This window comes from Rhizobium sp. Leaf371, from assembly GCF_001424045.1.
GTDB lineage: Bacteria > Pseudomonadota > Alphaproteobacteria > Rhizobiales > Rhizobiaceae > Ferranicluibacter.
In genome coordinates this window covers 115,344-159,084 of sequence record NZ_LMQB01000002.1, presented here as the reverse complement: position 1 = coordinate 159,084, position 43,741 = coordinate 115,344, and the positions used below count along the sequence as shown (strand labels likewise).

43 protein-coding genes and 1 tRNA gene (1 of these 44 running past the window's edge) are annotated in these 43,741 nt (G+C 63.7%); 28 read left to right on the top strand and 16 right to left on the bottom strand.

Features of this window, described 5'->3' with window-relative positions; translation table 11 throughout:
* Window positions 1–183, top strand: a 183-nt coding sequence (locus ASG39_RS05420; RefSeq protein WP_162242410.1) for an ATP-binding protein, incomplete at its 5' end; no start/stop codon positions are given.
* A gap of 160 nt (window positions 184–343) precedes the next feature.
* On the opposite strand, the gene ASG39_RS05415 is transcribed toward ASG39_RS05420, so the two are convergent.
* The 3 genes from ASG39_RS05415 to ASG39_RS05405 form a co-directional block, all read right to left on the bottom strand.
* On the bottom strand, window positions 344–709 hold the full coding sequence (locus ASG39_RS05415) for a hypothetical protein (protein WP_156468031.1): 366 nt from the start codon (window positions 707–709) through the stop codon (window positions 344–346).
* 22 nt (window positions 710–731) lie between these two features.
* Window positions 732–1,472 (bottom strand): hypothetical protein, encoded by a 741-nt coding sequence (locus tag ASG39_RS05410; protein ID WP_062593676.1) that lies wholly within the window; start codon window positions 1,470–1,472, stop codon window positions 732–734.
* Window positions 1,473–1,562: 90 nt separating this feature from the next.
* Window positions 1,563–1,652, bottom strand: a tRNA-Ser gene (locus ASG39_RS05405).
* Between the two features lie 336 nt (window positions 1,653–1,988).
* On the opposite strand from ASG39_RS05405, the gene rplU reads away from it, so the two are divergent.
* The 14 genes from rplU (at window position 1,989) to ASG39_RS05335 (ending at window position 14,353) form a co-directional block, all read left to right on the top strand.
* Window positions 1,989–2,306 (top strand): 50S ribosomal protein L21, encoded by a 318-nt coding sequence (gene rplU / locus ASG39_RS05400; RefSeq protein ID WP_062593674.1) that lies wholly within the window; start codon window positions 1,989–1,991, stop codon window positions 2,304–2,306.
* Between the two features lie 30 nt (window positions 2,307–2,336).
* Entirely contained in the window at window positions 2,337–2,606 is a 270-nt protein-coding gene (rpmA, locus tag ASG39_RS05395; RefSeq protein WP_062477551.1) for a 50S ribosomal protein L27, read from the top strand.
* Window positions 2,607–2,729: 123 nt separating this feature from the next.
* Window positions 2,730–3,362, top strand: a complete 633-nt coding sequence (locus ASG39_RS05390) for a GNAT family protein (protein WP_062593672.1) — start codon at window positions 2,730–2,732, stop codon at window positions 3,360–3,362.
* On the top strand, window positions 3,359–3,967 hold the full coding sequence (locus ASG39_RS05385; RefSeq protein ID WP_062593671.1) for a GNAT family N-acetyltransferase: 609 nt from the start codon (window positions 3,359–3,361) through the stop codon (window positions 3,965–3,967). Before ASG39_RS05390 ends, ASG39_RS05385 begins: the two co-directional genes overlap by 4 nt.
* Before the next feature lie 123 nt (window positions 3,968–4,090).
* Complete coding sequence (gene obgE / locus ASG39_RS05380; RefSeq protein WP_062593669.1) at window positions 4,091–5,116, top strand: GTPase ObgE; 1,026 nt, start codon at window positions 4,091–4,093, stop codon at window positions 5,114–5,116.
* Window positions 5,116–6,309: a glutamate 5-kinase gene (proB, locus tag ASG39_RS05375; protein WP_062593667.1), complete on the top strand. Its 1,194-nt coding sequence runs from the start codon at window positions 5,116–5,118 to the stop codon at window positions 6,307–6,309. The genes obgE and proB overlap by 1 nt, the downstream gene beginning before the upstream one ends.
* A complete protein-coding gene (locus ASG39_RS05370; RefSeq protein ID WP_062593666.1) occupies window positions 6,302–7,582 on the top strand; it encodes a glutamate-5-semialdehyde dehydrogenase in 1,281 nt (426 codons plus the stop codon). The genes proB and ASG39_RS05370 overlap by 8 nt, the downstream gene beginning before the upstream one ends.
* 39 nt (window positions 7,583–7,621) lie before the next feature.
* Window positions 7,622–8,215 carry a nicotinate-nucleotide adenylyltransferase gene (locus ASG39_RS05365; protein WP_062593722.1) on the top strand — a complete coding sequence of 198 codons (594 nt, stop codon included), beginning with the start codon at window positions 7,622–7,624 and terminating at the stop codon, window positions 8,213–8,215.
* A 100-nt stretch (window positions 8,216–8,315) separates the two neighbouring features.
* Window positions 8,316–8,762, top strand: a complete 447-nt coding sequence (rsfS, locus tag ASG39_RS05360; protein ID WP_062593720.1) for a ribosome silencing factor — start codon at window positions 8,316–8,318, stop codon at window positions 8,760–8,762.
* Between the two features lie 167 nt (window positions 8,763–8,929).
* Window positions 8,930–9,412, top strand: coding sequence for a 23S rRNA (pseudouridine(1915)-N(3))-methyltransferase RlmH (rlmH, locus tag ASG39_RS05355; RefSeq protein WP_062593664.1), 483 nt, complete (start codon window positions 8,930–8,932; stop codon window positions 9,410–9,412).
* Window positions 9,413–9,543: 131 nt separating this feature from the next.
* Entirely contained in the window at window positions 9,544–10,989 is a 1,446-nt protein-coding gene (locus tag ASG39_RS05350) for a murein hydrolase activator EnvC (protein ID WP_244481131.1), read from the top strand.
* Window positions 10,979–12,301: a S41 family peptidase gene (locus ASG39_RS05345; protein ID WP_062477523.1), complete on the top strand. Its 1,323-nt coding sequence runs from the start codon at window positions 10,979–10,981 to the stop codon at window positions 12,299–12,301. The genes ASG39_RS05350 and ASG39_RS05345 overlap by 11 nt, the downstream gene beginning before the upstream one ends.
* A 244-nt stretch (window positions 12,302–12,545) precedes the next feature.
* Window positions 12,546–13,751 (top strand): divergent polysaccharide deacetylase family protein, encoded by a 1,206-nt coding sequence (locus tag ASG39_RS05340; protein ID WP_062593662.1) that lies wholly within the window; start codon window positions 12,546–12,548, stop codon window positions 13,749–13,751.
* Window positions 13,752–13,804: 53 nt separating this feature from the next.
* A complete protein-coding gene (locus tag ASG39_RS05335; RefSeq protein ID WP_062593660.1) occupies window positions 13,805–14,353 on the top strand; it encodes an RNA pyrophosphohydrolase in 549 nt (182 codons plus the stop codon).
* A 90-nt stretch (window positions 14,354–14,443) separates the two neighbouring features.
* Here ASG39_RS05335 and bfr read toward each other — a convergent pair whose 3' ends face one another.
* The 5 genes from bfr to ASG39_RS24400 all read right to left on the bottom strand — a co-directional run bounded on the left by bfr (window position 14,444) and on the right by ASG39_RS24400 (window position 21,657).
* Window positions 14,444–14,947: a bacterioferritin gene (gene bfr, locus ASG39_RS05330; RefSeq protein ID WP_062593659.1), complete on the bottom strand. Its 504-nt coding sequence runs from the start codon at window positions 14,945–14,947 to the stop codon at window positions 14,444–14,446.
* Window positions 14,913–15,224, bottom strand: a complete 312-nt coding sequence (locus tag ASG39_RS23010; RefSeq protein ID WP_082476961.1) for a (2Fe-2S)-binding protein — start codon at window positions 15,222–15,224, stop codon at window positions 14,913–14,915. The genes bfr and ASG39_RS23010 overlap by 35 nt, the downstream gene beginning before the upstream one ends.
* Window positions 15,225–15,666: 442 nt before the next feature.
* A complete protein-coding gene (locus ASG39_RS05320) occupies window positions 15,667–19,245 on the bottom strand; it encodes an error-prone DNA polymerase (RefSeq protein WP_082476960.1) in 3,579 nt (1,192 codons plus the stop codon).
* A complete protein-coding gene (locus ASG39_RS05315) occupies window positions 19,242–20,753 on the bottom strand; it encodes a DNA polymerase Y family protein (RefSeq protein WP_244481133.1) in 1,512 nt (503 codons plus the stop codon). Before ASG39_RS05315 ends, ASG39_RS05320 begins: the two co-directional genes overlap by 4 nt.
* On the bottom strand, window positions 20,704–21,657 hold the full coding sequence (locus ASG39_RS24400) for a hypothetical protein (RefSeq protein ID WP_062593650.1): 954 nt from the start codon (window positions 21,655–21,657) through the stop codon (window positions 20,704–20,706). Before ASG39_RS24400 ends, ASG39_RS05315 begins: the two co-directional genes overlap by 50 nt.
* A 171-nt stretch (window positions 21,658–21,828) precedes the next feature.
* Here ASG39_RS24400 and ASG39_RS05305 point away from each other — a divergent pair, with 171 nt between their 5' ends.
* Entirely contained in the window at window positions 21,829–22,263 is a 435-nt protein-coding gene (locus ASG39_RS05305) for a metallopeptidase family protein (protein WP_062593648.1), read from the top strand.
* A gap of 36 nt (window positions 22,264–22,299) precedes the next feature.
* Here ASG39_RS05305 and ASG39_RS05300 read toward each other — a convergent pair whose 3' ends face one another.
* From ASG39_RS05300 to ASG39_RS05290, 3 genes are all read right to left on the bottom strand, one after another.
* On the bottom strand, window positions 22,300–22,506 hold the full coding sequence (locus ASG39_RS05300; RefSeq protein ID WP_062593645.1) for a DUF1737 domain-containing protein: 207 nt from the start codon (window positions 22,504–22,506) through the stop codon (window positions 22,300–22,302).
* A complete protein-coding gene (locus ASG39_RS05295) occupies window positions 22,503–23,405 on the bottom strand; it encodes a CoA ester lyase (RefSeq protein WP_162242411.1) in 903 nt (300 codons plus the stop codon). The genes ASG39_RS05300 and ASG39_RS05295 overlap by 4 nt, the downstream gene beginning before the upstream one ends.
* Before the next feature lie 145 nt (window positions 23,406–23,550).
* Entirely contained in the window at window positions 23,551–24,111 is a 561-nt protein-coding gene (locus ASG39_RS05290; RefSeq protein WP_062593641.1) for a type 1 glutamine amidotransferase domain-containing protein, read from the bottom strand.
* A gap of 190 nt (window positions 24,112–24,301) precedes the next feature.
* Between ASG39_RS05290 and ASG39_RS05285 the strand changes: the two genes are divergently transcribed.
* Both ASG39_RS05285 and ASG39_RS05280 read left to right on the top strand, forming a co-directional pair.
* On the top strand, window positions 24,302–25,534 hold the full coding sequence (locus tag ASG39_RS05285) for a putative DNA modification/repair radical SAM protein (RefSeq protein ID WP_062593639.1): 1,233 nt from the start codon (window positions 24,302–24,304) through the stop codon (window positions 25,532–25,534).
* A 32-nt stretch (window positions 25,535–25,566) separates the two neighbouring features.
* Window positions 25,567–27,096 (top strand): UdgX family uracil-DNA binding protein, encoded by a 1,530-nt coding sequence (locus ASG39_RS05280; protein WP_244481130.1) that lies wholly within the window; start codon window positions 25,567–25,569, stop codon window positions 27,094–27,096.
* Between the two features lie 20 nt (window positions 27,097–27,116).
* Here ASG39_RS05280 and ASG39_RS05275 read toward each other — a convergent pair whose 3' ends face one another.
* The 4 genes from ASG39_RS05275 to ASG39_RS05260 all read right to left on the bottom strand — a co-directional run bounded on the left by ASG39_RS05275 (window position 27,117) and on the right by ASG39_RS05260 (window position 32,122).
* The gene (locus ASG39_RS05275) at window positions 27,117–28,361 is read right to left on the bottom strand and encodes a Xaa-Pro peptidase family protein (protein WP_062593712.1); all 1,245 of its coding nucleotides are present in this window, start codon (window positions 28,359–28,361) and stop codon (window positions 27,117–27,119) included.
* 42 nt (window positions 28,362–28,403) lie between these two features.
* Window positions 28,404–29,855 carry an NAD-dependent succinate-semialdehyde dehydrogenase gene (locus tag ASG39_RS05270; protein ID WP_062593635.1) on the bottom strand — a complete coding sequence of 484 codons (1,452 nt, stop codon included), beginning with the start codon at window positions 29,853–29,855 and terminating at the stop codon, window positions 28,404–28,406.
* A 159-nt stretch (window positions 29,856–30,014) separates the two neighbouring features.
* Entirely contained in the window at window positions 30,015–31,418 is a 1,404-nt protein-coding gene (locus tag ASG39_RS05265) for a sensor histidine kinase (protein ID WP_062593710.1), read from the bottom strand.
* Window positions 31,419–31,423: 5 nt separating this feature from the next.
* Window positions 31,424–32,122, bottom strand: a complete 699-nt coding sequence (locus ASG39_RS05260) for a response regulator transcription factor (protein ID WP_062593633.1) — start codon at window positions 32,120–32,122, stop codon at window positions 31,424–31,426.
* A 143-nt stretch (window positions 32,123–32,265) separates the two neighbouring features.
* Here ASG39_RS05260 and ASG39_RS05255 point away from each other — a divergent pair, with 143 nt between their 5' ends.
* The 5 genes from ASG39_RS05255 to ASG39_RS24160 all read left to right on the top strand — a co-directional run bounded on the left by ASG39_RS05255 (window position 32,266) and on the right by ASG39_RS24160 (window position 37,030).
* Window positions 32,266–33,336 (top strand): ABC transporter substrate-binding protein, encoded by a 1,071-nt coding sequence (locus ASG39_RS05255; RefSeq protein ID WP_062593708.1) that lies wholly within the window; start codon window positions 32,266–32,268, stop codon window positions 33,334–33,336.
* 299 nt (window positions 33,337–33,635) lie between these two features.
* A complete protein-coding gene (locus ASG39_RS05250; protein ID WP_062593706.1) occupies window positions 33,636–34,580 on the top strand; it encodes a tripartite tricarboxylate transporter substrate binding protein in 945 nt (314 codons plus the stop codon).
* The gene (locus ASG39_RS05245; RefSeq protein WP_062593630.1) at window positions 34,577–35,071 is read left to right on the top strand and encodes a tripartite tricarboxylate transporter TctB family protein; all 495 of its coding nucleotides are present in this window, start codon (window positions 34,577–34,579) and stop codon (window positions 35,069–35,071) included. The genes ASG39_RS05250 and ASG39_RS05245 overlap by 4 nt, the downstream gene beginning before the upstream one ends.
* A gap of 9 nt (window positions 35,072–35,080) precedes the next feature.
* A complete protein-coding gene (locus ASG39_RS05240; protein WP_062593628.1) occupies window positions 35,081–36,598 on the top strand; it encodes a tripartite tricarboxylate transporter permease in 1,518 nt (505 codons plus the stop codon).
* Between the two features lie 270 nt (window positions 36,599–36,868).
* Window positions 36,869–37,030: a hypothetical protein gene (locus ASG39_RS24160; protein WP_165915037.1), complete on the top strand. Its 162-nt coding sequence runs from the start codon at window positions 36,869–36,871 to the stop codon at window positions 37,028–37,030.
* A 218-nt stretch (window positions 37,031–37,248) separates the two neighbouring features.
* On the opposite strand, the gene ASG39_RS05235 is transcribed toward ASG39_RS24160, so the two are convergent.
* Complete coding sequence (locus ASG39_RS05235) at window positions 37,249–38,346, bottom strand: DUF475 domain-containing protein (RefSeq protein WP_062593626.1); 1,098 nt, start codon at window positions 38,344–38,346, stop codon at window positions 37,249–37,251.
* Between the two features lie 361 nt (window positions 38,347–38,707).
* Here ASG39_RS05235 and ASG39_RS05230 point away from each other — a divergent pair, with 361 nt between their 5' ends.
* The 5 genes from ASG39_RS05230 to ASG39_RS05210 all read left to right on the top strand — a co-directional run.
* Complete coding sequence (locus ASG39_RS05230; protein WP_277995951.1) at window positions 38,708–39,775, top strand: DMT family transporter; 1,068 nt, start codon at window positions 38,708–38,710, stop codon at window positions 39,773–39,775.
* A 169-nt stretch (window positions 39,776–39,944) separates the two neighbouring features.
* Window positions 39,945–40,991 (top strand): class II fructose-bisphosphate aldolase, encoded by a 1,047-nt coding sequence (gene fba / locus ASG39_RS05225; protein WP_062593624.1) that lies wholly within the window; start codon window positions 39,945–39,947, stop codon window positions 40,989–40,991.
* Window positions 40,992–41,104: 113 nt separating this feature from the next.
* A complete protein-coding gene (locus ASG39_RS05220; protein ID WP_062593702.1) occupies window positions 41,105–41,599 on the top strand; it encodes a gluconokinase in 495 nt (164 codons plus the stop codon).
* A 372-nt stretch (window positions 41,600–41,971) separates the two neighbouring features.
* On the top strand, window positions 41,972–42,679 hold the full coding sequence (locus ASG39_RS05215; protein WP_062593700.1) for a DUF1045 domain-containing protein: 708 nt from the start codon (window positions 41,972–41,974) through the stop codon (window positions 42,677–42,679).
* Window positions 42,679–43,741, top strand: the 5' portion of a protein-coding gene (locus ASG39_RS05210) for an alpha-D-ribose 1-methylphosphonate 5-triphosphate diphosphatase (protein WP_062593622.1). Its footprint extends 80 nt past the window's final position; the window shows 1,063 of its 1,143 coding nt (coding positions 1–1,063); the start codon lies at window positions 42,679–42,681; its stop codon lies beyond the right edge, outside the window. Before ASG39_RS05215 ends, ASG39_RS05210 begins: the two co-directional genes overlap by 1 nt.

Here is a 43,741-nt window from a genome sequence, read left to right as displayed (position 1 = left end):
GCCAGCGTCTTCGGCGACGCCAAGATGACGACCGCGCTGCTCGACCGGCTTACTCACCACTGCCACATCCTGGAAACGGGAAATGACAGCTTTCGCTTCAAGAACAGCTCAGCCCATGAGCCGAAAACAACCAAGGAGAAACGCAGGAACTTGACCACTACGACCAACACGAACGATACCTAAGGCGGGTCACTTCTCGGTGGAAATGCCGGGTCAGCTCTCAGTGGAAATCAACANAAACAACCAAGGAGAAACGCAGGAACTTGACCACTACGACCAACACGAACGATACCTAAGGCGGGTCACTTCTCGGTGGAAATGCCGGGTCAGCTCTCAGTGGAAATCAACAAGCCGATTTCACGACCGCCAGATACCCTTCCTCGAGCGTCTTGCGGGCAAGAGGCTTGCTCCTCAGATCGCGGTTGGAATCGACGATATCGCGGGCCGAAAGGTGATCCGGCCTGTCCTTTGCATTGCTCGGCCAGAATTTCAGAAATTCGATGAATGCCTGCAGGTCTGTCGCTGTATAGGTATCCACGGGATGATCGCCGATCAGTTCGACAAACAGGTTCAGACGGCTTTCCGCCGTTTCGATGTCGTTGTTCCTCCCCAACTTCGACGCCCGCCGAGCCGCGAGGTACTCGGACGCGACCGCGCTGAACAGAACTTTCGTCGATGGCGGTCTATCGGCGGAACGGCGATCAAGCATAAAGGCGGGGACAACGTCGGCACTAATCAGGCGCTTCTTCCTGCCGCCTGTAGGTGTAATGATTACGGACTCCGAGGTCGTCGCATCCGGCAGCGACGGTAACGGAACAGTTAAGAGCTTTGTTGAGGTATACAGCTGCTCCGGGACAGGCGTAGGAGGAACGGCTTTGTCCATATTTTCCAATATGGCTGGCGACGAGCATCTCCGCGTTGTCGGCAATTATCTCGTCGTACGGCTGTCCAGCTTGCTTGGCCGAAACCTGCTGACCGATGCGAACGAGACCGCGCATCAGTTCCAGCCCCTTGGCTTCCCCAGGAGTGGGCGGGCGGGCGGGCTTGTCCAGATCGAACAGACCACCCTTCAGAATCAGGGTGGCAAATTCGAATGGCCAGTCATCGGCCGCGATGTCCTCGGCGAACAAGCCACTCCACATACTCGAAAGATCGAATCCCGTCGGGTCGTCCATTCTTTTCTCGATCTCCCTAAACGCGTTGCGGGCCAGCGCAGCAAGCGCGTCGGCCATCTCTCTGGCTTTCTGATGCGAAATGGCGCCGATGCTCACTCGAATCGGGCGTGAGCCAGCACCGCCGCCGATGCGTTTCGGCAATCTGATCTGAAAAAGGTAGATGCCGCCGCTTCTGACCAGATAGAGCCCGGAGGATCGCTTTTTAAGCTTGCGATTCCGTTTCTTCGCGGAAATGATTTCCGCGTCCGGCGATACATCGGACTGTACATGGAGCGATACAATGCGCGATACATTCATGACTGAACTTCCCTTTTGAGGGCAGACGGTCAGAAATTCGCGAAGAAACTCAAGGGCTTGCGGGTAATTGGGGAAGAGTGACCCAAATTATGGCGGAGAGGGTGGGATTTGAACCCACGATGCCCTTGCAGGCATGCCGCATTTCGAGTGCGGTGCATTCGACCACTCTGCCACCTCTCCGCGGGGTCAGAAGGCGCTTTGGAAGCGCGAGGCGGTTCATAGCGGCAGTTCGGGGGGATGGCAAGAGGGAGAAAGGCTTGAATGGGAAGGATTTCAGGGCTTTTACCTTGACAGTTTTCTAAAGTTCGCGTAACGGGCGCATCTGAAGTGGTGCGAACTCCGTGATGGGGTTGCGGCGTCACGTCATCCGGATGTCCGAGAGGGTATTCGCTTCGTCGGCCGGGGAGAACCTTCCCTTGGCCATTCCGACTGATAAAAAGACGGCCGTTCATGACCGGTTTCCGAGCATTCGGAACCTGTTGGGACAGAGCCGGACCGAACAGACAAGGACAAGACATGTTCGCAGTCATCAAGACCGGCGGTAAGCAGTACCGCGTAGCCGCAAACGACGTCATCACCATCGAAAAGCTGGATGGCGCCGAGGGCGACAAGATCGAATTCACCGAGATCCTGATGGTCGGCGTCGGCGCCGACGCCACGATCGGCCTTCCCTTCGTCGAAGGCGCGATCGTCAGCGCGGAAGTTGTCGGCCATGGCCGCGCCAAGAAGGTCATCGCCTTCAAGAAGCGCCGTCGCCAGAACTCCAAGCGCACGCGCGGCCATCGCCAGCACCAGACGACTGTCCGTATCCTGGACATCGCAGGCGCCAAGTAAGATCGATCGAAGGTTTAAAGGAGAAGACCCATGGCACACAAAAAAGCTGGCGGTTCGTCGCGTAACGGTCGCGATTCGGAATCCAAGCGCCTTGGCGTGAAGAAGTTCGGCGGCGAAGCCGTCATTCCAGGCAACATCATCCTGCGCCAGCGCGGGACGAAGTGGCATCCGGGCGCCAATGTCGGCCTCGGCAAGGACCACACCATTTTCTCGCTGACGACAGGCAATGTGGACTTCCGCACGAAGGCCAATGGCCGCGTGTACGTCTCGGTCATGCCGAAAGCAGAAGCAGCGGAATAAGCCGGTAGCGCTCTAAAACAGCCGGCGTCTCATCGACCCGGCTGGCCGTTTCAGGTTCAGACCACGACAAAGGGGAGATGGGGCAAGACCCAACTCCCCTTTTTCACGTCTGGAGGACGAGACATGCAGAGCGAACTGTTACGGGAAGACCCGCTGAGGTTTCCCGACGAGCGGCCGAGGCCGCAACGGTCAAGGACCGATTGCCCGATATTGTTGTCACCACGGCTCGTCCTGCGCGCGCCCCATGAAGACGATATCGACGCCCTTGCCCATCTTGCCAACAACGCCAACATCGCCACCATGGTTTCGCGCATGCCGCATCCCTACACGGTGGCGGATGCCGCGGATTTCGTGCGACGCACGAATGCCGGCACGATTGGCAAGTGCGTCTATGCCATCACCAAAGCGGACACGGGCGCCTTTCTCGGGTGCTGCGGTGTCGAGCCGCACGAGGATGGGCGCACCGCCGAGCTCGGCTACTGGCTGGGTGAGCCGCACTGGAACAAGGGCTATGCGACCGAAGCCGCCCAGGCGCTGATCGACATGGCTTTCCGCACGCGCGACATCGCCCAGCTGGATGCCCGCTGCCGGGTGATGAACGTCGCTTCGCGGCGGGTCATCCAGAAGTGCGGGTTCCAGTATCAGGGCGGCGGCATGGTCGGCAGCCTGGCACTGGGCGGAATGGTTCCGGTCGAGTGGTTCCGGCTGGATCGCAAGACCTGGATCTCGCTCAGAAGCTGGGGAGGCGGACGATGACGCTCGACCTTGACAGGCCAGCACGGTTGAAGCCCGAGATCTCGGGCGCAAGGAGCCTGACCTCGGGAGCCTTGCCACCCTGCCCGGTCATCCGGACACCGCGTCTGATCCTGCGGCCGCATGCCCTGTCCGATGCGGCGGCGATCACCGCTTCGCTCTGCGACTTCGGCGTCGCGCGCATGCTCATGCGTGTGCCCCAGCCCTATCATCTGGACGATGCGCGGGAGTGGCTGGAAACGCAGGCCAATGCCGGCACCGCCTGGAACGCGGCGATCACCGAAAAGGGCGATGTCCATATCGGCATGGTCTCGATCGAGAGACTGGCGAACGGCTGGCACCTCGGTTACTGGCTGAACCGGCAGGCCTGGGGCCGCGGCATCATGAGCGAAGCTGCCACTGCCCTCATCGAGACGTTCTTCCGGCAGCGGCCCGACTGCGTCCTGTTGTCCGGCGTCTTTGCCGACAACACGGCTTCGCTGAAGGTTCAGGCCAAGCTCGGTTTCGCGATCACGGGCATCTCGGATGTCTATGTCCCGGCGCGGGGCGGGGCGGTCAACCGGATCGAGACACGCCTCACGCGGGACGGGTTCGTCCCCGCGATATAAGGATCTTGCAGGCGGCTTTAGCCTTGCGGCCGGAGCCGCCTGCATGAAGGATTTCTTTGACCTGTCCGGGCCGCGCCTATATCGATGGCGGCATTTCCGGCAGTAACCACGAACGGTACGACGATGAAATTTCTTGATGAGGCCAAGGTCTATATCCGCTCCGGCGACGGGGGTGCCGGCGCGGTCTCTTTCCGGCGCGAGAAGTTCATCGAGTTCGGCGGTCCCGACGGCGGCGACGGCGGACGGGGCGGCGATGTCTGGGTCGAGGCGGTCAACGGTCTGAATACACTGATCGACTTCCGCTTTCAGCAGCATTTCAAGGCCGGCACGGGCATCCACGGCATGGGCCGCAACCGCACGGGCGCGGGCGGCGATCATGTCACGTTGAAAGTGCCGGTCGGCACGCAGATCTTCGAACAAGACGGCGAAACGCTGATCATCGACATGATCACCGAGGGCCAGCGCTTCCGCATCGCGGCCGGCGGCAATGGCGGTTTCGGCAATGCGCATTTCAAATCGGCCACCAACCAGGCGCCGAGCTGGGCCAATCCGGGGCTCGAGGGCGAGGAAAAGACCATCTGGCTGCGGCTGAAGCTGATCGCCGATGCAGGGCTCGTCGGATTGCCGAACGCCGGCAAGTCCACCTTCCTCGCCACCTGCACGCGCGCGCGGCCGAAGATCGCGAACTACCCCTTCACCACGCTGCACCCGAACCTCGGCGTTGCCACGATCGATGGGCGCGAATTCATTCTCGCGGATATTCCCGGCCTGATCGAAGGCGCGCATGAAGGCGTCGGCCTCGGCGACCGTTTCCTCGGCCATGTCGAGCGCACGCGCGTTCTGCTTCACCTCGTCTCCGGGCAGGAAGAGGATGTGGCCAAGGCCTACAAGACCGTGAAGCGCGAGCTGCAGGCCTATGGTGGCGAGCTGACGGACAAGGTGGAGATCGTTGCCCTGTCACAGGTCGATACGCTTGACCCGACGGAGCTGAAGGCAAAGCAGAAGGCGCTGGCGAAGGCCTCGGGCAAAACACCCTTCCTGCTCTCGGCCATCGTCGGCACGGGCATGACGGAAACCTTGCGCGCTTTGCGCGATATCATCGTGACCGCCCAGACGGCGGGCATCGACGAATTCGGGAGCGACGACTGATGCGTGCTGCCCGCAAGCCGCTTTCGACCTATCGGCGGATTGTCATCAAGATCGGATCGGCGCTGCTGGTCGATGGCGCGCGCGGGCTGAAGACGACATGGCTCGACGCCATCTGCGCCGATATTGCGGCGCTGAAAGCAAAGGGCGTCGATGTTCTCGTGGTCTCCTCGGGCGCCATTGCGCTCGGCCGCTCGGTGCTGAAGCTGCCGGCCGGCGCTCTCAAGCTGGAGGAGAGCCAGGCGGCGGCGGCGGTCGGGCAGATCGCGCTGGCACGGGCCTGGTCGGAAAGCCTGTCGCGGGATGCAATCATCGCCGGGCAGGTTCTGCTGACGCTCGGCGACACCGAAGAGCGCCGACGGTATCTGAACGCCCGCGCGACGATGAAGCAGCTCCTGAAAATGGGCGCCATCCCCATCATCAACGAGAACGACACGGTCGCCACCAGCGAAATCCGCTATGGCGACAACGACCGGCTGGCCGCGCGCGTCGCCACCATGATCGGCGCGGACCTGCTCGTCCTGCTTTCCGATATCGACGGCCTCTACACGGCGCCGCCGCATCTCGACCCGCAGGCAGCGTTTCTCGAGATCATCCCGTCAATTACGCCCGAAATCGAGGCGATGGCCGGCGGTGCCGCCTCTGAACTCTCGCGGGGCGGCATGCGCACGAAGATCGATGCCGGCAAGATGGCGACCGGCGCCGGCTGCGCGATGATCATCGCTTCGGGCAAGGTCGATCATCCTTTGAGCGCTCTTGCCGAAGGCGCGCGCTCCTCGTGGTTTGCACCGTCCACCACGCCCGTGACGGCCCGCAAGACATGGATCGCCGGGCAATTGCTGCCCTCCGGCAGCCTTGCCATCGATACAGGCGCGGAAACGGCCTTGCGTTCCGGCAAGAGCCTGCTGCCGGCCGGCGTGCGCGACGTCACCGGCTCCTTCAGTCGCGGCGATACGATCGCGATCCTCAGTGGGAACGGGCGCGAGATCGCCCGCGGCCTTGCCGGCTACGACGCCGACGAAACGCGGCAGATCGCAGGCCGGAAATCGGGAGAAATCGCGGCAATCCTCGGCTATGCCGGTCGTGCCGCGATGGTGCATCGTGACGATCTCGTCATGACCGGCGCGCTGCAGGAAAGCACGACGCCGGGGTCGGAAACGCAGATGGAGACGAAGAGGAGCGACATCCATGCTTGACGATCCCCGCAAGCGCGAAATCCAGGACCTGATGGCGACCATCGGCCGGCAGGCCAAGGCTTCGGCCCGGCCGCTCGCCATGGCGCTGCCGGCGCAGAAGACCGCAGCCCTGATGGCCATGGCGGAGGCGATCGTCAAGCGGACGGCCGAGATCCTCTCGGCCAATGCGCTCGATCTGGAAAATGCGCGGGAAACCGGCGTTGCCGCCGCCTTCATCGACAGGCTGACGCTGAGCGAAGAGCGCGTGGCGAGCATGGCGAGCGCCATTCGCGATATCGCCGCTCTGCCGGATCCGGTTGGCGACGTCATCGCCGAGTGGGACAGGCCGAACGGCCTGCGCATCCAGCGCGTCCGCACGCCGCTCGGCGTCATCGGTGTCATCTATGAAAGCCGGCCGAACGTGACGGCGGATGCGGGTGCGCTGTGCCTGAAGGCCGGCAATCCGGTGATCCTGCGCGGCGGCTCCGACAGCCTCCATTCCTCGCAGGCGATCCACGCCTGCCTGCTGGAGGGTCTGGCTTCGGCCGGCCTTCCCGAGCATGCGATCCAGATGGTTCCGGTCGCCGACCGCGCCGCCGTCGGCGCCATGCTCACCGGGCTGAACGGTGCGATCGACGTGATCGTGCCGCGCGGCGGCAAGAGCCTCGTCGCCCGCGTCCAGAACGAGGCCCGCGTGCCCGTCTTCGCGCATCTGGAAGGCTTGTGCCATGTCTATGTCGATGCATCGGCGGATCTCGACATGGCGCGCGACATCATCGTCAACGCCAAGATGCGCCGCACCGGCGTCTGCGGCTCGGCGGAGACGCTGCTGATCGACACGGCCGGTGCTGCACGCTTCGTCGCGCCGCTGGTTGCCGCGCTGCAGGCCGCCGGCTGCGAAGTGCGCGGCGACGACGCGGTTCGGGCCATCGTCCCCGGCCTGATCGCTGCCACGGAGGAGGACTGGGCGACCGAATATCTCGATGCCATCATCGCGGTGCGGATGGTCGAGGGCATTTCCGGCGCGATCGAGCATATCGCTCTCTGGTCGTCCTCCCACACGGAGGCCGTCATCGCCGAGAACCCCGAGGTGGTCGGCCGCTTCTTCACCGAGATCGATAGCGCCATTCTCCTGCACAATGCCTCGACCCAGTTTGCCGACGGCGGCGAATTCGGCATGGGCGGCGAGATCGGCATTTCCACCGGCAAGATGCATGCGCGCGGACCTGTGGGCGTCGAGCAGCTGACCTCCTTCCAGTATCGCGTGCACGGCACCGGACAGGTTCGGCCTTAGGTGACGGGAAACGCAGGCGTCGCCGACCGCTATCTGCGAATGCCGCATGTCGAGCCGGGCATGACCGTCGGCCTGTTCGGCGGCTCGTTCAACCCGCCGCATGACGGGCACGTGCTGGTGGCCGATATTGCCCTGCGTCGGCTGAGGCTCGACCAGCTGTGGTGGATGGTGACGCCGGGCAACCCGCTGAAGAGCCGGCGCGAACTGGCGTCGCTCGCCGATCGCATCGCGCTGAGCGAAGCCATCACGGAAAGCCCGCGCATCAAGGTGACAGCGTTCGAGCAGACGCTCGGGCAGAGCTACACCGCACGGACGCTCGAAAAGATCCGCGCCCGAAATCCGGCCATCCACTTCGTCTGGGTCATGGGCGCCGACAATCTGAAAACCTTCGATCGCTGGCAGCGCTGGCAGGAGATTGCCCGCAGCGTGCCCATCGCCGTCGTCGATCGCCCAGGCGCGACCCTTGCCTATCTTTCCTCGAAGATGGCGCAAACCTTCGACTACGCCCGCGTCGACGAGGAGGATGCGGCCCTTCTGGCCCGGCGCCCGGCGCCGGCCTGGACTTTCCTCCACGGCCCGCGATCGCCCTTGAGTTCGAGTGCCTTGCGGGCGGCCAAGCCTGTGCGGGGCTGACGATCTTTTCGCGGGCGTCTTGAAACCTTAAGGCTTTGATGACTACATTTATCGAGGTCGCCGTCCGACAAGCGGCTGCCCGGCGCAAGATGTGCCGAACGTGCATGTTCTGGTCATTGGGAAAGGAAAAACTCTGACAACAGTACACGCCAAGGGAAATGTCACCCGCATCTTCCCGAAAAGCACGGAACGTGGCGACGATGCCGCCGACCGGGCACTTCAACTGGTCCTCGCCAGCCTCGAGGACTCAAAGGCAGAAGATATTGTCACGATCAACATTGCCGGAAAATCGGCGCTGGGCGACTACATGGTTGTGGTCTCCGGGCGATCGAGCCGCCATGTTGCAGCGATCTCCGATCACTTGGTATCCGACATGAAGGACGAAGGCTTGGGGTCCCCCCGGGTCGAAGGCCTGGAGACGGCCGACTGGGTGCTGATCGACGCCGGCGATATCATCATCCATGTGTTCCGTCCCGAAATCCGCGAATTCTACAACATCGAGCGGATGTGGGCGGCGCCCGAAATGGATGACGGCACGCGCCACTGAACCTCGACGCCGATCCTTGACATCAAGGCTTCGACGAACCCATGACGCGTGCGTCGAAGGGTGCAGCAGATGCACGGCCGTCTTGAAATGCGGCTGACATGCATCATACGGACGAGGGCCGACACGGAGACGGTTGGCCAAGACATTGCTGTGCCGGAGGCCAGAGGGTGAAAATCGGACTTTTTGCTGTCGGGCGCCTGAAAGCCGGCCCGGAGAAGGATCTTGCGGCGCGCTATCTCGATCGCTTCGCCAAGGCCGGCCCGGCGATCGGGCTCGAGGCCGGGCGAATGACGGAGATCGCCGAAAGCCGCGCCTCCTCCAGCGAGACGCGCAAGCGCGAGGAAGGTGCCCAGCTGTTGAAGTCGCTGCCGGAGGCGGGTCTTCTCATTCTGCTGGACGAGCGCGGCAAACACCTGGACTCCCCTGCCTTGGCCGACCTCATCGGCGGATTTCGCGATCAGGGGAAGCGCGACATGACGATCGCGATCGGTGGAGCGGACGGTCTCGACCCTGATCTGCACGCCCGTGCGGACGCCGTCATCTGCCTCGGCCGCCTGACCTGGCCCCACCAGCTCGTCCGCATTCTCATTGCAGAACAGCTCTACCGCGCTGTTACCATCCTCTCCGGACATCCCTACCACCGCGTCTGAGCAACGCGCCGCCGCGCCATCAAGCTTGCGTCATCATGCCTTTGGCCATGCGTGCGCCGCATTTGTGACAAAAGGCTTTGACCATCTTTGAGGGCAAGCTTCGGGCAAGGCGGACGACGGCAGATGGCGGGATGATCAGCAACCGGCAGACGAGACGCGAAAAGGTCGAGGCAGGCGACCGGATGAACCCGCGTGCCCACCGCCTCGGACAAGCGCTTCTTTTCTCGGTAGCGCTCACGTCCTTCGGTTCGCTGGATCTGCCGGCGCAGGCGCAGGAGGCCGAGCGCGGTGATCGTCCGGCCGCAGCCGCGCCCGAGGACCCCGCCGCCGCCCTCTCCCAGAGACGCAACAATACCCGCATCGAACTGGACGCTCTGTCGAAGACCATCAGCGTCTCGGAAGAGCGCGCGCGCGCGCTCCAGACCGAGATCGCGGACATCGAGAAGACCAACGAGTCCCTGCGCCAGGCACTGGTGGAGTCCGCCGGCAAGCGCCGGACGCTCGAGCAACAGATTGCGGATGGCGAGACCAAGCTTGCCGATCTGCGCGTTCGCGAAGACACCGTCCACCAGTCGCTCAAGGCGCGGCGCGGGGTGCTGGCAGAAGTTCTCGCCGCCCTCCAGCGGATGGGCCGCAATCCGCCGCCTGCACTTCTGGTCACGCCGGAAGACGCCCTCGGCTCCGTTCGTAGCGCCATCCTTCTCGGCGCCGTCGTGCCGGGCATCCGTCACGAAACGGAAAGCCTTGCTGCCGATCTGCAGGCTCTTGCCGGCCTGCGCTCCGATATCGTGACCCAGAAGCAGGCGCTCGGCAACGACATGACCGCCCGGCTTGAGGAAGAGCGGCGGATGAACATGCTGGTGGCCGAGAAAGAAAAGCTCAAGAGCAGCAACACGACGGAACTGGCCGCCGAACGGCGCAAGGCGGAGCAGCTGGCCTCCCAGGCAACGAGCCTTCAGAGCCTGATCGGCTCGCTCGAAAGCGAGATCGGCTCGGTGCGGGCTGCGGCCGACGCGGCACGCGCGGAGGAAGAAGCCCGCTCCCGCCTGTCGGAGGCCGAACGCGAGGCGGCACGCGAGTTGGCCCGCAACGCGGTGCCTGACAAAAACCGTATTGCCCCGGCATACGAATTTTCCGAGTTGCAGAAGAAACTCGCCTTCCCCGTCGCAGGCTCGGTCCTGCGCCGCTACGGCGAGGACGACGGCACCGGGCATTCCTCGCAAGGCATGATGCTGCGCACCGAAGCCGGCGCGCTGGTAACCGCCCCGGCGGATGGATGGGTGATGTTCTCCGGCGCGTTCCGCAGCTACGGACAGATGATCATTCTCAATCCGGGTGACGGCTATCTTGTTGTTTTGTCTGGGATGGAGACGGTCGCTGTCCAGCCTGGCCAGTTTGTCGTTGCCGGCGAACCCCTTGGCCAGATGGGCGCGAAAAGAGTAGCGAGTGCTGCGGCTTTGGCGCTGGAAACAGATCGACCAACGCTTTACATTGAATTCAGAAAAGACGGTAAACCGGTTGATTCTCGACCATGGTGGACCGCCTCGGACACCGGAAAGGTACGAAATGATTCGTAGGGCTTCTCTAGTTCTGGTTGGGGCGTTGATGGGCGCGACGGCGATGAGCGTCGTCTACTCTGCGGTCGTTCCGGCCGTTGCGGCCAATCCGTCGACCTATCGCGAACTGTCGATTTTCGGCGACGTCTTCGAGCGCGTCCGCGCGCAGTACGTCACGCCGCCGCAGGACGACAAGCTGATCGAGAATGCCATCAACGGCATGCTCTCGTCGCTCGATCCGCATTCGAGTTACATGAATGCCACCGACGCGGAAGACATGCGCACCCAGACCAAGGGTGAATTCGGCGGTCTCGGCATCGAAGTCACGATGGAAGACGAGCTGGTCAAGGTCACGAGCCCGATCGACGATACGCCCGCCGCCAAGGCCGGTGTCCTCGCCGGCGACTTCATTTCCAAGATCGACGGCCAGGACGTTCGCGGTCTGAAGCTGGAAGAAGCCGTCGACAAGATGCGCGGTGCGGTCGGCAAGCCGATCAAGCTCACCATCCTGCGCAAGGGCGCCGACAAGCCGATCGAACTGACGATCGTGCGCGACGTCATCGCGGTCCGCGCCGTCAAGTCGCGTGTCGAAGGCGATGTCGGCTATGTCCGTGTCATCTCGTTCACGGAAAAGACCTATGACGACCTGAAGAACGCGATCGAGAAGATCAAGAAGGACGTGCCCGCCGACAAGCTCAAGGGTTACGTGCTGGATCTGCGCCTGAACCCGGGCGGTCTGCTTGATCAGGCGATCAACGTCTCCGACGCCTTCCTCGAGCGCGGCGAAGTCGTCTCCACCCGGGGCCGCAACGCGGACGAAACCCGTCGCTTCAACGCCACGCCGGGCGATCTGACCGACGGCAAGCCGGTCATCGTTCTCGTCAATGGCGGTTCGGCGTCCGCATCGGAAATCGTCGCCGGCGCTCTCCAGGACCTGAAGCGTGCAACGGTTCTCGGCACGCGCTCCTTCGGCAAGGGCTCCGTCCAGACGATCATCCCGCTCGGCGAGGCCGGTGCGCTTCGCCTGACGACGGCGCTCTATTACACACCGTCGGGCAAATCGATCCAGGGCACCGGCATCTCGCCGGATATCAAGGTCGAGCAGCCGCTTCCGCCGGAACTTCTCGGCAAGGTCGAGAACACCAGCGAATCGAGCCTGCGCGGTCATATCCAGGGCCAGAACGAGACGCAGGAGGGCTCCGGCTCGGTTGCTTATGTCCCGCCGGAACCCAAGGACGACATCCAGCTGAACTATGCGCTGGACCTGCTGCGCGGCAAGAAGAGCGACCCGAGCTTCCCGGCCAACCCGCAGAAGGCCGAGCTCGCGCCGTAAAGGCCGAGCGGCTGTCGCACGTGTTTGCAAACGCCGTCCGGCTCCCCGGGCGGCGTTTTTGCATGTCGGGCGTCGGCGACGCACAAGCTTGGCACGGTATAAAGGTCGCTGGACCCTTACCGAACGGTCATGACGCCAACTGTGTGATCACAGGCGTGCCAGAGCGAATCGGGGTGAGGGCGCGCTGATAAACTTGCTGCGGCATCCCAAAGCGGGAAGCACCAGCCACCTGTGCAGGACGACTTTGGGGACGGATCTCAACGCACCGCTTGGCCAGAACAGGCGACCGGCAAAGACCAAGGCGCGGCTGCGCAAGGGCCCGGCAGCGCTTGGCCTGTTCGCGGCCGCCATTGCCGGGGTGACCGCCTTTGCGCTGATGTCGCCTTCGGGGCTTCTCCCCCCGGCGCCGGTGCCGGTCCAGACCGATATCGCCGTTGCGCCATCCGGTGGACCATCCGGGAAAGGCCAGCCGGATCTGGCGAAAGCCGGCTCCGAGCCGGGGCGCGCAACACCGCCCTCCGGCGGTGCAACCGTCAATCGGACGCTCCTGAGCGATGGCAATGTCGTCACAACCTATTCGCCTGGCCAGCGCGGCAAGGACGGCCCCGCCATTATCGAGGTCGGGCCGGTCCGGGGACAGGATCCGCGGATGGCGGCACAGCCGAACGATCTTCTGCTGGAAGAGGCTTCGGAGGGGCGCCTCCCTGTCATCGGCCCGGATGGACTGCGTCCGATGGATCAATATGCCCGGCCCTGGTCGGGCGCGCGCGGTACGCGGATCGCTCTCGTGATCGGTGGCTTGGGACTGAGCCAGACGGGCACGCAGAATGCCATCCGCAGTCTTCCCCCGGCAACGACGCTCGCATTTGCCGCCTCCGGCAACAGTCTCCAGCGCTGGATGCAGGAGGCGCGGCGAGCGGGCCACGAGATCCTGATACAGGTGCCGTTCGAGCCTTTCGACTATCCGACGAACAATCCCGGGCCGCAAACGCTTTTGGTCGGCGCCGGCGCGCAGCAAAATCTGGCGCAACTGCGCGACGCGCTCGGCAAAATCACGAACTATACCGGTGTCATGAACTTCCTCGGCGGCCGCTTTCTGTCCGATGCGGGTGCGCTGGAACCCGTGATGCGCGATCTCGGGCGACGCGGTCTGCTGTTCCTGGATGACGGCACCTCGGCGCAATCGCTGACATCGACGCTCGGCGATGCTCTCGAAGTGCCCTATGCGTTCGGCGATGTCGTGGTCGATACGCAGCTTGACCGCACCGCCATCCTGCGCAAGCTCGACGATCTCGAGCGGATTGCGCGGCGTAACGGCACCGCGATCGGCACGGCGTCCGCCTTCGATGAAAGCGTTTCGGCCATTGCACAATGGATGGAGGAGGCGGAGAAACGGGGCATCGAATTCGTCGGCGTCTCCGCGCTGGTGAAGGAAACGAAGCGAAACTGAACCGACCCCCGTGCGCGCTGCCAGACAGCCGCCAAGTGTTTCGAGGATAGATGATGAGCAAGACCGGCAAGAACCCGCCTCTGCGCGCCGAAGATCTCCCCTATCGGCCCTGCGTCGGCATCATGGTGTTGAACGAACAGGGTCTCGTCTGGGCCGGGCGGCGCATCCCTCTGGGGAATTCCGAATATGACGGATCGGGCCAGCTCTGGCAGATGCCGCAAGGCGGCATCGACAAGGGCGAAGACCCGCTGGAGGCGGCCAAGCGCGAGCTTTACGAGGAAACCGGCATGCGCAGCGTGTCGCTGCTGATGGAAGCGCCGGACTGGATCAACTACGATCTGCCGACGCATCTGATCGGCATCGGCCTGAAGGGGAAATTTCGGGGGCAGACCCAGCGCTGGTTTGCCTTCCGCTTCCATGGCGACGACAGCGAGATCGCCATCAACCCGCCGCCCGGCGGACATGAAGCGGAATTCGAGGAGTGGGCTTGGAAGCCGATGACGGACCTGCCCGATCTCATCGTGCCGTTCAAGCGCGCCGTCTACGACACGGTGGTCGCCACATTCGCGCATCTGGGAACGGAAACGGCCAGGAAGCCCTGAGCGGGCGGAGAGGGCCGGGACCTACAGGCCTGTCTCTGGCGTGAAGGAGATGCGGCGCGTTGAACGCCGCATCCCTGGCGATATCCTGTGTCAGGCGTCTTCGCTGCCGACTTCGGCCTTGTCGGCGGAGGCAGCATTCAGCTGGCCGTATTTCTCGGCACCGATCGTATTGAACAGCTGCAGCTGCGTTTCGAGGAAGTCGATATGGCCTTCCTCATCTATCAGCAATTGTTCGAACAGCTTCATGGTGACGTAGTCGCCAGCCGCGTGACAGATGTCGCGCGATTCCTTGTAGGAGGCGCGGGCGTCGTATTCGCCGGCAAGATCCGCCTCGAGCACTTCCTTGACGTTCTGCCCGATGCGCAGCGCACCGACGGTCTGCAGGTTTGGATGGCCGTCGAGGAAGATGATGCGCGCGATAATCTTGTCGGCGTGATGCATTTCCTCGATGGATTCGGCCCGTTCCTTCTTGGCCAGGAGCGTGTAGCCCCAGTCCTCGAGCAGCCGGAAGTGCAGCCAGTACTGGTTGACCGCTCCCAGTTCGAGATAGAGGGCTTCGTTAAGCCGCTCTATGACCTTTGTGTCGCCTTTCAAGATCCGCTCTCCTGTTTTCTTCATGGAAATTTTTGAGACGGGTCATGAAATCAAATATTTGGTCATCCGTCGAGTGCCGCAGGGCATGATAGCGCTCGGTGGTTCGGATAATCAGATCCACGACATTCGGGAAGCAGCCGCAGCAACGACCGCGCTTCTCCATGGCGTGATACACTTTCGCAGGCACGATCAGCTGCCAACAGTCCTCGTCGAGAAGGGCGGTGATCGTGTCCTCGATCTCCTTTTCGGAGATGAAATTGCAACTGCAGACCAGCATGGCGTCTTGCCCGTTTTCGCATCCTCGCTGAGGCAGCAGTAAACAAACAAGATAATTGGTGTCAAGAAAAAACCCCGTGAGGAAAGGTTGCTTAGTTTAGAACAATTCCAAAGAGATAGGTCAGTAGAACCGGAAGCCGGATATCCGCCCGGAGGTGGGTACCGGTGAATACCAGCCCGATGCGCGACGGCGTCCCTGCGAGGAGGGACACCGGGCGAAATCCATCCGGAGGCTTTGCCCAGGACGGTCGCGCCCGGACGACGGCAGCCGATCGAGCGACGTCCGCCTCATCTGGCCGACGGGACATGTCCCCGAATGTGTCAGGCGTCTCGAAAACGAACATCGTCCCGCTCTGGGCGACGTCAGCGGCGATATGCGCGCCCCTGATATTTTTTGTGGACGCCCGATTTCTCTTATCCCGGCGCAGACCAAAGCGCGGCCCTTAGTGAAAATTCCGACCCTTCGGCATAACCTGCGCCGTGTCCATCAGGCCGGATTTGAGTCGCGCCTCGCGACGGGCCTGCTCGCGCAGGGCCTGATCCCTCGCATTCCCCTTTTGTCGCTGGTCGACCGTCGGGCGCAGCACCTCGTCGGCCCGTTCGTTGACGGCAAAGCGCCGGGCCTCGCCCTTCAGGAGACCGAGAGCCTCCGTCATGTCTTCCAGCCTTTCCGCGACGACATGAATGACGCCGTTCTGACTTTGCAGACGTCCGGTGACCTTGACCAGCCTTGCCCCCATGACGACGGCACGGAACGTTTCGAAGACGGCCTTCCAGACGATGATGTTGGCGACGCCCGTCTCGTCCTCCAGCGTCATGAAGATCACGCCCTTGGCGGAGCCCGGCCGCTGCCGCACGAGAACGAGGCCGGCCACCGTGACCCGACGTCCGGGACGCAAGGACGCAAGGCCACGGCTCGCCACCACGCCGTCCCGCGCAAAGGCCTCCCGCATGAAGGAGACCGGATGCGCCTTCAGCGAGAGCGACAGGGCCCTGTAATCGTTCACCACCTCCTCGCCGGCCGGCATGGTCGGCAGGCGCATGGCAGGATCGGCCCTAAGGTCCACCTCCCCGGCTGCGGCAAACAGCGGCAGGCGTTCGGCCGGCGCCTTTTCGTCAAGTGCCTTGATCTCCCAGAGCGCCCGGCGGCGACCGATCCCGATCGAGCCGAACGCATCGGCATCCGCGAGCCGCTCCAGCACGCTGCGTGTCAGCCCGGACCGCAGCCAGAGATCGTAGATCGAGACATATCCCTCGCCGCGGTTTGCAACCAGGCGCGCCATGTCGCCTTCCCGCAGACCCTTCACCAGCCGGAAGCCGAGGCGGACGGCATATTGGGTCAGGATGACGGTGCGCATGTCGCGGTGGCGCGGATCGATCGACCTTGGGTCGAAATCGGGTCGTGCGGCCGTCCGATCGTTTGATCCGTGCGGTCCGTCGCCCTCCAGGATCGTTTCCCAGCCGGAGAGATTGATATCGACGGCGCGGATCTGCACGCCATGCTCCCGCGCGTCGCGCACCAGCTGCGCCGGTGCATAGAACCCCATCGGCTGGGCATTGAGCAGCGCGGCGCAGAAGATGTCGGGATAGAAGGTCTTGAACCAGCACGAGGCGTAGACGAGGAGAGCGAAAGAGGCGGCATGGCTTTCGGGAAAGCCGTATTCGCCGAAACCCTTGATCTGGTTGAAGCAGCGCACGGCGAAGTCGCGGTTGTAACCATTATCGACCATGCCCTCGATCATCTTGGTCTCGAAATTCGCGACCAGCCCGGATCGGCGAAAAGTGGCCATGGCGCGACGCAACTGGTCGGCTTCGGCCGCCGTGAACCGCGCCGCCGTCATGGCGATCTGCATCGCCTGCTCCTGAAACAGGGGCACACCGAGCGTCCGCTGCAGCACGGCCTTCAGCTCAAGGCTTTCATAGGGGATCGCCTCGCCCCGCAGCTTTGCCTCCCGGCGCTTGAGATAGGGATGCACCATGTCGCCCTGGATGGGGCCCGGCCGCACGATCGCCACCTCGATGACGAGATCGTAGAACGCCCGCGGCCGAAGCCGTGGCAGCATGCTCATCTGCGCCCGGCTCTCGATCTGGAACACCCCGACCGTATCGGCCCGGCAGATCATGTCGTAGACCGGGTTGTCGTCGTTCGCATAATCGTGCTCGGTATCATAGACCTGCGAGAGCAGCATCTGCTTGCCGTAATGGGTCTCCAGCATGCAGAACGCCTTGGCGAGACAGGTGAGCATGCCGAGTGCGAGAACGTCGACCTTGAGGATCTTCAGCGTGTCGAGATCGTCCTTGTTCCACTCGATCATGTAGCGGCCGGGCATGGCCGTCGGCATGATCGGCACCACCTCGTCGAGCCGGTCTTTCGTAATAACGAAGCCGCCGACATGCTGGGACAGATGCCGTGGCATGTCCATCAGCCGCCCGGCATAGGTGAACATGCGCATGACGGTCGGGTCCGTCAGATCCAGCCCGGCGGCCTTTGCCTGCTCGTCGGTGAAGGATGATGTCCACCAGCCCCAGATGGAGGCGGCGAGCGCCGTCTGCACATCCTCGGAAAAGCCGAACACCTTGGCCACCTCGCGCCCGGCCGAGCGCGCACGATAGCTGATGGCAGCCGCCGCGATGCCGGCATGCTCCTTGGTATAGGTGTCATAGATGAACTGGATCACCTCTTCACGCCGGGCGTGCTCGAAATCGATGTCGATATCCGGCGGCTCGTCGCGGTCCATCGACAGAAAGCGGTCGAAGAGCAGGGTGAACTTGACCGGATCGACCTCCGTCACATGAAGGCAATAGCAGACGGACGAGTTGGCCGCAGACCCGCGCCCCTGGCAGAGAATGCCTTTGGATCGTGCAAAGGTCACCAGCCGGTGGACGGTCAGAAAATAAGGCTCGTATTGCTTCTTGCGGATGAGATCGAGCTCGTAGGCGATCTTGGTTTCCACCGCTTCCGACACGCCGTGCGGATATCGCCGTGCCGCCCCTTCCCGCACCAGCCGCTCGAGCGTCTGCGCCGACGTCTCGCCCGGGCCGGCCTCGTCGGGATAATTGTGCTTCAGTTCATCGAGCGTAAAATCGAGCGTCCGGAAAAAGCGCTCGGTATTGGCGACCGCTTGCGGATAACGACGGAAGATACGGGCCGTCTCGCCCGGCGCCTTGAGAAATCGCTCGGCATTGGCCTGCAGCCGGAAGCCGGCCTGCGCGATCGTCACATGCTCGCGGATGGCCGTCATGACGTCCGCCAGCGGTCGGCTGTCCGGAGCATGGTAGAGCACGTCGTTCGTGGCGATGAGGCGCACATCCGTGCGGTCGGCGAGCGCCGCGAGGGCTGCGAAATCCTGCGCATCGAACCCGTCATAGCGCGGCGTCATGCCGAGAAAGAGCCGGTTCTTCATGCGCGGCTGCAATGTTTTCAGGGTCTCGCCGAGCACCCTCCAGTCATCGCTCGCACGAGACGCATCGTCGGGGCGGACGTCTGTCCCCCCTCCATCGGGTTGATCGCTGTGCATCCCTTGGACATTGGTCGAGCCGGCATGGAGGGCCTCTCCGGACGCGCTTCCACCGGCACACCCTTTCATCACGATCACCTGCAGATGCTCCTGCCATGCAAGGAGATCGGACAGGAAGAGCGTGCAGGTGCCCTTGTCGTCGGCACGCAGGTTGCCGGCGCTCAGCAACCGGCAGAGATGGGCCCATCCCTGCCGGTTGCGCGGATAGGCGAGCATATCCGGCGAACCATCGGCAAAGACGAGGCGTGCGCCCGGCTGGAAAGGAAATTTTTCCTCTTTCGCCTCCGCATGAACCCGCACGACGCCCGACAGCGTGTTGCGATCGGCGATCCCGAGCCCTTTGAGACCGATCCGCTTGGCCGTGACCACCATCTCCTTGGCGCCCGAGGCACCGCGCAGGAAGGAGAAATTGGTACAGGCGCCCAGCTCGAAAAAGGCCGGAGGCGGGGCCTTGGGTGGCCTCTCCCCTGCCCCGACCGGACCCCTTCCAGGCTCGCGGGTCATGCAAAAATACCGTGCATGAACCAGTCGGGATGCATCCGCTCGCGCTGGAAGAGGCCGTTGCGGAACATCCAGAACCGGCGCCCCGTCTCGTCCTCGATGCGGAAATAGTCGCGCGTCGGCGCATCCTCGCCGTCGATCCACCATTCCGCAGCAATACGCTCCGGCCCTTCCGCCCGGGCGACACGGTAGGCGGTTCGCCGCCAGAAGAACCGTTCCGGTGCACCGTCTGGAACGTCGGCAGCCGGGACCTCCACCCGTTCCGGGTGGGTCAGAAGCCGCAGGGGGCGCACGGGCACGACCGGCCATTCCTCCGCCTGCACGCGTCTGGCTGCCGGAAACGCGCCATCGCTCGCCGGCTGAAGGCTTGCCGCCCGCTCGGGAATATGGCTTGCCGCGAGAACGGCGATCGACAACACGTCATCTCCGAAGCGGGCAACGACGCGATCGGTGAAATCGGCAAGCGCCCGGCTCTGGTCCGGTCGTCCGGAAAAATCGTCCTGAACGGAGGAGATCGGCTCGGCCTTGAGCACGCAGAGCCGCAAGATCTCGAAACCATAGCCGGCATCGAGATCGTCGTGCACCGCAGCCAGCCGCTCCCGATAGAGCGATGCGATGCGCTTTGGATCGCGCAACGGAGACGACGTGCCGGCGAGCAGTCGGAACACCTTGCCGTCGACGCGGAAAAGCAGAAGTTCGAACTGGCGCCCGCCCTCTCCCCGCTCCTCCAGCCGGGTCTTCAGCCCGCCGGCCAGTTGCAGCGCCAGGCCGAGAATGTCGTCCTCGCCCGAAACCGGAGAGATCAGCCGGCGCTCGACCGAAAGCTCGGCCACAGGCCGGCGCGGAGACAGCGGCTCGTCGTCGAGCCCGAGCGCCTGGTCGAGCCGGAGGAAGACGAGCGGCCCGAAGCGGCGGGCAAGGGCGGCCCTCGGCGCCTCCATGAGATCTCCGATATGCGTCAGCCCCAGCCGGATCAGCGTATCCGTCACCGCCTGCGGCAATCGCAGCGCCATCACGGGCAGCGGTCCGAGCGCCACGGCCTCCTCCCCCGCTTCGATGACGTCATTGCCGGAAAACCGGGCGAGCGCCCAGGCCAGACCCGGCGACGCCGCAATCGCTCCGCGCGCTTCGACGCCGAGCTGGAAAAGGCGCGACAGGACATCGTCGAGCAGCGCTTTTTCTCCGCCATGCAGATGCGTACAGCCGGTGATGTCGAGCGCCAGGCCGTCGGCACCCGCATAGGCGACCAGCGGCGTGTAGCGATCGCACCAGTCGGCAAGCCCAGAGAGAAAGCTCTGGTCGGCGGCGGGATCGGCCGGCAGCACGTCGAGCGTCGGATGCATGGCGCGGGCTTCGGCCACGCCCTGCCCCCGCTTCAGCCGCAGGCGCTCGGCCAGGCCGTCGAGCGCCACGATCCGCATGGCATTCTCGACCTTGTCGGAGAACACCACCGGCGGGTGATCAGGACGCCCGTTTGTAAGCCACGACGCGCCCCAGCGCCGGCGTGCCACCCGGTCGGCCGACAGATGCGGGAAGGACAGCGACAGGATCCGCTGCGTTTGCCGGAAGAGGGACGGCGACGGAATCGAGAGGGTAGAACCGGCGCGCATGGGAACTCCATTCAAGATAGGCATCGACAGGGGAAAAGGCCCGTGTCTTCTCGGCAATCACGTGAAAGGCAGGATGCCCGATGCCGGTCGAAAGCATCGTGCCATCGGGCAGCATGAACGGGGCCGCGGGCGCAGGACGCACAAGAAGGCGCAGATGCGCGCTGCTCGTCTCCTCCTCGCCTGCCTGGCGCAGCAGAAGGATCGGAACGCCGCTGCCCATCGACCGCAGCTGCAGCCGCCGACTTTCGACAAGACCGAGACGTGCCGGATTGCCGCGGATCTCCAGAATGACGGCGGAGAAGACGGAAAAGCCGAGCGCCGCCTCGGCAATCCACAACGCCTGCTGAAGGTTGCGCGGCCGCGAGAAAAGGGCGGCACGAAGATCGATGCCGAGAAGCGACAGACCGACCCCGTAGGGTTCGCCCGCTTCCTGTCCCGCCATCGGCTCGGAGATCCAGAGGATGGGGCCGAGCTCGCCTTGCGCCTTGCGCCGTGCCTGACAAAGGGCGGCAAGCCCGAGCGTGAACCCTGTGGCAGCACCGGCATCGCGCGTTTCCGCCACACGGATCTCGCTCAAACCCTTGAGCGGCAGGCCGCCGGACATGGCATGATCGAGCGCGGGAACGCCAAGCGGCAGAACGTCGTCCTGCAGGGTCGAAAAACGGCCGGACGCGGAAAACCCGGCGTGTTCGCCCTCGGTCTTCAAGGTGGGAAGACAGGAACCGGAGGGCCTGTCTCGTTCCAATCGGGCAATGGCATCGCGCAGGGCGAGCACCGTCTCCCGCGGCACAGCGTTTTCAGCCATGGCAGTCAGCTCCTATCCGTTCTTGCTATGTTCTTATTGATTCCAGAGCTTCAAAAAAGAGTCAACGCAGTTGGGAAAAGATTCCGTAGATTCTGCACAATCGCCTGCCGGTGCGAAATGCTTCTCGAAATGAACCGGGAAATGTCTATATAAACGAGACAAGGAGTATCCATGGCCCGGATTGACCAAAGCGACGATTGGCGTGAGCGCCATGCGCCGACCATCAGCACGTTCGAGTCCCTGACACTGGAGGCCTATGGGCATCTTCCAGAGGAATTCCGGCTGCTGGCCACCGATCTGATCATCGACATCAAGGATTTTCCGGATGACGACGTGTTCGAAGACATGGCGCTGGAAACGCCGTTCGACCTGCTGGGTCTGTTCGAGGGCCGCGGCATCGGCGAGCGTTTCACCATGGAAACCGGCACGATGCCGAACCGGATCACGCTCTACCGCCGGCCCATCCTCGATTACTGGGCCGAAAACGATGAAACGCTGGGCGACATCATCACCCATGTGCTGATCCACGAGATCGGTCACCATTTTGGGCTGTCGGACGACGATATGGAGCGCATCGAGGCCAGCGTGGAGCATGTCGGCGGGTGATGAACCCGCCGCATGATGTGTGAACCGCGCTGTCGCCTATTGCTCGGACAGCTTCATATCCGGCACGTAGTCCTTGCCCGCGACCTCTTTCACCACGGCCTGACCGCACTGCATGACCTGCGCATCCGCGTTGAAGGTATAGGTCGGCGATCCGTGCAGATCCCAGCCCTGATTCAGCGCGGCCGTCACCTTGTGGCAGAAGCTTGCATCGTCGGGACCGGTGAGAAAGCGGTAGAGTTTCATGTCGGCGTTCCTTTGCTTTTGATAGCCTCGATCTTGGCAAGGCAGGCGAGCGCCTCTTCCAGATGCAGGACCTCGACCATCTTGCCCTTGTGGACGATGACCGATCGGCCCGCATTGTCGGGATGATCGAAAGCCGCAACGATCTCCCGGGCGTCCGCCTCGTCCGCGGCCGAAGGTGCGAAAGCGGCATTCGCCGCGGCGATCTGCTGCGGATGGATCAGCATCTTGCCGTCAAACCCCATATCGCGACCTACCGCGCATTCCTGCGCAAAACCTTCCGCATCGCGGATGTCGTTGAACACGGCGTCGAGAACATCGAGCCCGCTGCCGCGGGCCGCGAGAAGGATCTGCATGAGCCAGGACACGAGATAGGTGCGTCCGGGAAGCGCCGCAACGCCCGTCTCCTTGCGCAGATCGTTAAGGCCGGGAATGAGGCAATCGAGCCGTCCGCCGCGCGTGCGCCCCGTCTCGGCGATCGGCGCCACGTTAAGAACGCCCCTCGGGGTCTCGATCATCGCCCAAAGCCGCAGGTCCTCCGGTGCGTCCCCCTCGTCCAGCCCTTCGGCGATGTCGAGGATATCCCGCGGCCCATCCACCTTGGGCACGAGGATGGCATCGAACCGGCAGTTTGAGAGAGCGGCGAGATCCGCTTCGCCGAAACCGGAGGCAAGGCCATTGATCCGCACGATCCGCTCGATGCCCGGCGTCTCCTGCGCCAGATGGCGCACCAGTGCCGCGCGCGCGTCGGACTTCCGATCCGGAAGCACGGCATCTTCCAGATCGTAGATCACCGCATCGGGCGCAAGGCTGATAACCTTTGCAAGCGCACGGTCATTATCGGCCGGCACGCAGAGCACGGAACGGCGCAGGCGACGGGGATGGCGGTCGGACATAGATATCATGCCCTGTTGTGCCTTTCCCTTCCCGTCTGCGCAAGTCTCACCCGTCCGGAGTTCCCCCGGGAGCAACACGCCGAGAGACAGGCAGCAACAAGCCGGCTCCATCGTTCGACGGAGCCGGCCGACTGTTGCAGAAGGGCAGGCCTCATGCGGCCTTGCGGTCGTGGAGACCTTCTTCGACTTCCTCGACGATCTTTGCCACGAAGGCATCGAGATCTCCGGGATTGCGGGACGTGATGATGCCCTTGTCTGTGACCACGGCCTCATCCGACCACAGACCACCGGCATTGACGACGTCGGTCTTGATGGATTTGTAGGAGGTGACCTTGCGACCCTTGACCGCACCTGCCTCGACCAGAAGCCACGGCGCATGGCAGATGGCAGCGACGACCTTGCCGGAGGAGACGAACTCGCGGACGATCCGCAGGGCTTGGTCCTCGACGCGCAGCTTGTCCGGGTTGATCTGGCCGCCCGGCAGAACGAGCGCATCGAAGTCGGCGATATCAACGTCCTTGGCATCGAGATCGACGTCAATGCTGTCGCCCCAATCCTTCTCGTCCCAGCTCTTGATGCTGGTCTTTCCGATCGAGGCGATCTTCACGGTCGCACCCTGCTTCTTCAGGCCGTCATAGGGGACGCGCAGTTCCGACCGTTCATAGCCATCGGTCGCGAGAATGAGGATTTTGGATTCCTTGATAGAAGGCATGAGCCTGCTCCTTAAAGTTTTTTCGTGTTCTGAGCTTCGGTCACCGCAGCCTGTCCGGCAGGTCGATGTCGAAGCGGATGTCACGACGGGTTCGGTCCGTTAACGAGGCGAAGTGCGGATCGTTCCGAAAATGAAACCGTCAACGCACGCAAGATTGACGTTTCGGGAAAAAGAACATATGTAGAACACTATGAAGAAATCGCTGAAAGAGCGTTTGGCCATCCTTTCGGATGCTGCCAAATACGATGCATCCTGCGCCTCCAGCGGCACGACGAAACGCAATTCGTCGGCAAGCGGCGGGCTCGGCTCCACCGAGGGATCGGGCATCTGTCACGCCTATGCGCCGGACGGGCGATGCATTTCGCTGCTCAAGATCCTGATGACGAATTTCTGCATCTACGACTGCGCCTATTGCATCAACCGGTCATCCAGCAATGTCGAGCGCGCGCGGTTTTCGGTCGAGGAAGTCGTCTGGCTGACGCTCGAATTCTATCGCCGCAACTATATCGAAGGCCTGTTTCTGTCCTCCGGAATTATCCGTTCGTCGGACCACACGATGGAGGAGATGGTGCGGATCGCCCGCGAACTGCGCGTGACGCATAATTTCCGCGGCTATATCCACCTGAAATCGATCCCGGAAGCCTCCCCGGCGCTGATCGAGGAGGCCGGGCTCTATGCGGACCGCCTGTCGATCAACATCGAACTGCCGACCGATGCGGGCTTGACGCGCTATGCGCCGGAGAAGCGACCGGCCGGTATCCGCAAGTCGATGGGCGATCTCCGCCTGAAGATCGAGGAGATGCGCGACCCGACGCTTCAGACCAAGCGCACACGTCGCTTTGCGCCGGCCGGACAGAGCACGCAGATGATCGTCGGCGCCGACCAGGCGAACGACAGCGTCATCCTCGGCACCAGCGCCCGGCTATACGGCAGCTACGGCCTGCGGCGCGTCTATTATTCCGCCTTCAGCCCCATCCCCGATGCCTCGCGCAACCTGCCCCTCGTCAAGCCGCCCTTGATGCGCGAGCACCGGCTCTACCAGGCCGACTGGCTCTACCGCTTCTATGGCTTCGGCATCGAGGAGATCACCCGCGATCAGCCCGACGGCATGCTCGACCTCGATCTCGACCCGAAGCTCGCCTGGGCGCTCGCTAACCGGCAGCGTTTTCCGGTGGATATCAACAAGGCCGATCGGGAGATGCTGCTGCGCGTGCCCGGTTTCGGCGCGAAGATCGTCCGCGCCATCCTCACCGCCCGCCGATATCGTACCCTGCGCCTGGACGATCTCGTCCGCCTCAAAGTCTCGCTGAAAAAGGTCCAGGCCTTCATCGTCGCGGAAGGCTGGACGCCGTCCCGCCTCATCGACCGTCCGGATCTGCGCACGATGTTCGAGCCCAAACCGGAACAACTGGTCCTTCTCTGATGCCGCCGCTCGAGGTTGAGAGACAAACCGTCATGCTCGACGGGAAGGGCGATTTCGGCGAATGGCGGGAGGCCGCTCGCCGGCTTCTCAAGGCGGGAATACCACCCGCCGCCGTGGACTGGCGGGACAAGCAGGGCGCCATCGATCTCTTTGCCGACCCACCGCCCGCGCAGCCCGACCCGGAGCGGAAACCGGAGGGAGCAAGGCCGGAGATTACCGTTCCCCGCGCCTTCATGACGCTTGCCGAAACCGTGATCTGCCATTCCGATCCCGGCCGTTTCGCTCTCCTCTATCGCACGCTCTGGCGCCTGCAGGCCGAGCGAAACCTGCTCGATATCGTCTCCGACGCGGATATCGTCCGGCTCAATGCCATGGAGAAATCCGTTCGGCGCGACAGTCACAAGATGAAAGCCTTCGTCCGCTTCAAGGAGATCGGAGGCGGAATCTCGAAAACAGGCGCATCGAGCGGGGACGTCATGGAGGTGATCGCCAGCCCGGTCGCTCTGGAGGCCGGCGGCCTGTCGATCGGCCGTCGTCGGTTTTTCGCCTGGTTCGAGCCGGATCATTTCATCGTCGCCCGCGTTGCCCCTTTCTTCCAGCGGCGTTTTACGGACATGGACTGGATCATCGCCACGCCGAAAGGCTCTGCCGCCTGGGATGGAACGACACTGACGGTAACGTCCGAGCCGGCGGAAGATCCCAAGCTGACCGATGACGCGGACACGCTGTGGCGCACCTATTACAGCAACATCTTCAATCCGGCGCGGCTGAAGGTGAAAGCCATGCAGTCGGAAATGCCGAAGAAATACTGGAAAAACCTGCCCGAAGCCGATCTCATCCCCGGTCTGATCGCCGGCGCGGAGGAAAAGGTGCGGGCGATGGCGAGACAGGCGATGAAGGACCCGCCGGCCTTCCACGCCAAGGTGCGCGAGGCCGCCATGCCGAAGACCGAGGAGAACACCGCCATTCCCGGCACGCTGGAGGCCGCGCGGACAGAGGCGCGCGACTGCACCCGCTGTCCGCTCTCCTGCAAGGCGACGCAGACCGTGTTCGGCGAGGGGCCAAAGGATGCAAAACTCATGTTCGTCGGCGAGCAGCCGGGCGACCAGGAGGATCTTGCCGGTCGGCCCTTCATCGGCCCCGCCGGACGGATGTTCGACACGATCGCCGGCGAGGTCGACCTCGATCGAAAAACGGCCTATGTCACCAATGCCGTCAAGCATTTCAAATATGAGCCGCGCGGCAAGCGCCGCATCCACCAGAAACCGAATATGGGCGAAATCCGCGCCTGTCGCTGGTGGCTCAAGCTGGAGCTCGACCTGATTCAGCCGAAACTGGTGGTGGCGATGGGCGCAACCGCGCTGACATCCGTCATGGACCATGCCGAGCGGCTGGGCGACTACCGGAGCCGCAAGGTCGAGCTCGACGATGGCCGCGCGCTCTACACCACGGTCCACCCGTCCTACCTCCTGCGCATCCCCGACGAGGGGCGCAAGCGCGAGGAGATCGACCGGTTTCGCGAGGATCTTCAGGCCATCAAGAGCTTGAGCGACCAACTGTAAAGCCGGCTATGCGTTTACCGTTATACCGAGATCAAGCCCCAAGGCAGGGCGTTCATCACCTCATGACCCTCCGGCGTGATCAGCAACTGGTTTTCGATGATCATGCCGCCGACGCCATCGACATACCAGGGCGTCTCGAAGGCAACGACCATGCCCGGCTCCAGCACCACACGGCTGGTTGCAGAGAAGAACGGCCATTCCTCGCTGCCGAGCCCGGCGCCCAGCCCATGGCCGAAATGGCCGCGCGTAAAACCGGGAAATCCGGCTCTCGCCATCGCGGCGGTCGCAGCCTGATGCACCGTCCGCATCTCGTTTCCCGGCCGGATGTGCGCGAGCCCTGCATCGAAAGCCTGCGACAGCGCATCAAATAGCTTGCTTTGCATCGCCGTGGGTTCACCACAGACGAATGTCCGGCCGGTGTCCGAGGTATAGCCCTGGACGAGGCAACCGACATCGACCTTGATCAGGGAGCCGGTCTCCACCACGCCGCCGCGCGACCATGGATTTTCCCCGACGGACACATATTCCCAGTGACCAGTGAGATTGCGGATATCCTGCACGCGCGCAGCCGTCTGAACCGCCGACGTCCACACGTGCGCCAGCGCATCGCGCGTTTGTCCGGGGGTGATCGCTGCGGCCAGAGCGCCGATCCCGATCTCCGACAGCCGGACGGCCGTTCGCAGGTGCTCGATCTCCTGCGACGATTTCACCATCTTCAACTGCCGCAGCACGTCGCTGCCATCCATCAGCCGACAATCGGGCAAAGCCTCCGTCAGCAGGCTGAAATCCGAGACAGAAAGGCTGTCGAGCTCGACGCCGACACGCGCGGCCTGCAGTTTTCGCGACGCCAGGAGATCGCCGGCCAGCCGAAATCCGTGGGACGCATCGAACGTTTCCGGCCGCGCAAAGCCTGAATCCCGGCCTGCACCGGCCCAAGCGGCGGCAATGAGCTTTGGCACAGGCAGGGCCCCGTCATGCGGCCTGATATCCGCGGTCTCCACCCAAAGCGGGTGGACGCGGATATCCGTGACCACGCTCGATGCCCGGAAACTTTCCGCAAAAAGGTCGCTGATCACGGCACCGATAGCAAGAGCCGGGTCTGCCGGCACGAGGGCCGCGACGGCACCGGCCCGCCGCCACATCGTGCCGACACCCGGGCTCGCTCCCGTCGCGTAGGTAAAGCCTTCCGGCGTGAACAGGAGAAGCGCATCGAGCCCGGCTGCCGCCATGAGCCGTGCCGCCCGGTCCCGGTCGAGATACGCCATCTTTGTCTCCATCCGCATGATGAGCCCCCGGGGCGACGCGTTTCAGATATTGCCCATGCAGAGATATTTCATGTCGAGATAATCCTCCATGCCATGACGCGATCCTTCGCGGCCGATCCCCGACTGTTTCAACCCGCCGAACGGTGCTGCCTCCGACGACATGCGGCCGGTGTTGATCCCGATCATGCCGTATTCCAGTGCCTCCGCCACCCGCCAGACCTTGCGCAGCTCCGTGGCGTAGAAATAGGCGGCAAGGCCGTAGATCGTGTCGTTCGCCTGATGGATCACATCCTCGACCGTCTCGAACCGTATGACCGGCGCGACCGGGCCAAAAGTCTCGTCGCAGGCGACCAGCATGCCGTGATCGACATGGGTCAGCACCGTCGGCGCAAAGAAGGTGCCGGTCTCGCCGACCCGGCCGCCGCCGCAGAGCACCTGCGCGCCACGCAGCGTCGCATCCTCGACATGATGCGCCACCTTGCGCAGCGCCGCCTCGTCGATCAGCGGGCCGACCGAAACGGACGGCTCGAAGCCGTCCCCGACCTCGAGATCGGCGACCTGAGCCGCGAGCTTCTCCGCAAAGGCATCGTAGACGCCGGACTGGACGTAGATCCGGTTGGCCGAGGTGCAGGTCTGCCCGGCATTGCGGAACTTCGCCTGCACGGCGCCATCCACCGCGGCATCGATATCCGCATCATCGAAGACGATGAACGGCGCGCTTCCGCCGAGCTCCAGGCTGACCTTCTTGATCTGGTCGGCGCACTGCCGCATTAAAAGCCGCCCAACCTCGGTCGAGCCGGTAAAGCTGATCTTGCGCACCTTCGGATGCGTGCAGAGCTCGTAGCCGACCGCCTGGCCTTCGCTCGCAAGAACGAGCTGGAAGACGCCTTGGGGAAAGCCGGCATCGAGCGCCAGTCGGTGCAGCGCGACGGCCACCAGCGGCGTCTGTTCGGCCGGCTTCAGGATGACGGGGCAGCCGACCGCCAGCGCCGGCGCGACCTTGCGCGCCACCATCGAGGCCGGGAAATTCCAGGGCGTGATCGTGCCGACGATGCCGACCGGCTGCTTGATCACGAACATCCGCCGGTCGGTGGAGGGTGCCGGGAAGGTCTCGCCATAGACGCGCTTCGCCTCTTCCGCATACCACTCGATATAGGCGGCGGCGTGCTGCACCTCCGACCGGGCCTCGGCAAGCGGCTTGCCCATCTCGGCCGTCAGGATCGCGGCGAGATCGTCGATATGCGCGAGAACGAGATCGTGCCAGCGCCGCATGAGCTGGCTGCGATCCTTGGCCGGGAGCCCCGCCCAGGCCGGCTGCGCCAATGCCGCCCGCTCGATCGCGGCGCGCGTTTCCGGAACGCCCATATCCGGCAGGGTTGCCAGCAGAACGCCGTTGGAGGGGTTCCGCACCTCGAAGGCCGCGCCCGTCACCTCGGCTTCGGCAAGGATCCGCGGGTCCTTGAGATGACGGGTAAGATCGGATGTGACACGCATGAGCAGGCTCCCGGATCGACGCACGCCTCTTCGAGCGTCAGACACCATCGACGCCTTCAAGAGATGGCTGCGGAGATTGCCGCGATTGCCTTGACGTGACCAATGAAATCCGCTGATCGGATCACCACGCCTTCGAATGGTCGCCTCGCGACCGCTGGTTCACGTGCCATCGACAATTGCGGGAAAGGTCACCCTCGCCTTCAGACCGTGATCGGCCTTGCCCTCGGCTGTCACCGCCGGACCCAGCGAAAGGCGGCCTTCAAAGCGAACCGCGATCTCCTCGACGATCGGCAGACCCAGCCCGAGACCGGGCGCCTCGCTCTCCCCCCGGGCAAAGCGCTGGCGCACGGCCGGCAATCGTTCCGGCGGAATGCCGGGGCCGTTGTCCTCGACATCGAGCAGCACGACGCCCGCGGCATGCCCCACCCTCACCGTCACCTCGGCGCCCTGACCGGCATAGGCGAGCGCATTTTCCACGAGATTGCGCAGGAGTTCGCCGATCAGCAGCGGTTCCGCCGCGATCGACGCCGTCCCCTCGCCCTCGAAGCCGAGGTCGATGCCGGCATCGGCCGCGCGGGGCACATATTCCGCCGTGATCTCCCGCGCCACTCCCATCAGGTCCATCGGCGGGAGCGCCGTCGCGGATCCCGATCCCGTCGCGTCGATCTTTGCAAGCAGCAGCAATTGCGCCAGAATCCGCTCGGCATGCCCGACGGCCTCATCGCTGCGGGCGATGAAGGTCTTGATGTCCTCAGGCTTTTCGGACCGGGCCGCCAGCGCAAGCTGCGTCCGCACGACGGCAAGCGGCGTGCGCAGCTGATGGCCCGCATTGCCCGAGAAATGCCGCATGGCATCGAGCGCCGATTGCAGCCGCACCATGAAGGAATTGACCGTTTCGACCAGCCCCTCCACCTCCCGCGGGACAGACTGCCGGATCGGACGGAGATCGTCGGGGCTGCGCTCGGCGATCGCGTCACCCAGCCGGTAGAGCGGACGAAGCGACAATGTAACGGCGATCCAGACGATGGCCGCCGCGCCGAAGATCAGAAGAAACAGCCGCAGCGCCGAGCGAAACAGCAGCGCGCGGGCGAGCTGCTGGCGCGCCACCGTGGTTTCCGCCACCGTCACCACGAAGGGCAGCGAGTTGATCCCGGTCGAGGCCGAGCGCTCGAGCGCTGCAATCCGGATCGGCTCGCCGCGATAGTCCGAATCGAGGTAGACGGCCTGCCGCCCCTGCATTTCGGCGATGCCGGGCAGGGTGCGATAGCCCGTTATGAAGTGGCCGGGCGGCCCGTCGACCCGGTAGAACACCCGGTCCTGTGCAGCCGAGGTCAGCATTTCCAGCGCGACATAGGGCATATCGACCTCAAGCGTGCCGTCCTCGGCGACGACGACGCGATCGGCGATTGCGAGCGCGGATCCCGCCAGCACGCGGTCCGACACGCTGTTCGCCGTCTTCACGGCTTCCCGGTAGGTGTCACCGAGCGCGATGATGCCGATGACGGCGGTGGCCGCCAGCAGCCAGGCGAGCAGCCGCCGGCGCAGCGAATGTGCCGCACGCACGCCGCTCATCGCGTCTCCGGTGCAGGCTCTGCCGGCGCTTCCGCCTTGTCGAGATAGTAGCCGATGCCGCGCGCCGTGCGCACGGTCAGCCCATAGGGGGACAGGCGCTTGCGCAGGCGGCTGACATATTGCTCGATGGCGTTGGGGCTGAGATCGTCGTCGAACGCCGTCAGCGACTGCATGATGGCATCCTTGGCCACCACCTTGCCGGCCCGCATGAACAGGATCTCCAGAAGACCTGTTTCGCGCGAGGGAATATCGATGGGAACGCCGTCGGACGAGAAGGTCCGCGAGGTCAGATCCAGCGAAACGGAGCCGAAGGAGATCATGGAGGAACGCAGACCCGCCTGCCGCCGCAGGAGGACGCGGACGCGCGCTTCGAACTCGCCGATATCGAACGGCTTGATCATATAGTCGTCGGCACCGAGATCGAGGCCGCGCACCTTTTCCTCCGCACTCCCACGGGCGGTGAGGATCAGCACGGCCGACCGGTTCTGCCGCGCCCGCATGGAGCGCAGCACGTCGAGCCCGTCCATCTCCGGCAGCGTCAGATCGAGGATCACGAGGTCGAAACGCTCCGTCGCCGCGGCCGCGTCCGCCGAAGCGCCGTCGCGCACGACGTCAACGGCATAGCCGCTGCCGCGAAGAATGGCGGCAAGTCCCTCCGACAGGACCTTGTTGTCTTCGACCAGAAGGATTCTCAAAACGCGGCGGCTCCTCGACCCCGCCGATCCTAGAATAAGTCCGGGCACAGGCAAAACGATATTCGGCCATGAGGCTGGAAAGGCAACGGAACCCGTGACCCCGACACTTGTGCGGCAGCGGGCGCTGGCGCACACTCCCGCTCATGTACAGCCTCGCTGCCGCCATCCTCCTGTTTCTCGCCGGTGCGATCGATGCGGCGGCTGCGCCCGATGTCTTCCCTGCCCGATCCGGCCGGGCGGATGCACCCATCCTCGACGTCTACTCCTCGCTTGACGATCCTCTCGCGCAGCCGCTGATCCGGGGCTTCCAGGACGCTAATCCCGACATTGCCGTTCGTCACGAAAACATGCTGACCGGCGAGATCTACGACCGGATCGTTCGGGAAACGGATGCCGGGCAGAAGACGGCGGACTTCGCCTTTTCCTCGGCCATGGACCTGCAGGTAAAGCTCACCAATGACGGCTATGCCCAGCCGAGCAATCTGCCGCTCTCGCGCTCCTGGCCGGCCTGGGCCAACTGGCGCAACACGGCCTATGCGCTGACATTCGAGCCGGCCGTGTTCGTCTACCACAAGCCGAGTTTCGTCGGGCGCAAGCCGCCCTCGACGCGGGCCGAGTTCGTCCGTTTCCTCAAGGATGCGGGACATGCAGCCCGTGGGCGCATCGGCACCTACGACATCGAGCGCTCCGGCGTCGGATTTCTGTTCATGGCGCGCGACCAGGAGCAATTCAGCGATATCTGGTCGGTTATCCGCGCGATGGGCGAGGCCGGCGTCAAGCTCTACGCGACGAGTTCCGACATTCTGGAGCGGGTCGCCGACGGCCGTTTCCTGCTCGGCTACAACATCGTCGGGTCCTATGCGGCCGACTGGGCCGAACATCATCCCGATCTCGGCATCATCCTGTCGACCGACTACACGGTCGTCATCTCGAGGATCGGCCTCGTGCCGGAGGCCGCCGCCGCACCCGAACTCGGACGCCGATATCTCGAATTCTTCATGTCGGCCGAGGGCCAGTCGATCATGGCGCGCGAACTCCACATCGCCGCCGTTAATCCGGAGGTGGCCGGCGACAACACGGCGAGCACCCTCCAAGATATTCTCGGCGCGCAGCTGCGCCCCGTTCCCGTCAGCCCCGGCCTGATGGTCTATCTCGACCAGGTGAAGCGCGCCCGTCTGATCGCCCGCTGGAAGGACGTGCTCGGTCTTCGCTAGCCTCTGCCAGAGAAAACGCCGGGCTTTCTCCAAGAACAGCCGTCTGCCACCCGGAAATCTCGTGCGATCGACGCTGTGTTATGCGCTGGATGCATGGATGTCAGGTTGATGTCAGCTTATTATGGTGGCTTACTGGTGTTCGTCAGCGTGGAGGCGGTGACGAAGCGGTGCGGAGGAGTGTCTCACCCAAAACAGTCGGAGCGAGGGTCGTGTCGATCTTGGCCGCGCGCCTGTTTCCAAAACTCCTCGCGTCAACAATCGAAGCAAAGCGCGCACATGCGCTGACGGAGGACGTCACCTTGAAACAGTTTCTCATTGCATCCCTGATCGCCGGGGCCATGGCGCTTCCGGCGGCCGCAGCCGACTACACCATCATCGCCCCGGCGAATCCCGGCGGTGGCTGGGACCAGACGGCGCGTTCGATGCAGACCGCCCTGCAGCAGGAAAAGATCGCCGGCAACGTTCAGGTTCAGAACGTGCCCGGCGCAGGCGGCACCATCGGTCTCGCCCAGTTCGCCAGCCAGTCGGCCGGCAACCCCAATGCGTTGCTGGTCGGCGGCTATGTCATGGTCGGCGCCATCCTCACGAACAAGTCGCCGGTTTCGCTGAGCGAAGTCGAGCCGATCGCCCGCCTGACCGGCGAATACGAAGCGATCGTCGTCCCCGCCGAATCGCCGCTGAAGACCATGGGCGACCTCGTCGAGGCGCTGAAGAAGGATCCGGGTTCGGTGTCCTGGGCTGGCGGCTCGGCCGGCGGCACCGACCACATCGCGGTCGGCCTCATCGCCAAGGCCGCCGGCGTCGATCCGACCAAGATCAACTACATCGCCTTCTCGGGCGGCGGCGAGGCTCTCGCAGCCATCCTTGGCAACCAGGTTACCGCCGGCATCTCCGGCTACGGCGAATTCGAATCGCAGGTGAAGTCCGGCACGCTGCGCCTTCTCGCCGTCTCCAGCGCCGAGAAGATCGCCGGCGTCGAAGCACCGACCTTGAAGGAAAGCGGCCTCGACGTCGTCGTGCAGAACTGGCGCATGGTCGCCGCTGCGCCCGGCCTTTCCGCCGAACAGAAGGCCGCCGTCACAGCCGACGTCGAAAAGATGGTGAAGTCCGCCTCCTGGCAGGAAACGCTGAAGACCAAGGGCTGGCAGGACACGTATCTCTCGGGCGACGCCTTCAAGGCACAGCTCGCCAAGGACGTCTCGGCAACCGAAACCATCCTTAAAGAAATCGGCCTCGTTCAATGAGCGACGTCTCGCGCACCCCCAGCGCAAGCTCGCGCCGCCCCGACAGGGCGGCGCTTGCCGTTGCCGTCTTCCTCGGGGCCCTTGCCGGCCTGATCTTCTGGGATAGCTCCCGCCTGTCGGCCATGGCCAATTATTCCAAGATAGGCCCCGCCACCGTTCCCTTCGTCATCGCCTGGTGTCTTCTCGGTCTCGCCATCTGGACGGCCGTCGCCGCCTTCCGCAACGAGTTTCCGACACGCGAACGCCAGGAGATTCCGCCGGTCGCCTGGATCGTCGGGGGCCTCGTCCTGCAGATGCTCTTCCTGCGCACGGTCGGCTTCTCCGTTGCCACGGGCCTGCTCTTTGCCTTCACGGCCGCGGGCTTCGGCCGGCGCAAGCTGTGGATCACCATTCCGGTCGGCATTCTTCTCTGTCTCGCCGTCTGGCTCATCTTCGCCGGTCTCCTGCAGCTGTCGCTGCCGGCAGGGCCGCTCGAACACCTCTTCTTATAAGAGAGCGTCATGTCGACATTCGAATTCCTGCTCCAGGGCATCGGCATTGCCATGCAGCCGATGAACCTGCTTTACGCGCTCGTCGGGGTGACGCTCGGCACCGCGGTCGGCGTTCTCCCGGGCATCGGCCCGGCGCTGACGGTGGCGCTCCTGCTGCCCGTGACCTACCGGCTCGATCCCGCGGGATCGCTGATCATGTTCGCAGGCATTTATTATGGCGGCATGTATGGCGGCTCCACCACGTCGATCCTGCTCAACACGCCGGGCGAAAGCGCCTCCATCGTGACCGCGCTGGAGGGCAACAAGATGGCCCGGAAAGGGCGCGGCGGGCCCGCGCTTGCCACGGCCGCCATCGGCTCGTTCGTCGCCGGCCTCATCGCCACCATCGGTCTTGCCTTTATCGCACCCTTCGTGGTCAAGGTGGCGCTCGTCTTCGGCCCGCGCGAATATTTCGCGCTCATGGTCCTCGCCTTCGTCACCGTCTCCTCGGCCTTCGGCGATTCGACGCTGCGCGGTCTCACCTCGCTCTTCATCGGCTTTGCGCTTGCCATCGTCGGCATCGACCAGCTGACGGGCCAGGCCCGCATGAGCTTCGGTGTCCCGGATCTGCTCGACGGCATCGAGGTGACGACGCTGGCCGTCGCCATGTTCGCGATCGGCGAGACGCTCTACATCGCGGCACAGGGCGCCACCGGGCCGGACAAGGTCGAGGCGGTCAAGGGCTCGGTCTGGATGACCAAGCAGGATTGGGCCCGCTCCTGGAAGCCCTGGCTGCGCGGCACGTTGATCGGCTTCCCGATCGGCGCCATGCCGGCCGGCGGTGCCGAAATCGGCACCTTCCTCTCCTACGCCACCGAAAAGCGACTGACGAAGTATCCGGAGGAATTCGGCGAAGGAGCGATCGAGGGCGTTGCCGGACCGGAAGCCGCCAACAATGCGTCCGCCGCCGGTACCCTGGTGCCGCTGCTGACGCTCGGCCTGCCGACGACGGCCACCGCCGCCATCATGCTCGCCGGCTTCCAGCAATACGGCCTGCAGCCGGGCCCGCTCCTGTTTGCGACCAATCCGCAGCTCGTCTGGGGCCTCATCGCCTCGCTGCTGATCGCCAACTTCATGCTGCTCGTCCTCAACCTGCCGCTGGTCGGTCTCTGGGTAAAGCTGCTGACCATCCCGAAGCCCTGGCTCTATGCAGGCATCCTGCTGTTCGCGACGCTCGGCACCATCGGCGCCAATCCGTCGGTTTTCGAACTCGGCATGCTGCTCGCCTTCGGCCTTCTCGGCTATGTCATGCGCATCCTCGGCTATCCCATCGCCCCTGTCGTCGTCGGCCTCATTCTCGGGCCGCTCGCCGAGCAACAGCTGCGCCGGGCATTGGCGATCAGCCAGGGCGATCCGAGCGTGCTCTTCACCTCGCCGATCGCCGCGGTCCTGCTGATCATCGCAGCGCTCGCTTTGATCGTCCCCCTGATCCTGCGGGCACGCGGCCGCGGCCAGGTGCTCTCGCAGCTCGCTGCCAGCGAAGACTGATCGAAACCACCCCTTGAAACCATGAATGGCCGGATGCCCCGAAGCATCCGGCCATTTTTTGTTCAGCGCTCACCGGCAAATATAATCGGTTTAACTCCTGTAAAGATACACAGGTTCTGCACGATCGTTGCGCTGCCTTGCAAAGTAACGATCTCTTAAGACCTCCGTCTTGCTTGCCACGCATGGCTGCAATGAACTCTTGTACGTTGTGAAAGTGGCTTGGAAGGCCCATCTTAAGGTCACACAAGACGAAAACAGGAGACGAAGAGAATGACCAGCAAGCGTAACATTTTCGGCCGTGCCTTTGCCGTTATCGGCGCCGCATCCGCAGCAGCAGCAGCCATCGAAGGCGGCCGTCGCCCCCAGGCGCGCGACCTCAGCACCCTCGGCATCGACCCGACCAGCTTCCCGGCTCCCTATCGCCGCGGCTGATACCTCCTTCGAAACGGCTATCGACAGGATGTCGCAGCCGATACTCCGCCTGGGATGATCTATCCCGGGCTGCAAAAAGCCCGCAGGTCCATGACGGACCGGCGGGCTTTGCTTTGTCCGGTGGGTGACGTCGGTCACTGCACATGAAAAACCCGCGATCCTTTCGAACCGCGGGCTGTTGCGAGATGAGACGTGACAGCGGCTTTTGCCGCCGATCCTCAATGAGGGGAGACGGCGTCTGCGCCCACGGGGTGATGCTTCCGGTTATACCGGATGGACGACCAGAGAGCGATGCCGATGAGCGTCGCGCCGCCAAGCCCGGTGATGACTTCCGGGATATGCACCAGCGTCTGGACATACATGATCACCGACAGGATCAGGATCGCGTAGAACGCACCGTGTTCCAGGTAGCGATATTCCGCGAGCGTCCCCTTCTCCACCAGCATGATCGTCATGGAACGCACATACATGGCGCCGATACCGAGACCGATGGCGATGACGAACAGATTCTGCGTCAGGGCGAAGGCGCCGATGACGCCGTCGAACGAGAAGCTGGCATCGAGCACTTCGAGATAGATGAACGCTCCGAGACCGCCCTTTGCCGCTTCGCTCATCGTCCTCTGCGACGCATCGAGCAGGCCACCGATGACTTCGACGACAAGGAAGGTCACGAGGCCATAGATGGCGGAGAAGACGAAGGTGGTGCTTTCGACATCCGGCGTCGCCGCATCGTCCGGGATCAGTGCGGAGAAGGCGAGGATCAGGATGAGGACGAAGGCGATTTCGACGCCCTTGATGCTGGCTGCCGCCGACAGACGCTTTTCGATGAAGGAGATCCAGTGGATCTTCTTGTCATGGTCGAAGAAGTAGGAGAGACCGACCATCATCAGGAAGGTGCCGCCGAAGGCTGCGATCGGCAGGTGGGCGTCGTTCATGATGCGCGCATACTCGTCCGGCCTTGCGGCCGCGAGGATGATCGCATCGATCGGGCCGATACCGGCTGCGATGACCACGATCAGGAGCGGGAAGACGATCCGCATGCCGAAGACGGCGATCAGGATGCCCCAGGTCAGGAAGCGCTGCTGCCAGACCGGCGTCATGTCCTTGAGCTTGTTGGCGTTGACGATGGCATTGTCGAAGGACAGCGAGATTTCGAGCACGGCGAGAACCGTACAGATGAAGAAGACGGTGGCCATGCCGCCGATCGTGCCGGTCTCGTTCCAGCCGAGCCAGGCGCCGAGCGCAAGGCCGACGCCGGTGACGATGAAGGCCCAGGTGAAATAGCTGAGGGTCGGGGTCTCGGTGGAGGGGGTCATGCGCCTGCTCCCCCGTTTGCAGCCGCATCCGCAGCGGGGTTCGCCCCGGTGCAGGAAGACGCGTTATACGCAAAGACCGATGTCGTGCCCGCGCGGGTACGCATCGTCGTGAAGACGTTCTTTGTCATGGGAATTTACATCCGCCGGCTCAGTGTGCTGGCGGTACCGACATCGCGAGAGCGCCGTTAAAACTCTCGCCAGAGGGGCCCGGCACCAAGTTCGTCCCGCGCGAGTGTCGATGTCGTATGCGCGGGATTGCTGAACTATCTATCCATCTCGCACCCGACGTCAAGTCGGGACACGCGCGACGGGTAAACTCATTTCCTTTTGTCATGAGACCATCGCGAACCGGCACTGGATCATGCCTGCCTTTTGTGGCAACAGGCGGGGCGGCCTGCAGCGCCTGATCGAGCGCGCATCGACCCGCGCACCGGCCTGCTCCCCGACCTCATTTTCCGATCCCGCCGAGCAAGCCGCCATGTCGTCCACCGCGCCTCCCCAACCGCCTGCCATTCCGCCTGTCGCCCCGGCCCGTCCGGCGACCCTGCAACATTCGGCCGGCCTTGGAATCGTCTTCATGCTCCTGGGCATGCTGATGTTCTCGCTCAACGACACGATGGGAAAATGGCTGGTCGAGACCTACCCGGTCCTGCAGCTGATGACGATCCGCAGTGTCGCCGCCCTCCTCGTGCTGCTGCCGCTCGTTCTGCGCCGGGGCGTTTCGAGCGTCATCCGCGTCGAGCGTCCGGGGCTGCAGGCCTTGCGGGCACTGCTCTTTGCCGTCGATGCAACCGCCTTCTACTTTGCCGTCGGCTTTATGCCGCTTGCCGATGCGATGATCTACTGGCTTGCAGCCCCCATCTATGTCGCGGCGCTATCGCCCTTCCTGCTCGGCGAAAAGGTCGGTTGGCGGCGCTGGACGGCGATCCTCATCGGTTTTGCCGGCGTGCTCGTCGCGCTCGACCCTTCGCGCGAGAGCCTGTCGCTTCCGGCTCTGGTCGCACTCTTCGGCAGTGCCTGCTTCGCCTTTGCCATCATGCTCGGCCGCACCTTGCGCACCACGCCGGATACGACACTGGTGGTCTGGCAGTTCGTCGGCTCTCTCGTCTTTTCGCTGATCGGGATGGCCGTCGTTCCCGGCAGCTGGAAGCCGCTCGATCCCGCAACCATTCTCCTTCCCGCCCTGCTCGGCGTGGTCGCCATGCTCGCCCATGTGCTTGTCAGCCGCTCCCTGAAGCTCGCGGATGCCGCAACCGTCGTGCCGCTGCAATACACGCTGCTTTTCTGGGCCGTGGTCTTCGGCTGGATCTTTTTCGGCGACACGCCGCGCCCGACCGTCGTCATCGGTGCCGCGCTGATCGTCGCCTCCGGTCTCTTCATCTTTTTCCGTGAGCAAAAGCTAAAGAAAATCAACCGCCGCGACGAATAGCGACCGGATTGACCGTTGAGCGTTGCCAAAGCGGTTGCGATCCTTATGCTGGTCAACCAACAGGGAACGGGCGGCAGCGGCTCCAAGGGACGGCGACGTAACCTCGAGAGGACGCCCGGAGAAAATCGCGGCGGCGAACAATGCGGCCGGCACAACGGGGAGAGTGGGAATGGGACTGATCAGCCTTCGGCAATTGCTGGATCATGCGGCCGAAAACGACTACGCGGTACCGGCTTTCAACGTCAACAATCTGGAATATGTCCAGGCGGTCATGCGAGCTGCCGACAAGACGGACAGCCCCGTCATCCTCCAGGCGAGCCGCGGCGCGCGCGCCTATGCCGGCGACGGCTTCCTGCGGCACCTGATCCTCGGCGCGGCCGAGGAATATCCGCATATCCCGATCTGCCTCCATCTCGATCACGGCGACCAGCCCTCCACCTGCATCTCGGCCATCACCAACGGCTTCACCTCCGTGATGATGGACGGCTCGCTGCTCGCCGACGGCAAGACGGTGGCAAGCTATGAATACAACGTCGCGGTGACCGCCGAAGTCGTGAAGATCGCCCATGCGGCCGGTGTCTCGGTCGAAGGCGAACTCGGCTGCCTCGGCAATCTGGAAACGGGTGCAGGCGACAAGGAAGACGGGCATGGTTTCGAAGGCAGGCTGACGCGCGAGGAACTGCTGACGGACCCGGAACAGGCCCTCGACTTCGTGGCCAAGACCGGCGTCGATGCGCTTGCCGTCGCCATCGGCACCAGCCATGGCGCCTACAAGTTCACCCGCGCGCCGGATGGCGACATCCTGTCGATCGAGACGATCGAGAAAATCCACAAGGCCCTGCCCAACACACACCTCGTCATGCACGGCTCTTCCACGGTGCCGCAGGACCTGCAGGACCTGTTCACCGCCTATGGCGGCGAGATGACCCAGACCTGGGGCGTGCCGCTGTCGGAAATCCAGCGCGGCATTCCCTTCGGTGTGCGCAAGGTCAATATCGACACCGACCTGCGTCTTGCGATGACCGGAACGATCCGCAAATGCTTCAAGGAGAAGCCTGAGAACTTCGATCCGCGCGGCTATCTCAAGCCCGCGACGGCCTTGATGACCGATGTCTGCCTGGAGCGTTTCGAGGCCTTCCGCACCGCCGGCAAGGCGCCGTCGATCCGTATCAAGCGCATGGCCGAAATGGCTGCCGCCTACGCAAAGATGGCATGATCACAGTGCAGGGTAGCAGCCACGAAAAACGGGGGGAAAAACCGGGGGCTTCCGCCCCCGACACCTCTCTCGAAGAGACCGCCGCCAACCACCTTCCCGCGCCCGTCGTGGTCATGGGCGTGAGCGGTTGCGGCAAGAGCTCCGTCGGCGAGGCCATCGCCAAGGCTTTCGCAACCGATTTCATCGAGGGAGACGCCCTTCACCCACCGGAAAACATCGCCAAGATGTCGGCCGGTACGCCGCTGACCGACGAGGATCGCTGGCCGTGGCTCGATGCCGTGGGCAAAACTCTGCACGAGGGTTCGGATGCGGGACACGCGGTCGTCGTATCCTGTTCCGCCTTGAAGAAAGTCTACCGCGATCACCTGCGCCAGGCCGCGGGCGGGCGGCTCGCGTTCGTCTATCTCACGGGCACCAGAGCCGTCCTCGAATCCCGCATGGGCCACCGAACGGGCCATTTCATGCCGACGACATTGCTGGACAGCCAGCTGGCCACGCTGGAACCGCCGACAGGCGAAGACCTCGTGGTCACGGTCGATATCGATCGCCCGCTCGAGGCGGTCGTGATCGCCGCCATTGATGGCTTGGGCAATCTCCCGACGGAATGACAGCTTTTTAGACAAAGGCACCGATACCCGGGCTGCGGCATATTTGACGCATAGCGGCTTTGCTTCTTTGAGAGCGCATTCGCCCCGGTGACTCCGGCGGGGAAAGCGCTTTAAGGACATGCGGAAGACGACTTTCCGTGATTCTCAAGAGGGCATATCGACGGGGGAACGCGGGCGAGGCGACGGAGAGTGGGAACATGGCGCGATGTCATGACGTCGTCACACGAGAATGACACGCGTGCCGCAACGACGGCACAAATCCACATCTGCTTCGACATGCGTCTCCCAGTGCTCGGATGATGTGGAACAGGAAAGACCGCCATGGCTTTGCAAGATCGTGCAAAGGCCGGAAGCGGCCAGGATGAGGATGCGATGCGCTACGCCCTTTACTTCACGCCCCCCAAAGACGAGGCGCTGACCCTGGCTGCATCAGCCTGGCTCTCCCGCGATGCCTTTCTCGATGGTCGCGTGCCGACGCCCGAGGTCCCCGGTTTCTCGACGGAGGAATTGGGCACGCTGACGGCAGACCCACGGCGCTACGGCTTTCACGCCACGCTGAAGGCGCCCTTCGAACTTGCGCCCGGCCGCACGGAAGCCGAGCTGCTGGCAGCGCTGGACGAGTTCTCCGCCGAAAGCGAGCCGTTCGAGATCCCGTCCCTGACGCTCGGACAGCTCGGGCCTTTCTTCGCGCTCGTTCCCGGTGCGCCGTCGGATGCGCTTGCAAGCTTTGCCGCCGAAACCGTGCGGCGGTTCGAGCCCTTCCGGGCAGCCCTGTCGCCCGAAGACATGGAGCGGCGCAAGCCGGAGACGCTGCCGCCGGCCGAGCGGCGGAATCTCGAAACCTGGGGCTATCCCTATGTCTTCGACGCGTTTCGCTTTCACATGACGCTGACCGGCAAGGTTCCGGAGGATCGGCGCCCGGCCATGCGCACCGCACTCGAAGAGGCCTTTGCCGGTTTCCTCGGAAAGCCGCTGCCGGTGACCGCGCTTGCGCTCTTCATCGAGCCGAAGCGCGGCAGCCCTTTTACCGTCCACTCGCTGATGCCGCTGGGCGATGCCGCGATCGAAGGAGAGAAATGATGGCCATCGAGCAGATCTTCACCAATGCCAGCATTGTTCTGCCGGATGAAATCGTCAAGGGATCCGTCCTCGTTCGCGACGGCGAGATTGCCGATATCTCGACCGGATCGCTGCACACCGGAGAAGACTTCGAGGGCGATTACCTCATTCCGGGCCTGGTCGAACTGCACACCGACCATCTGGAAACGCATTATTCCCCCCGTCCGGGCCTGCGCTGGATGAAGATGGCGGCGATCCAGGCGCATGACGCGCAGATCGTCACCTCCGGCATCACCACCGTCTTCGATTGTCTGCGCATGGGATCGGCGGAGGGCGACGATGGCTTTGCCACCGGCGAGATGCGCGCCATGGCCGATGCGCTGGCCGAGGCCGAGCATGAGAACCGGCTGCGCGCCGATCACCGCATCCACCTGCGCTGCGAGGTCTCGACCGACAATGTGCTCGACCAGTTCGACGCCTTCCGCGACGATCCGAAGGTCGGTCTCGTCTCGCTGATGGACCACGCGCCGGGCCAGCGCCAGTTCCAGACGATGGATCAGTACATCCTCTATTACAAGATCAAGCGTGGCCTCTCGGACGAGGCTTTCGCAATCTATGTCGAGAAGCAGCTGGCGCTGTCGGAACGCAATTCCGCCCGCCACCGCATCGCGCTTGCCGAGCTCTGCGCCGCCCGCGGCATCCCGATCGCCAGCCACGACGATGCCACGGTCGCCCATGTGGAAGAATCGATCGACCTCGGCGTCAGGCTGGCGGAATTTCCGACCAGCCTGGAGGCCGCCGACCTCTCGCACGACGCCGGCCTCAGCGTTCTCATGGGCGCGCCGAACGTCGTTCGCGGCGGCTCGCACTCCGGCAACATTGCTGCGCGTGATCTTGCCGAGCGCGGCGTGCTCGATGTGCTCTCCTCCGACTATGTGCCCTTCAGCCTTATCCACGCGCCTTTTCTGCTCGCCGATGCGATCGAGGGCTTCGGCCTGGAAAAAGCGATCGCGCTCGTCAGCGACAATCCCGCCCGCACGGTCGGTCTGGAAGATCGGGGACGGATCGCGATCGGTCGCCGCG

Coding starts and splice junctions, on each gene's coding strand:
- ASG39_RS05370 (WP_062593666.1), top strand. CDS start 6,302: ATGCTTGACGATCCCCGCAAGCGCGAAATCCAGGACCTGATGGCGACC.
- ASG39_RS05365 (WP_062593722.1), top strand. CDS start 7,622: ATGCCGCATGTCGAGCCGGGCATGACCGTCGGCCTGTTCGGCGGCTCG.
- ASG39_RS05345 (WP_062477523.1), top strand. CDS start 10,979: ATGATTCGTAGGGCTTCTCTAGTTCTGGTTGGGGCGTTGATGGGCGCG.
- ASG39_RS24400 (WP_062593650.1), bottom strand. CDS start 21,657: ATGGCTGAAAACGCTGTGCCGCGGGAGACGGTGCTCGCCCTGCGCGAT.
- ASG39_RS05220 (WP_062593702.1), top strand. CDS start 41,105: ATGGGCGTGAGCGGTTGCGGCAAGAGCTCCGTCGGCGAGGCCATCGCC.
- ASG39_RS23010 (WP_082476961.1), bottom strand. CDS start 15,224: ATGCTGGTCTGCAGTTGCAATTTCATCTCCGAAAAGGAGATCGAGGAC.
- ASG39_RS24160 (WP_165915037.1), top strand. CDS start 36,869: ATGACCAGCAAGCGTAACATTTTCGGCCGTGCCTTTGCCGTTATCGGC.
- ASG39_RS05255 (WP_062593708.1), top strand. CDS start 32,266: ATGTACAGCCTCGCTGCCGCCATCCTCCTGTTTCTCGCCGGTGCGATC.
- ASG39_RS05320 (WP_082476960.1), bottom strand. CDS start 19,245: ATGACCCGCGAGCCTGGAAGGGGTCCGGTCGGGGCAGGGGAGAGGCCA.
- ASG39_RS05245 (WP_062593630.1), top strand. CDS start 34,577: ATGAGCGACGTCTCGCGCACCCCCAGCGCAAGCTCGCGCCGCCCCGAC.
- fba (WP_062593624.1), top strand. CDS start 39,945: ATGGGACTGATCAGCCTTCGGCAATTGCTGGATCATGCGGCCGAAAAC.
- obgE (WP_062593669.1), top strand. CDS start 4,091: ATGAAATTTCTTGATGAGGCCAAGGTCTATATCCGCTCCGGCGACGGG.
- ASG39_RS05410 (WP_062593676.1), bottom strand. CDS start 1,472: ATGAATGTATCGCGCATTGTATCGCTCCATGTACAGTCCGATGTATCG.
- ASG39_RS05350 (WP_244481131.1), top strand. CDS start 9,544: ATGATCAGCAACCGGCAGACGAGACGCGAAAAGGTCGAGGCAGGCGAC.
- proB (WP_062593667.1), top strand. CDS start 5,116: ATGCGTGCTGCCCGCAAGCCGCTTTCGACCTATCGGCGGATTGTCATC.
- ASG39_RS05215 (WP_062593700.1), top strand. CDS start 41,972: ATGCGCTACGCCCTTTACTTCACGCCCCCCAAAGACGAGGCGCTGACC.
- ASG39_RS05300 (WP_062593645.1), bottom strand. CDS start 22,506: ATGAAACTCTACCGCTTTCTCACCGGTCCCGACGATGCAAGCTTCTGC.
- ASG39_RS05280 (WP_244481130.1), top strand. CDS start 25,567: ATGCTCGACGGGAAGGGCGATTTCGGCGAATGGCGGGAGGCCGCTCGC.
- ASG39_RS05275 (WP_062593712.1), bottom strand. CDS start 28,361: ATGGCGTATCTCGACCGGGACCGGGCGGCACGGCTCATGGCGGCAGCC.
- ASG39_RS05385 (WP_062593671.1), top strand. CDS start 3,359: ATGACGCTCGACCTTGACAGGCCAGCACGGTTGAAGCCCGAGATCTCG.
- rplU (WP_062593674.1), top strand. CDS start 1,989: ATGTTCGCAGTCATCAAGACCGGCGGTAAGCAGTACCGCGTAGCCGCA.
- ASG39_RS05240 (WP_062593628.1), top strand. CDS start 35,081: ATGTCGACATTCGAATTCCTGCTCCAGGGCATCGGCATTGCCATGCAG.
- ASG39_RS05290 (WP_062593641.1), bottom strand. CDS start 24,111: ATGCCTTCTATCAAGGAATCCAAAATCCTCATTCTCGCGACCGATGGC.
- ASG39_RS05270 (WP_062593635.1), bottom strand. CDS start 29,855: ATGCGTGTCACATCCGATCTTACCCGTCATCTCAAGGACCCGCGGATC.
- ASG39_RS05235 (WP_062593626.1), bottom strand. CDS start 38,346: ATGACCCCCTCCACCGAGACCCCGACCCTCAGCTATTTCACCTGGGCC.
- ASG39_RS05230 (WP_277995951.1), top strand. CDS start 38,708: ATGCCTGCCTTTTGTGGCAACAGGCGGGGCGGCCTGCAGCGCCTGATC.
- ASG39_RS05305 (WP_062593648.1), top strand. CDS start 21,829: ATGGCCCGGATTGACCAAAGCGACGATTGGCGTGAGCGCCATGCGCCG.
- ASG39_RS05285 (WP_062593639.1), top strand. CDS start 24,302: ATGAAGAAATCGCTGAAAGAGCGTTTGGCCATCCTTTCGGATGCTGCC.
- rpmA (WP_062477551.1), top strand. CDS start 2,337: ATGGCACACAAAAAAGCTGGCGGTTCGTCGCGTAACGGTCGCGATTCG.
- ASG39_RS05335 (WP_062593660.1), top strand. CDS start 13,805: ATGAGCAAGACCGGCAAGAACCCGCCTCTGCGCGCCGAAGATCTCCCC.
- ASG39_RS05390 (WP_062593672.1), top strand. CDS start 2,730: ATGCAGAGCGAACTGTTACGGGAAGACCCGCTGAGGTTTCCCGACGAG.
- ASG39_RS05415 (WP_156468031.1), bottom strand. CDS start 709: ATGCTTGATCGCCGTTCCGCCGATAGACCGCCATCGACGAAAGTTCTG.